The following is a 51,769-nucleotide window of genomic DNA, read 5'->3' on the forward strand; positions in this document are numbered from 1 at the left end:
CCCTGTAAAATTTGATCCTGTGTAAACTTTAACAGTACTATTACCAATATTGTCGTGAGTCAATAAACCTTCAAATTTTCCATCCACCAAAATTACAGACTCTTCAATAGTGTAGTTGCTTCCATCAGGACGTTTGTTTAATTTTGCTTTGAAACTTATACCACCCATTAGCTACACCTCCAAGAGTAAGCTATTAAGCTTTGGCACTTCCTCTTCATTCAATGCCATATTCATATTATTCCCATTTAGCATCAAGCTCGAGTAATCAATTACTCCTGGAACATTTAACAACAGCAATCCAATCTGGGCAATACTTACATAATTTGTTGTAAAAGATATACTCCGAAAGAAGTCATTTAATTTTTGAGTTGCTGCATCTGTAACTGCTTGAAGTGTATACCCTGTGGCTAGTTTAATTTCTGAGCTTACCGTAATAGGTTTTGCACTAGCTGAAACTACTGTTACGTTAGCACCGATAGGACGAACAATTTCAATGTAAGTTGCTGTTTCTGTTACTAGTAAAGTACTTGCAGGTTCTTTATTACTATCCACAATAACTACTTTGACAGTTCCATTCCCATTCCAGAGTGGATATACTTTCACTCCGCCAACTCCTGCTACTTTTAATGCCCACTCTTGGTAATCAGCAGCATTCCCTCCACTCGAAGGATTACGCACTCGATGCAAATAACGCTCTCGAAGTACTTCATCACTCTCTACGTTTTCACCTAATACAAGAATGTCTACTAGTTCCGCCTTTACTAAGCCAACGATATAATCGATAGGGATGATAGAACCAAAATATTGATTACCGACTACACCATCTACTTCACATTCTAAAATATATTCACCAGTAGTCAGTTTCTCTCGAACGACATAAGTTAATTCTCCATCACTATATCTACTGCCAATAGGGACATCCATCAATACATTATTAGAAGAATGAAATATCCCCTTACGCTGAGCTGTAGTTGCAGGTTGTCTTGAGATACCAAAATCACGTGTCCGCAATTCTAGATACTCTCCACTCGAAGTACTAGCAAATACAAGCCTTAGATATACATCTAAATCAATATACATCTGGGCAAGTTCAGCTGCTGCTGGAGCACAAGCATCATAGATAACGCTACCTTCACGCTTATCTATTGTTTGGGCTACTCTAGCAAGCATACGATCCAAAATATAATCAAAGGTCATATGTTCATACATTGCTTGTAACCTCTCCTTCAAAACTTCCATATATCGAAGTAACCGTGAATTGAATGTTCATCAGATCACTTGAAATACTTGTCTCTACATTTTTTACTGCTGTAATGCGATCGTCAATCAATAAAGCTTCTTCTATCATTCGCTTTACTTCTGACGTAACAAATTGTGGCGGATTACCTATAATGAGCTTTAATTCATGACCATAATCAAAGCTGTAAATATCGTACCAAAATCGATCAGTTTGTAACGACTTCAATACTGCTTGTTTTACCGCATCAAGTCCATCCGTTTTACCCGTAATCTTTCCTCTATCTAGATCAAGCTTCCAGGTTAAAGACGGCTGCTGTAGCTGTACTAATCCGCTATCTAATCGACTTGCTCCAACTTCAGGTATCATGTGCTCACCACTCGATCTAAAATAATATACTGTTGACCACCTTGAACGCGTAATAAAAGTAACTTATTGCCTAGCTTTAATCCTTCACGAACGATATAGCTCGTACCACCGAGAACTAATCTATTCTCAGTTAATGATTCAGGAACTACTAAAAAATCCGCAGGAAGTGTAAAACGTTGATCTACGTTTACTTCAAGCGGATTTATATCGGTTACTACTCCGAACATAATCGTAACGGGATTGCTAGCAGCTATTGCTGCCATAGCTGCTTGTTTCACTGTACTTAATAAATCGGTCAATTATACCACCCTCAAATCTAGCGACATCGTATGATCTGCCCCATCAAAATTATGAGAACATTCATCAACGAGCAAGGCTTGATCTACCCCGTATTCAGATATTATTATTCTAACTCTCATGCCTGCTCGAATTCTAATATCTCCGATTGCATTTACTTTTAATGATTTGGTCTCTCGATTATGAATGGTAGACAGTGAATCCAGCAATTCAGTAATTTGTGCTTCATTGGAATCTTCATCAATACTTTGATACAACTGTAACAATCCCCAACGTTTAATATTTACACTGTCTTTAGACAAGTAAATATCGCGTTTACCTGTATCTTTATTATCCTTATATAACTTGATTTGGTTGTATGTCTGGCTATCAATCGAAGTTTGGACATTGTAATCATACATCAAGCTACGATCACCAATAATTAGATCAAGTTGGTCATCATCTACATTTCGTAAACATAAGGAACCAAAGTCATCATATAGACAGTAATCTCGACCTGTATTGGAAAACGTAAGGGTGATTGCTTTACATATAATATCTAATAGTTTTTGGCCGTCTTCACTCATGACAGGAATTTTGTATAATGTATCTGCTACAGTACCGAGCTTAAGATTGAAGTCTGTAGCAATTCGTTTCAATACATCTGTTGCGGTTATACCTTTAAACACATAAGTGTCAGTATTCATGAGATATCGGATTTGATCATATGCTGTTATCTTCACACTTTCGTCTCTACCCTCATCGATACTAAAAATATAACCATAAAAAATTTTATTATTGTCTACGGCTACGGCAACCCCATCGCCGTTTCTATACATAAAATCTTTAGATTGATATATAGCTCCTTTTACTAAAGTGAAACTGACTGTCCCAGCTGTTCCTATTCGGGTAGTTTTCCATGAAAGACCTTCAACAATATTACTCACGTCCCACTTATTACCCTCTCGATTATGGATCTCTATTGTTAAACTCATGGTAACTTCAGCACCTTTCCTATAGGTAGCCTTTTTAACTCTGAATCTTTAATGTTATTTAATGTCTGGATTTCCTTCCACCGAGTACCGTTCCCTAATTTCTTTTTAGCTACAGACCAAAGAGAATCTCCTGCGATCATTGTATATGTTTTATCTTGTTGTTTATCATTAGGTCTACTATCCGTTGATGTAGCTCCAACTTTTCCACCATCGCTAGTCGTTTCTGTACTGACTTTCTTTGCACCATAAAAAATATACTTCATAAGCTTAATCGAATACTCAATATCCCCACCACCGCCAGCTGCTTCTTCCCATTGAAAAGATTCGATGCTTACGGCGGTATTAATATCATACGTACTACTACTGAAAATGAAGCGTACAGGTCGTTTTGAAGCCATCCATTTTTCAATGAGTTTAATATACTCTACTGGTTGAAGAGGGTCATAACGCTTAGCATCTTGGTTAAGAATCAATTTTTTCAAATTAATCTTTAGAAGATTGTTTGATTCCATACCTAAGTGTAGTTGTTTATTTTTCTCTACATCTAACCGATGACGTTTAAATGTCGCTTCCTCTGTTTTAAGAAACTCATCTTCACTGACGAAAGGGTACCATTGAGCAGGAAAAAGACCGCTAAAGCTATACTCTGTTAGCTTGCGGTTTTTAATGACATTAATTTCACCAAGTCCAGATACATCGTAAGTTTTCCCTTGACCAGACTCAGAGATTTCAATTGATGCTGGATTAATGGGAAATAGCATGACTTCTTCCATATTATTAAAACTTAATTGTACGCCATATACTCTCAATTCTAATCACCTCTTATCCATATACAGCATTTGCAGAAGATGCAATGTCTTGCTCTAGCTTTTGAGTTATTTTTGATACAATCGTATTTATATCACTTTCATTACGCACATGCGTATCACCGAAGCTCACTGATGGAGTTAAAGTAACATAGTTTTGAATGTTTTTCATTTCAGCTAGTTCTCGCATCATTTTCAAATCTTCACTACTAATATCAACCGTGTCATTGATTTTTCCAACTTCACCGACTTCGCCGACACTATTAATGTCACCCATACTTCCATTTCCACCTACACTTTCAGGAATAGAATTAGAGCCTGGTACCTCATATGTCATTTCGGTCTTTTCTTTGGCCTTTTGCTCTTCCGCACGCTTGTTAGCTCTACCATCTAACATATCTACGACTTTTTGTTCTCGCTCGGCTGCTTTATCTGCAGCATCACTTTCCATCTGTGAAATTACCGTTTGACCAGCCTGACGAATGGCTGCTGCCTCTGCTGCAGCATTGGCTGTAAGATTCACATGACTAAGTACATCTAACGAAACTCCAGGGATCAATTTCAATTTACCAATTAGTAAGTTAACACCGTCTATTACCCCATTAACTAATTGCTCCAAGATACCCAAAGCGCCAACTTTCATATCTAATAGCGCATTTAATATTCCAAAACCCATTTTAACAAAGAAGATAGGTACTTGATCAAAGAAATTAAGAACACTATTCCAGGCTCTCATCATCCCAGCAGCAAAATTATCATTAGTATTCCAAAGGTCTACTAACCATACTATTAAGGCAACGATAAGAGAAATAATTAGAATAATTACATTTGCCTTCATTGCTGCGCTTAATGTCCTCCACGCAGCAGCTAAACCATAAGTTACAATAGTTGCAGCAGTATTAAAAATTGTTTGAATCATTGTTGCTATTGTCGCAGCGACTATTCCTGCCTTTGTCAAAGTGGTGATAAGTAACAGTCCAGCCATAGCAGCTCCTACTCCCCAAATTATGGGCTCAATCACTATCCAATTAGTTGCAACAAATTCATAAAGACTTGCAAGCATAGATAACAATCCAAGTGCTGCCCTTGCCGCTCCCGAAAATGCTAAACTCATATTTTGCATGAAAGTATCAACTTCACCACTATTTAGTTTTTCACTTATTTGCTCTATGACTCCACCAAATGATTGTAACGCTGAATTTTTTAATTGCGTAAAAATATCCGCGAATGTATTTGGCAAAGTATCAAATTTTTGATTTATTTCATCAGCCGCGGAAAACATAGCCCCCTTAATTATGTCAGAGGTTAATAATCCTTCTGCTGACATAGCCATTAATTGTTCGGTAGATTTACCAGTAAAATTAGAAATCGCAGCTGCAATCATAGGTGCTTCTCTTGCAATAGAACTAAAATCGCCACCTTGAATCTTACCAGAAGACATCGCTTGAATAATTTGGGACATACCAGCTTGTTGATCCTTCGCTCCAGAACCCCCAAGTCTAAATGATTTCTGGACTAACTCTGTAAACGCAATAAGTTCATCATTATTACTAAAAGCATCAGGTGCTATAGATCCCATTCTTCCAATTACTGATGCAGTATCCATATAGCTAGTCCTAGAACGTTCAGCAGAGGCAAATATTTTATCTTGTAACTCCTTAGTCGTTTGAGACTTATCATTAATCTGGTTTATTCTAGCTAAAGTATTTACATAGTCATCACTAACTTTAATTGCTACTTGAATGTCTTTCATAGATAGTTTTCCAGAGATAAAGTTCTTTAATTTACTTACCCAACCTGAAGCTGCAGATCCACCTGCTTTAACACTCTGATTAACTTTCGTTTGTAAATCTAATATTTTCTTTTCTAATATTGCTATACGTGTTAAAGAAGCAGCCAAAGCAGCTGAATTACTAATATTTGCAATTTGTTTTTGTGCTTTTGATGTATTTAATGTCATAGTTAAAGGTGTTTCTACTATACGTTTCATTCGTTCCATGGTGTTAATAATACTATTCATTTGAACAGTAATTTTTTGAAGTGGCTTGGATAGCTGATCTACTATTTTTAAAGTTGCTGATACTGTAGCTATATTAATCACAACCCTTATTTAACAAAAACCATTCTCTATTATGAGAATGGTTTTTATATAATCAATTCCGAAAACTACTTATTTCCGTTTCATTCTAGCTGATTCTTTCTTTTCTTTTTCAATTCGTTCATCAATTGCCGCCATAACAAAAGCCCTCTCTTCTCGTGAAAGGGCTAAAAATTCACTTGGCCATTTTCTGAATTTATGGAGGGCATAGTAAGCATAGTTTGCTTCCGAATCGCCCTCCCTTATTAGTTTTTTGATTCTTCTACTAATTCTTCCATGTCCACATCAAAACCACTCAACTCTTGAATTTTAGCTGCTAGAGTTGTCACTTCACCTGAAAGTAGCACTCTCTGAACATAATCATCAGCTGTCGCACAACCAAGTTTTTTAATACTGTCAGCATGTTTGAAATCAGGAGTAATCGTATGATTAATAACCATTTTAATATTAAATTTCTGCGCATCAAACTCAACTTTTCGTCCTTTTTTAACCATAGTACAAGCCTTACGAATTTCATCAAATTCTTTGTTAGTCATTGCTTTAATCTTAAATGGCATTAAATTGCCCTTCTTATCTTTAAAACGAGGAGAGATGGTCACCTCTTCAACTAAATTATCAACTGGATTGGCATTCAAAAAATCTTGTAAACTCATATTTTATTACCTCCAAAGGATATTTGATTAAAAGAAAAGGGCGCCAAATTAGGCACCCGAAATTACTGAAAATTGATCATCAATATCATAGTCGCTAAATGTGAACGGAAGTTCCTCTTCTAGCATATCATCGCTAGATGCATCAAAACGTGCAGCAATAACACTATCAAGATTGCATTTTTTCAAGAAGGTTACTTGCTTGCCAGTTTCACTTCCAGGTTGTTCATTGACAATCATTAATTCAAACCAGAAATCACGGCCTGTTTGAATATAAGTACGCATTAGCTGACGGAACACTGAAGTTACATAGTACACAGTTAATGTACCTGATCCACTCCAACCTGCTGCACGTTGAGGGGTATTTGTCCTACCTAATACTGGCACATCCACTTTATTCTTTTCAATCGTTGCTTCAAGTGCCTTTGCATAGAACAATTCTTCAACTCTACCATCGATAATCGCATAAGCTTTGGCCTGCTTACCACTTAATGCATCTGTTTCCTTAAAAAATGTCATACTAGACCACCTCCACTGTCATATAGATTTTTTCGATACTATCTACCGGTTGAACACTCAGTTCAACAACAACAGCATCAACATCTGAACCTGCAGATACAGATACATCTGTCTGACTATCAAAGTTTTGAATAGCACCCAAACCTTGAAGTGTAACAAGGTACGATACAATCTCACCTTTTAATAAAGCTCTACCGTCTGCATTATTACTAACTTTTCCAATGTAAAACTGTTCGAAAATTCGTTTCACATCATTACCAATAGCATCCAAAATTCGCATTACGCGGTTTTTACTAAATGCTTTACTACGATCTGCTGTAAAATTACTAAGTGTATTAATATCCTGCTCAATAACTGCAGTACCATTAAGGGCCGTTACAACTAATTGACCATTTTTCAGCGCATTAATGGTTTCGCTATTCGTTAAACGCGGGAATGCATCAACAGCATTTGGAATTGCGCTATACGTAAGAGATTCATTAATATTAGCCGAAGCCTGCATTGCAGCAATCTCCCATACTAGATCTGAAGGTGACACTTGTAGTCCATCTGCTGTAATAATGCCGTTATGCAAACTAATAATTCCTTCATAGTTAGCAGTAGGTTGATTAATCAATACGGCTTGGATTTTTTTACCTTCTTCTTCGCGCTGACGTTTTACGTATGCAATTGCGATTTGCTTACTTGAAGTATCATCTAGCGATACTCCTAATACATTAAATTGGTATGCCTCAAATGCTGTAAGCGCAGCGGAGAAGTCAGCTCCACTAGAAGTACCGTCTGTACCCCCTGTTAGAGAAATCCCTGCTGTAGCAGTGATTTCACCATTACCTGACCATACAATGTAATTATTGTCTGCTAACTCTTCAACTGTAGCAACAGTTTGTCTATCCAGTTCATCACTTTCAAGAAGCGTAATAATATCGTAATGAGTTGGTTCATCAATGTTAGCTTGAACTACAACTTTTAGATCATTACCTCGTACTCCACCCCACTTAGCAGTTGCAGTCAAATTACCTTCAGTAGCAGTTGCTTTTCCAGCACCTGTACCACCCAAACGATAAAGCAATACTGTACTTGCCTGACTTACAGCAGAAGCAATATGACGAATACGTGCATCTGTTGCTTTGAATCCGATAAGCTCAACTGCCTTCTCTACAAATTCGGTTGACTCTAATACGATGACTTTTGTCGGATCTCCCCAAGGCAATGATACTGGATATGCTGCAATTCCTCGATCTCCTAGATTACCAAGAGGTTGCGGTTTTGCTTTGAATTTAATATAAACGCCCGGTCTTACTTTATTTTGAACTTCCCATTTTCCACCAGCCACTTACTTCACTCTCCTTTTTAGATACGATTGAATAGCCTTTTCCGCTTCTGCAATCGTGTAATGCTTACCATCTTCAAAAACACTTGCAAGTATGTCCTTCTCTTGCCCAGGACGTTGTCTAGAACTCAAAAATTGCGTTTTAGTAAATAACGCATCCTTGTCTTTATCACTCATAAAACATATTCCTCCTGCTCAAGTCTTTGCATTTTAGTGTCATGTGGTTGTTGATCATAACCGAGCATGCTGAACGTTACAAAAAAGTGCAGGACCTCATCTACAATTTGAAAACTCATTCCTTGTCCCAAATACTGAGCTTCAGCTACTTTAATCCATTTCAATGCTGTTGTTAATTTCTCGCCCATTTCATACAATTCATCGCTAGAAGGATCAGACCCAGCATAACGAATAACAAATGGAAGAATTCTTCTGTATCTTCGTCCAAGCTCTTGAGTTAATGTAGGTTCCAACAATCGCACATAAAAATAAGGTGAGTCGATAACTTCTCTGATTTCCTCGCTAGTTACTGGTATATCAGGAAATGCTAATTCAAGTGCATCATTGGCTGCGTAACGTACATCATTAATAGTGACTTGCATAATCTCACCCCAAAAACCCTTTTACACATCGTTTCATTTTCTTCTCTAAAATAGTTGGTATTTGTTGCTCCAACTCTTTTAATGAGATAGTCATCATAAACTTGCCTTCTTTCCAACCTCGACCGTTAGCTAATCGTTGTCCATATTCTACAAAGGACGAACTTTCATTAACGTTAAACACTTGAATGGCAGCACCATTAGATGTAAAAATCACATTGCCAATCGTCCAGCCTCTACGTACATCTTCCTGATCTGTGGGTGTACGACCTATTGACTTATCTAATAGTCTTTTAGCAAGTTCCTGTACACATTCTTCTAAAAAACCTGGTACCGCTTTTTCCATTGCTTTAAGATTGTCACGATACTTTTCGAATTCACGAAAATCGAAGTTTCCCAATTTCGTCATTACGCCCAATCCTTTGTAGTCAAAATAATCATTTGATGAATATTGCCAATTCGTCTTTTTTCATGTCCATCCCTCCGTTCATCTACTCATTTATCCCGATAACTTCTAGGGCATCCTGTTCTTTAACGTCTTCAGTACTGAAAAGACGACATAATAAAAAGTCGTCCCGATTGATGGACGACTTCTACTACTCTTATTCTGTTTCTTACGATACTCGATCATCAAGCGAAGTGAAATTAAGATTCTCCATATCATCAAACTATAAAATAAAAGTTACTAAAAAAGTCGTCTTGGACGACTTTTCCTTAGTTCTAATTCGTTTGACAATATCATCTTAACACGGAATTTCACATCATTGTTCGTATATCATTCTCTATTCATTCGCTAGTTTTTCGTACTCCAATATATATACTCCATTACATCAAACTATGAAATTAAGATAATAAAAAGCTTTGCCTGCAGACGACTTTTCCTCATTTCTAATTCGTTTGACAATATCATCTTAACACGGAATTTCACATCATTGGTTGTATATCATTCTCTATTTATTCGCTAGTTTTTCGTACCCAAGATGTATACTCCATATCATCAAACTATGAAATAAAAGAAAATAAAAAGCCGTCCTTGTGGACGACTTTTCCTCATTTCTAATTCGTTTGACAATATCATCTTAACACGAAATTTCACATCATTGGTTGCATATCATTCTCTATTAATTCGCTAGTTTTTCATACTCCAAAATTGCTTTTTTTCTACGTCTATAGAATACATCTTTAGAGATATTCAGCTCAAATGCTACGTTACTCCAAGATTTTTGCTCTAAATAGTGGTTACGAAGTAATTGAGCATACTCTGGCTTGTAATTTTCAAGTGCTTCAAATATATTGTCTATTTTCTGGATATCTTCTTGTAAGCTCTGTAGCTCAGCTACTCTGTCAAGTACAGCATCAATATCATCTCTTATCTCATAACCTCTAGCGGCTACAACTTTTTCTATTTTTTGTTTAAGTTCTCTTAGTAACTTTGTATCGGTAGCATCATTGCCTATCGATGGAATTGCTTTTTCTTGGCTTTTCACTCCAGCAGGATAGTGCTCAAGATAACTGTGCGCTACTGACTCTAACTTTTGTTCTCTCTTAGACAAATACATGTGACTTGGCATTCCTCTAAGCTTATGATGTAGTTCCTGCAATTGATCATCTTGGTTTAGTCTACTAATTGTAATACCTGCACCTACAGAATATGTTTCCAGCACTCGCTTGCGTGCTACCAACCTCTTATAATTACTTAATTGTTCGACGACTTGTTGTTCAGTCATACCGATCACTCTCCTTAAACTATTATTTTTATGAAATAGAATATTTCGTGCAACGGCTTCATCATTTTTATACTTAAATACTCAATATTAATAGACTACAAACAATATAAAATGGTAAAATATAGTTATCAATTAAACTCATGCGGAGGTTCAAATGGCTAAAGAATTGATTAAAATAAACCTTGGTTTAGTGATGCCTATTGCAGAAATTGATAATTGTAAACCAGAACACTGGGCAGAAGTTAAAAGTATAATCATCTCAGCTCTTAATGATGTAGATGGCTATGAGTTTGAAACTAAAATAGTTAGTGAATCAAATAGCGTCGGATTAATCCACAAACGAATTGTCCAAGGGCTTTACAATTCCGATATTGTTATCTGTGATGTAAGTTGTAAAAATCCTAACGTAATGTTCGAACTCGGAATGAGACTGGCCTTTGATAAGCCAACCATAATTGTTAAAGATGACAAAACCAATTACTCGTTTGATACCGGTGTGATTGAGCATATTGATTACCCAAGAGATCTGAGATTCAGCAAAATAGTTGATTTTAAGAACACATTATTAACTAAAGTAATAGGAACTTACTTAGACTCTGTAAAAGACGCTGATCACTCACCTTTTCTGAAAAGCTTTGGTGACTTTAAATCTGTTACGATTGAATCTACAGAAGTGTCGGCTTCAAGTTTAATTCTAGAAATGCTCGATGATATTCAAACAGACATTATAGATTTAAAGTCTCAAATCAATTCGAAAAACTCTTCTACTGTTACTAAAATTAGATATAACGATCAGATAGAGATTAGAAACTTGTTTAATCAATATGTCCATGAAAATTCATCTGAAGTAATTAATTTTGAAGATGCATTGCAATATATTATAGACAAATCTAATAACAATTTATCTGAGGCAGACATTAAAGAACTTACGCTTAAGCTTATATAAGTTTTCAAATTTAATTCTGTTAGGGAATAAAATAAGCTTCCTTAATAATTTGCACTCTTAACGTGCCTTCTGTAATTTCTTTAGTTATCACCCTATTTGTTTCAGCATCGTAAGCAGCTACAAGAACTCCTTCCCCCATTGCTGTAACAATACTGGGGTTCTGCTTTTCAAATCGTTCCATATTAGCTAAAGCTTTCTGAACTAAATCCAATTGAACACCCTCATTTCACACTAATAATAGTTCAAGATTCCACAACGGATTTACCGCTTATATGAATTGAATTATGAATAGGTGTTGCTACCTGACTAAAGTACGACAGATTTTTATTCGACACTCCAAACAAATTTTCTTACCTTCAAGTAAGTACAGCTTTACCTTACTGCCACAGTGCAAGCAGCCAGGTGCATATTTACGAAGCATAATTCCTTTATCAGTAACAAAGACTTCGAGTGGATCTCCTTCCCTAATATCATAGGTCTGGCGAAGCTCTTTCGGTAAAACGATACGACCAAGATCGTCGATATGACGAACAATACCTGTTGCCTTCATATTGAATTCTCCTTTTGCTAGTGATACACTATTTCTAAGTTATTTTTATTGCTGGGCTATTGAGGCTCCTAACCCTCGATAGCCTTTTTCAATTCAGCGATTGCACTGTAATGTGCGTATTGTCAATGTCTTTTTCAAAAAGATATTCAATTGTACAATCCGGAAAAAAGTGGCGTTGAATCTTGCTTGCTTCATCAAGGTAAAATCTATTTCTTCCTTTTGTCTTATCTATAACTGTCGCATACCTAACACCTAGGAATTTGGCGAAGTCCCCCTTGTTAACGCCATTTCTCGCCATCTCGGCTTCCAAATTCCGAAACATTCAATCACCTCCATGAATACTCAATTTCGTATTTCATCTTCACTATATACTCAATTTCGTACCAAGTCAACTGTTTTACAAGGAAAAAGTGCGATATTGAATATTTACAATTTCTTTTAAACGTTATATACTGTAGTTGAATGTACGGTATTCCGTATGATTTTCAAGGAGGGTTTAAAGTGAAGTTAGCTGCTGCAGCAAAGCAACTCATTGAACAAAGCGGATTAAACACTAAGGTATTTGCTGAGAAAGCAGGATTACCTTATACAACACTGCGGTCTATGTTAGATCGCGGCTTCGGCAGATCTGCTGTAGAAAATGTCATCAAAGTCTGTAAAGCACTTGGTATAACAGTAGAAGAATTAGAAGCAATTGCTAACGGTAAATCATACGAACCTGAAACGATCGCAGCTCATCATGATGGCGAAGAATGGTCAGAAGAGGAACTTGATGAAATAGAGGCTTTTAAGAAGTTTGTAAGATCCAAAAGAAGTGAGAACTAATCGCATCCGAGGTGAAGTCAATTTGACTTATGATAATCTGCTACTTGAGGCAGAGCAGCAAGGAATTTACACCTATGAGAAACTCATGCCTCAAAAACTAAAAGGACTTTATAAAGATAGTGTAATTTGTATTAATAAGCGAATACATACTTCAATAGAAAAAGCGTGTATTTTGTCTGAAGAACTGGGACATTATCATACATCTACAGGAAATATCCTTAATCAGAAAGATATTCGAAATTGCAAGCAAGAGTATCGAGCTCGCTCCTGGGGTTATGAATATCTCATTCCTTTATCTAGAATTGTAGAAGCTGGACAAGCTGGTATCGAGGGGCGCCACTGTATTGCTGAGTGGCTTGGAGTAACAGAAGAGTTTCTACAACAAACAATCGATCACTATCAACGTAAATATGGTTTATATATCACCTATCAAAATTTTCTTCTGTATTTAGAACCACTAAGTATTTGTAAGCTGTAATCTTGCGTTTTACTAAAGCAAGGTGTTTTTTTTACACCAAAAATAGAACATATGTTCTATTTTTGGTGTAAAATCCGTTTTTGATTCTCTTCATAACAATTTTTCCGAATTTTAGACTTTATATAAGCTAAGTAAAAAAAAGAATCCGTAGAAAATTCTACGGATTCGATAAAGCGTTACATATGTTTGAAAAATATTATTAACCGATAGAACCTTCCATTTCGAATTTGATCAAACGGTTCATCTCAACCGCATATTCCATTGGAAGTTCTTTCGTGAATGGCTCAATAAAGCCCATTACGATCATTTGAGTCGCTTCGTCTTCACTTAGACCACGGCTCATCAGATAGAACAATTGCTCTTCAGATACTTTTGATACTGTTGCTTCATGCTCAAGAATGATATTATCATTCAAGATTTCATTGTAAGGAATAGTATCAGAAGTCGATTGATTATCTAAAATCAATGTATCACATTTAATATTAGATTTCGCGCCATCTGAGTTGCGTCCAAAATGAGCAAGACCACGATAAGAAACTTTACCACCATGTTTAGAGATGGATTTAGAAATAATCGTAGAACTTGTATCAGGTGCTAAGTGAGTCATTTTCGCACCAGCATCTTGAAGTTGACCTTTACCTGCAACAGCGATAGAAAGTACTGTACCTCTAGCGCCACGTCCACGAAGAACAACTGCAGGATATTTCATCGTTAGCTTAGAACCAATGTTACCATCGACCCATTCCATAGAAGCATTCTCATCAGCAACAGCACGCTTCGTTACTAGGTTATAGATGTTCGGAGCCCAGTTTTGAATCGTAGTATAACGAACACGAGAATCTTTCAAACAGATAATTTCTACTACAGCGGAGTGTAGAGAATTCGTGCTATATACTGGAGCTGTACATCCTTCAACATAGTGAACAGATGAACCTTCATCAGCAATAATTAACGTACGCTCGAATTGTCCCATATTCTCAGAGTTAATACGGAAGTACGCTTGCAATGGAACATCACACTGTACACCTTTTGGTATATAGATGAAGCTACCACCAGACCATACCGCACTGTTCAATGCAGCAAATTTATTATCGTTTGGAGGAATAATTGTACCGAAGTACTCCTTCATAATTTCTGGATATTCACGAAGTGCAGTATCGGTATCTGTGAAGATTACGCCCTGCTTCTCCAAATCCTCTTGCATGCTGTGATATACAACCTCAGATTCATACTGAGCTGATACACCAGCTAGAAACTTTTGTTCAGCTTCAGGAATACCTAGCTTATCGAAAGTTTCTTTAATTTCTTGTGGAACTTCTTCCCATGTTTTACCTTGCTTTTCAGAAGGTTTAACATAGTACTGAATATCATCAAAATCAAGATCAGACATATCGCCACCCCAAGTAGGCATTGGCATTTTGTTGAATGTCTCTAACGATTTCAAGCGGAATTCAAGCATCCATTCAGGTTCGTTTTTCATAGAAGAAATGGTACGAACGATTTCTTCTGTTAGACCTTTACCTGATTGAAAGATTGATTTATGCTCATCGCGGAAACCATATTTATAATCTTCCATTTCTGGCATTGACTTAGCCATGTTCCGTCACACTCCTTAAACTTTTCTTAGCTTCACGATTCCCTTTCTGAAAATGAAAAGTACATCGGAAGGTTGTACTGAATCTACTTCTTATCAATCTATATCGAATTATTTCTGTGATTCAATACCTTTGCGAAGGGCATTCCAAGCTAACGTAGCACATTTGATACGAGCAGGGAATTTATTCACACCAGATAGAGCTTCAATATCTTCAAGTTCCTCGAACTCTTCGTCCGCACCCTTCATTAATGAAGAGAAACGTTCAGCAAGTGCAAGTGCTTCTTCATATTTCAAACCTTTTACGGCTTCAGTCATCATTGATGCTGAACTCATACTAATCGAACAACCTTCGCCAGTATACTTGGCATCAGTAACAATACCATTTTCAAGCTGTAATTGCAGAGAAATACGATCGCCGCAAGTAGGATTGTTAAGTTGAATCGCTACTGACTCGTCTTGCATTTCTCCACGATTACGTGGGTTCTTATAGTGATCCATAATGACACGACGATATAAATCATTCAATTCCATAGCCGAAGAACTCCTTTGTCTGAATTAATGCTTCGACTAATTGATCAATTTCATCTGTTGTATTGTATACATAGAAGCTTGCTCTTGCCGTTGCAGAAACATTAAGCCAGCGCATAAGCGGTTGACAGCAATGATGTCCTGCACGTACAGCAATACCCTTCGTATCTAACACTGTTGCTACATCATGTGGATGCACTTCATCTAGATTAAAGGTTACTAATCCAACACGATCCTGTTTTGGACCGTATATCGTTAGGCCATCTACGTTAGACAATACATCATATGCATATTTGGTCAATTGCTTTGCATGCTCGTCAACGGCTTCCATCCCGATTTCCTCTAAGAAGTCAATTGCAGCACCTAAGCCGACAGCACCAGCAATAATAGGTGTACCCCCTTCAAAGCGATAAGGGATATCCTTCCAAGTAGAGTCATACAACTCTACGAAATCAATCATTTCACCGCCAAATTCAATTGGCTCCATATTCTCAAGCAGACTACGGCGACCATACAATGCACCGATTCCCGTAGGTCCACACATCTTATGACCTGACAATGCATAGAAGTCAACATCAAGATCTTGCACATCTACACGCATATGCGGTGTACTTTGTGCTCCGTCGACTACCATAACCGCACCATTACGATGAGCGATTGCTGCAAGCTCTTTAATAGGATTTACACAGCCAAGCACATTAGATACATAAGTTACAGAAACAATTTTCGTGTTACTTGTAATCGTAGCTTCTGCATCAGCTATAGAAATCGTTCCATCAGCTTGAAGAGGAATATATTTTAATGTTGCGCCTGTTGCTTTTGCTACTTGTTGCCAAGGGATAAGGTTACTGTGATGCTCCATTTGAGTTATCACGATCTCATCACCTTCACGACATACAGAGCGAGCATAGCTTGAGGCAACTAGATTAAGAGCAGTTGTCGTACCTCTTGTAAATACGATCTGCTCCGGCGAAGGAGCATTAATAAACTTAGCCACCTTCTCACGAGCACCTTCATAAGCATCAGTTGCACGAGATCCCAATGAATGTACACCACGATGTACATTCGCATGATCAAGTTCATAATATTTACTCACCGCATCAATGACGGAACGCGGCTTCTGTGAAGATGCCGCGCTGTCTAGATAAACGAGTGGATGCCCGTTAATCTCTTGATGCAATATCGGAAATTGTTCCCGAATCGCATTTATATTCATCCTTGAAGCTTCCTTTCAAGTAGACGCTGCAATTGATCACGAACTGCTTCAACTGGAACTTCTGACACGACTGGAGCTAAGAATCCATGTATGATCAAACGCTCAGCATCTTCCTTAGTAATACCGCGTGACATTAGGTAGTAGACTTGTTCAGGGTTAACCTGACCAACACTTGCCGCATGTCCTGCAGTTACATCATCCTCATCAATGAGTAGAATCGGATTGGCATCACCACGAGCTTTCGGACTAAGCATAAGAACCTTCTCAGCTTGAACACCGTTAGCTTTTGTTGCGCCGTGCTCGATTTTCGTAATACCGTTAATGATTGCTGAAGAAGAATCACGCATAACGGCACGAGTAACCATGTTACTATCAGAGCTTTTACCGAAGTGAACAGCCCCCGTTGTTAAGCTTAATTGTTGTTTGTTTTGACCTACACTAATAATTTTCGCATCGGAAGATGATCCTCTGCCCATAAGGACAGATTTCGTATCAGAAACAGTATTACCATCATTCAAGTCTCCGATAATCCATTCAACACGACCATCATTCTCGATAATTGCACGACGTAGAGAAAGATCTACACCGTTATCAGATAAAGCATGTACAGTTCCAAAACGAACTTGTGCGCCAGCTTTAACGAAAACTTCTACAATAGCTGGATGAGTGAAGTTAGCTGTTACAGATTCTTTAATAGAAACTGCAGAGTCAACGTAAGTTACTCGGCTATTCTCATCAGCAACGATTACGATATGTGGAGCAAAAGTAGCTTCTGCATTGTCATTGAATAGTACTGCTTGAAGTGGAAGTTCAACTTCAACATTTTTCGGTACGTATACGAATACGCCACCATTCCATATTGCTGCATTCAAAGCTGTCAGCTTATCTTCATCTACCTTAACCGCTTGGAAAAGATATTGTTGAACTAGCTCACCATGTTCTTTGCACGCTGTTTCAAGATCAGTGAAGATAACACCTTTACTTGCTAATTCAGCAGATAATTGTGACCAAACAACGCCACTATTTTTCTGAACAAGTAAGTTTTCAGTTCCTTCAGCAATCAATTCTTGTACAGATGCAGGTAGCTCACTAATGGAGTTTACTGCTGTTGATGTTTCATATTGTCCAACCGCCGAAAGATTCCAGCGTTCGATTTTCACCTTTTCAGGTTTTGGCCATGGTAAAGTTGTTGAAAGTTCAGCACCTTTACCACGAAGTTCAACTAGCCAGCTAGGTTCACCCTTGCTATGTGCTAATGTCTCCGCAGATTGACGATCGGTTGGAGAAGTTAATTGTGTACTCATTGCAAATGCCTCCTTCTCCGATTAGGCCTGGCCAACCGTTTCATCAGTAATGCCAAGTTCTTCTTTAACCCAGTCATATCCTTCTTTCTCAAGACGTTGTGCAAGTTCAGGTCCACCAGATTTTACGATGCGACCTTGCATCATTACGTGTACGAAGTCAGGAGTGATATAGTCAAGAAGACGTTGGTAATGCGTAATAATTAAGAATCCACGTTCTTCTGAACGCATTGCATTCACGCCATTAGCTACGATACGAAGTGCATCGATATCAAGACCAGAGTCAATCTCGTCAAGAATAACTAATTTGGGATCAAGCAACATCATTTGAAGAATTTCGTTACGTTTTTTCTCACCACCAGAGAAACCTTCATTCAAGTAACGGTGAGCAAATTCAGGGTTCATCTCAAGTTCTTTCATTTTTGCTTCCATTTGGCGAATGAATTTGATCAATGAAATTTCGCTTCCTTCTTCACGACGAGCGTTAATTGCGCTACGTAAGAAGTCAGAATTTGTTACTCCAGAAATTTCAGATGGGTATTGCATTGCAAGAAACAGACCAGCACGAGCACGCTCATCAACTGCCATTTCAAGTACGTCTTCGCCGTCAAGTGAAACCTCTCCGCTAGTTACTTCGTATTTCGGATGACCCATCAACGCAGAAGCCAATGTTGATTTACCAGTACCGTTAGGTCCCATAATCGCATGGATTTCTCCGCCTTTAATTTCAAGGTTGATTCCTTTAAGTATTTCTTTTCCTTCGATCTCTGCTTTAAGACCTTCGATGACAAAATGCGTCGACATAATATTTAATCCCTCCAAAGGTTATTAACAATATAAATGATTATTGATTCTCATTGATTCTCAATAATCATTATAATTTAGTTTTAGTTATAAATCAATGAGTCAGCGACTTTATGCAAATTTATACCACATCAATACAAGTTCACATCAGAGAGCCTTCGTAAATCGATGTCTATTACGTTACGAAGCCATTCATCGTTATCAAAGCCCACTTATTGAACTACCTCTTCCAATGAAAGTTCAAGAAGTGGGCTTTCAGAATCGAGAAGATGACCCACAGCGGAAACGAGTAGCACAGCGTACGTATTGTGTACGTGAGCACACGCAGGCTTTCGATGGGGGACATATTCGATGTCGAGTAACCTACAAAGCCATTCATCGTTATCAAAGTTCGCTTATTGAACTACCTCTTCCATTGAAAGTTCAAGAAGTGGGCTTTCAGAACCAAGAAGATGACCCACAGCAGAAACGAGTAGCGCAGCGTACGTATTGTGTACGTGAGCACACGCAGGCTTTCGATGGGGGACATATTCGATGTCGAGTAACCTACAAAGCCATTCATCGTTATTAAAGTTCGCTTATTGAACTACCTCTTCAAGTGCAAGTTTAATTTCATTGTACTTCTGCTCAAACACCTCATCCGTCAGAACAGGAACTAAGTTACTTTCAGTAAGCTCGTCCTCTATTCTTACCCATGATTTGCAGCCCGTATAAGGAACACGCATCGGTGGCATTACTGGACTTTCCAAACGATAAACACGCATAATTAACAGATGAAGTGGATTTTTCTTCTTCCACTTCAACCTTTCTGTTGCAAATTCATCTGTCCATATATGTAAATCGCGTAATGCTTGTAGCTGATTTTCACTAGTTATTTCAATGTCCTCAACAACTTTAGCATACCCTTCAAGCTTCATATGCGACTGAGTAGGGGTCCAATCAGTCATCGTAGCAGCTATTCGTCCTTGAAATGGTTCTTTGAGCAAATGCTCCTTTTGATGTTCATATGCAGGCATTAAATAAAATTGTGGAGATAGTAGTTCGAAATCTCTAGTTTCTTCGACAATTCCACCTTTACGCATAACAAATATTAACTCTCCTTGCAATAAGGCTCCTACTGTAACTGCCCATTCTTTTAAAGCAATAGCTTTATTTTCTGTTGGCATCGTTTGAATTGCTCCTTTCTATTTCACATGCTTAAAAGTCATTGAAAATTCATATAAATTCACTAGGAATTACAAATTACTTATACCACGTCGTAGCAATATCTATTATACTATAACTTATGGTGTATGAACGATATTGATAATGGAGGTGGACGGTATGTCATCATATCATCCTTTAACAGAGCAAGAAGCTATAGAAATTGCTCTTGGTATGGAACAATTTTTCCCGGCAAATGCTTCTTTGAATTGTAAAGAAATCGGCGATGGGAACTTGAACCTCGTTTTTCATATTACAGATGAAGTAAGTGGCAAGAGCTTAATTATGAAACAAGCACTTCCTTATGCTAAAGTCGTCGGCGAATCTTGGCCGCTTTCACTTGACCGTGCACGAATCGAAAGTGAAAAGCTAATATTGGAAGGTAAGTTAGCTCCTGGTTTGGTACCTCAAGTATATAAATACGATTCAGAGCTATCTTTAACTATTATGGAGGATTTGAGCGATCATATCATTATGCGTCAAGGATTAATTGAAGGTAATCAATATCCACTGTTCGCAGATCATATCTCTACCTTTATGGCCAATACACTTTTCCTAACATCAGATCTAGGAATGAATCAGCAAGATAAAAAACTTCTTGTAAAAAGCTTTATCAACCCTGATCTATGCAAAATCACTGAAGACTTAATTTTTGATGATCCATACACACTATCTACTAATAACAATTACGAAGAAGCGATTGAAGATGCAGCTTCAGCGTTACGCAGTAATGATCAACTTCATCTTGAAATAGCTATTCTAAGAGAGAAATTCCTTACAAAAGCTGAAGCCTTACTACACGGTGATCTTCATACAGGAAGTATCTTCATTAAACAAGGTTCTACTAAAGTTATCGATCCAGAATTCGCATATTATGGTCCTATGGGCTTCGATATCGGGGCAGTATTCGCTAACTTAATATTAAATTACGCGGGTCAAGAACATTGGATCGCTGATGAGAATCAACGTGAAGCTTACCGCAACAACTTACTTGATACAATTGTTTCCATTTGGAATCAATTTCAAGATAAATTTATAACACTTTGGAATGAGCGTGGTGTTGACCGCATCGCTAATGAAGCTAGTGGATATAAGGCATACTATATGCAACATTTACTTCAAGATGCTGTAGGTTTCACTGGGGCAAAAATGGTACGACGTATTGTTGGGCTTGCACATGTCGCTGACATCGATCGTATTCCGAATGACGCCGTGCGTAATATTGCACAGCGTAAAACTTTAGCGATTGGTACTGAATTGATCATTCGTAATCGTTCGATTCAATCCATTGATGAGCTCGTTCAAATTGTTAAGCGCAACTAGAGAAATAGAACATGAGTAGAGAGGAATTATTATAATGACTGAAAAATATGTTGGACTACAATCTGTAATTTGGAAAGATGGAGTGATTGATCTTCTTGATCAACGTCTACTGCCTGAAGAAATTATTTATCTAAAATTAACGACTCAAGAGAGTGTTTGGGAATCTATTCAATCTATGCAAGTTCGTGGTGCTCCTGCGATCGGTATAGCTGCAGCATATGGCGTTGTTATTGCAAGTCAACATGCAGCAACTACTGAACAATGGATTGCATCTGTACATGAATCCGCTAAATATTTGGCAACTTCTCGTCCTACAGCTGTTAACCTGTTCTGGGCTTTAGATCGTATGACAGCAGCTGCCGATCAATATATGGCTCAAGGCTTCTCACTTGCTGATTGCAAAGTAGCACTTGAACAAGAAGCGATTGCAATTCAAACACAAGATGAAGAAACTAACCGTCAAATCGGTGAATATGCACTATCTCTTTTCAAAGAAGATATGGGTGTCCTAACTCACTGTAATGCTGGTGGTCTTGCTACAGCAAAATACGGTACAGCACTAGCTCCTTTCTACCTTGCAAAAGAGCGTGGCATGAACTTGCGTGTATTCGCTGACGAAACTCGTCCGGTACTTCAAGGTGCTCGCCTAACAGCATTTGAATTACATGAAGCTGGTATTGATGTAACGCTAATTTGCGATAATATGGCTGGTATGGTTATGTCAAAAGGCTGGGTAGATGCAGTAATCGTTGGTACTGACCGCGTAGCCGCTAATGGTGATGTTGCCAACAAAATTGGTACGTACAGTGTAGCAGTTCTAGCTAAAGCACACGGTATTCCTTTCTATGTAGCTTGCCCACTTTCAACAATCGACTTGAATACTCCAACAGGTAGCGAGATTCCGATTGAAGAACGTCCAGCGGAAGAAGTAACTGAAGGATTTGGCAAACGTACTGCTCCACAAGGAGTAAAAGTATTCAATCCTGCATTCGATGTTACTCCTAATGAATATGTAACAGGTATTATCACTGAAAAAGGTATTGTTACAGCTCCGTTCGAGGAAAATCTTCGCAAATTGTTCAGCAACTAAATAGTTCTTCTATAATTAAAGTCTTGTTCTCCTTTGGGGTTCAAGGCTTTTTTATTATTATTTATTTAATCATCATTTATTTATTTAATTTTATTAATAATTTTTTATCATTATTTAATGTTAATTAATAAAAAAGTATTGAAAACGTAATCAAATGATGATAATCTATTATTGTAATAAAAAATTATCATTAAGTAAGAAAATATTATCATTTCCTTCTAACCCTTAACTCATACTCAATTCACAGAAAGGAGGTACGCAATGAGTATCAAAAACAGAGCTATTTTAGAAAAACATTTTCCTATTGCTTCTTTTATAGCAGCTATAATAGGTCCCAAATGTGAAGTCGTCATACATGATATTGATAATTTAGAACATTCTATTATCCATATTGAGAACGGATACATTAGCGGAAGAAAAATTGGTGATGGTTCAACTGATCTAGTATTAAAGTTGCTACAAGATAAAACCTACCAGAACGAAGCTTATATCGCTAACTACAAGAGTAAGGGTTCTAACGGCCAATCTTATCGTTCCTCTACTTTTTTTATCAAAGATGAAAATGGTACACTCGTCGGAATGATGTGCCTTAATATTGACATTACGCATTTGGATGTTGCTGCAAGCTGGATTCAAGATATTCTAACAGGTGGCGGCTTAATTCCATCGTCAACAGAAACTCCTTTGAAAGTTGCTGATGACAAACCAGCAATTGAGTATTTACAAGGCAATGTTGACGATATACTTACTCATGTTATTGAAACTATAGTAGCCCAATCAGAAATACCACTTGACCGACTCTCTTCTTCCGAAAAAATGGAACTCGTCAAACAATTGAATGATCAGGGCGTATTTTTGTTAAAGGGTGGCGTTATGCAAGTTGCTAAAGCGTTAAATACTTCTGAACCAACAATATACCGTTATCTTCAGAAATTAAAAGACTAGTTTGGTTATGCTTCAGGAGCAACTTTTCATTTACGATAAGTATATCTAGGAAGCTAATGAAAAGTTTTAGGGTGGTGGGAATATGAAAACAAGCTTTGATAAATTGATTAGCCGTTTTGGTACCAATAGTGCAAAATGGGACGGTTGTGCTTTATCTAACGGTAGTGATGTTATTTCATTATCGGTTGCAGATATGGATCTACAAGCTCCTCAACAAATTATTGATAAAGCAATGGAATTTGCATCTCATGGAGTTTACGGCTACACAGAGTTGTATGAAAAATACTATCTAGTCGTCCAAATGTGGCTTCAACGTAGATATCAATGGGAGGTCCTTACAGATTGGATTGTGTTCTGTCCAAGAATTGTACAAGCCGTTTCATTGATCATTCAAGATTTCTCTGAACCAGGTGATGCTGTTTTGATGCATACACCAGCATATCAACCTATAGCTAATGCTGTAGCATTGAATGACAGAAAATTTGTAGCGAGTCCTCTCCTACTCAACAACGGTCGATATGAAATTGACTTTGATGATATGGAGCGTCATATGAAATCAGGAGTTAAATTACTAATTCTATGCTCACCACACAATCCGACGGGTAGAGTTTGGACAATAACGGAATTAGAGAAAATGGCTTCACTTTGCGTTCAGTATGATGTACTTATTGTATCCGATGATATTCATGCAGATTTTATACGACCTAATCATGAACATACCATTATCGCTCGATTAAGCGAACAAATTGCAGAGCGTAGCATTATCTGCACCTCACCTGGTAAAACATTTAATTTAGCAAGTATTGAAATCGCTAATATTATTATTCCTAATCTGCAACTTCGCAAAAAATTTCAAAATAGTTTACTAAAAGCTGGCATTCACAATCCTACATTTTTTGCAGTTCCACTATTAGAAGTAGCCTATGAGGAATGTGATGTTTGGCTACAGCAATTACAAATATATCTCGAATCTAATCTTCAATTTGTAAGCGCATTTATTAAAGACCATTTTTCAAAACTCAAGGTGATCGAGCCAGATGGCACGTATCTACTATGGATTGATTGCAGAAATTTATTTCATGATGAACAACAAATTAAAGAATGGATTGTTACGAATTCAAGGGTAAGTGTAAGTTTCGGTAGCTCGTTTGGTTCACAAGGAAATGGCTTTATTAGAATTAATCTAGCTGCTCCAAAAGTAATACTTGAAGAAGCACTTCATCGCATGCTCGCAACGTATTCATCTATTAACTAACTAGAGTTTTATACTTTATAACGAGGTGAACCCATATGAGTAATTCTAAAGTACAAGTTCAGAAAGAACACAAACTCCCTACATTATTTCAAGCGTTGTTACCAATAATCTCTATGATTGTTTTTTTAAGTTTTGGATATGTATTATTTGAACTACCACCTGAGCCATTAATTATATTATCTGCTATTGTTGCTGGTTGCGTTGCACTTAGTCTTGGTTACTCTTACAATGACATGATGGAAGCGATTTCTGGTAAAATTGCTAAAACAATGCCCGCAATCTTAATTCTTATTACTGTTGGTTTTATGATAGGAGCATGGATGGTCGGCGGAACGATTCCAATGATGATTTACTATGGTTTGAAAATTATCGATCCTCAGTTCCTCATTATTACTGCATTATTAGTTACTGCTGTAGTTTCTTTATGTACTGGTACTTCATGGGGTTCTGCTGGTACAATTGGTGTCGCATTTATGGGCGTAGCAGCTGGCATGGATATAAATTTGTATGCTGTTGCTGGTGCTGTCGTAGCTGGTGCTTACTTTGGTGATAAATTATCCCCATTATCAGACACAACAAATATCGCAGCTCTTGCTACTGGCGTAAACTTATATGAACATATTGGTCATTTACTATATACGACTGTTCCTTCATTCATAGTAGCTGCTATCGTATATGTCGTAACTGGATTAAATTCTGGCGCTGCTGACGCAGTAATCCCTGAAAAAGTAGACACAATTTTAACTACCCTCGATACGATATTTGACTGGAATATTTTATTAATACTACCTATTATTATTGTTCTTGCTGGATCCATTTTGAAAAAGCCTACAATTCCAGTCATGTTAATTGCATCAATCGTTGCTATGATGAATGGTATGCTTATTCAAGGATTTACTATTCAAGATGTTATTGTTTCCGTTGTAAACGGATTCAATGTAACCATGGTTAATATTGCTGGATTTGATTCTACTAATGTAATCTATGATATTACACGACTACTAAATCGTGGCGGTATGAGTTCAATGATGTCAACATTACTAATCTGTTTCTGTGCTATTACATTCGCAAGTATTGTTTCTATGACAAAATCACTTGAACTTATTATTAATAAACTACTTCAAAAAGTAAAATCTACTGGTTCACTAATCCTTATGACTATTGCCGTTGGTCTTACTATGATTGGGGTTACAAGTAACGGTCAAATCTCTATTTTAATGCCAGGAGAAATGCTTCGAGAAGCTTATGTTCGTAGAGGAATTCATCCAAAAAATCTTGGTCGTACGATTGAAGATTCAGCGACGATAATTGAGCCGATTCTACCTTGGACAGCTGCTGGTGCTTATATGGCGGGGACGCTCGGCGTTGCTACTCTTGATTACCTGCCATGGGCTGTTCTATGTTGGAGTGGTATTATATTCGCTGCAATTTGGGGTTACACTGGCTTTGGTATTGCAAAACTTTCTCCTGAACAGCAACAAGAGATGCTTAAAGAATATGATGAGCTAATTGAAATCACTACAACAAAATAATAAGTGGTTAGGAACAGAATAAACATGCTTAGATTAATATGCAAATACGAAAGGAAGTCATACACATGAGTAATACAAAAATAATTCACACTAATGAAGCTCCACAAGCGATCGGTCCTTATTCACAAGCAGTCCAAGTTGGTAATCTACTATTTACATCTGGTCAACTTGGTATTAATCCATTAACTAATGAATTCCCTACAACAGTCCTAGAACAAGCTCAGCACTCCCTTAGCAATGTTAAAGCAATTGTAGAAGCTGCTGGTGCAACGATGTCTCAAATCGTTAAGACAACTGTCTTCCTTAAAGATATGAACGACTTTGCTGCAGTAAATGAAGTTTATGCTAGCTTTTTCACTGAGCCATTCCCAGCCCGAAGTGCTGTTGAAGTAGCTCGTCTACCAAAAGATGCACTAGTTGAAGTTGAAGTAATCGTTTCACTTTAATTAATCTCTAGACTTGAGTTCAACTAAAAGCACGACATGACTATGGAACTGACCCCCGTTTTTGAGACAGGGATCAAAACACCTTCTATGCAACCAGTTTTCGATATTCAATCGGAGACTGGTTGTTTAGTTTCGTTTGAATGCGAAAGTTGTTATAATAATAAATGTAATCACTGACTGTCTGTTCGACGATTGCAGTCGTTGTACAGGTCAAATGGTCGAGATAGAATGTTTCGCACTTTAGTGTGGCGTGAAACGATTCAATGGGGGCATTATCAGCGGGCGTACCTTTACGGGACATGCTCATGGTAATGCCTTTTCGTTTTACAGCTTCCTGGTAAGCATTTGATGTATACACTGAACCTTGATCGCTATGTAATAAACAGTCCTGAGGTAACTCTGGGAGTTGATTTAGCGTGTCGAGTACACAATCTATATTTTGTTTTGAATGAATGGTATAGGCAATGATTTCACCGTTATACAAGTCTTTAATACTCGAAAGATACAACATCTGCTGTCCAAATGGCAAGTACGTAATATCTGTAACAAGTTTTTGAAGAGGGTGTTCTGCCTTGAATTCACGTTTAAGTACGTGCTCCGCCACGATGGAAGGTTGTCCTATAGCTTTGTGTTTCTTTGGTTTTACACGGCATTGTAAGCCATATTGTCGCATCAAACGTTGTACCACTTTATGATTTACATGAACGGTCCGATGGATTAATGCTGTAATTTTACGATAACCCAATCTAAACTTATGCGAAATACAATACTGACGAATAAGCGTAACGAGGTTTTCGCTTTTCTCGTTTTTCTGATGTTTCTTCCAGCGATAATACGTCGCTCTCGATATGTTTAATGCCTCACAAACTAGTTTAACTGGCAGCTCTACATGATGTTTGATAAAGGCAATGGCTACCTCTCTATCCACGTCCTTACCCACGCCTTGTACTTTTTTAGCACGTCTATTTGTTGCTTTAAGAAACGAACCTCTGCTTGTAACTTTTCTATTTCAGAAGAGAATTCAGGTCCTTTAGCAAAGCTATATTGCTTCCCTACAGGTTGCTCTAAGCGATGGAGCTGGCCTTCGCGATACCAACGCATCCATGTTTCAAGTTGTGTTTTATTTCGAATATTCAATTCATACATGACTTGCTTAACAGGAATACCTTGCAGCCTCATTTCAATTGCATTCATTTTTATTTCCACTGGATAACTCACTCTTGTTCCCATAAAAAAATACACCTCCAAGTTGTATTCATATCTTACGACATGATTTACATTTCTTGAAGGTGTTTTGATGTGTCTCACGTTATGGGGTCAGTTCCCTATGTTGTATAATCATGTCGTGCTTTTTAATTTATTACATTCACATCAGCGCATACAATAAGTTTACTACTTCATAGCATGTAATAACTTTTGCATTAACTTAGCTGCTTCAGCACGAGTTCCTAATCCTTGTGGATCGAATGTCGTAGCTGATTTACCATCGATGAACCCTGAGCCGTAGACTGCATTAATTGATTCTACTGCCCATGGTGCAGCTTTATCTATATCCCCGAACGGAGTTTCCACTCCCGTTAATGGGTGACCTTGAGCAAATAGATAAGCTCTTGCAATCATGACCGCCATTTCTTGACGCTCAACGTGATCATTTGGTGCAAAACTTGTGCTTGATCTTCCATTTACAATTCCCGCTTCAACAGCAGCCGAGATTGCATCAGCATACCAGCTATTGCCCACTACATCATCAAAACTAGTTTCTCCATTAGCTTCAAGACCAAGCATACGAACTAACATCGTTGTAAATTCTGCTCTCGTTACTTCTTGTTTAGGTGCATACTTATCAAGTGAAATTCCTTGAATAATTCCTTTTGCTAATAATTCTTTAATATATTTATTCGCCCAATAATCTGTAGCTACATCATCGAACTGTTTATCGTAATTAACGACAATGTATTTGGTATTCGCTTGTACTTCTGCTTGTAATTTATCATCTACAATTCTACTTGATACGTACATGAATGTACCATCTGCTTTGACCTCATATAATCCAACTGTAGCATTTTGCTGCTCTTTTGTTAGCGGAATAGCAATTGTTACTTTATTAGCTTGATTACTAACCGATTTGTTCGAGTTATCCGTTGCCTTAACTTCAAATACATTACTTATTGCCGTCACTTGTGCTTTAGCTAGATTGCCGGCTGTAGCTGCAAGTTCATGGGCATTGTCCCTCTCACTCACGACTTGAACTTGAATCGTAGAATTAGATTTGCTCCAAGTTGAATAGACGTCACTTGGAATATTCATTGTCCATTGACTCGTGTTAACTTGTAGGTTTCTGCCATTAAGCAAAGTGGCTGCATTCGCAGGTAAAACGATTACTGTAACGTTATCGTTCGTAGTAATAACGACCATATCATTATTAGTCGAAATTAACTGCTCCTCTGTAATATTTAATATGCTCTCTACCGTTTCTTCCAGAACTTCTACACCACCATTGCCTGTGCCAGGGTTCGGACTCGGAGTGGGAGCTAGTGTTGGTTCTGGCGTTGGACTAGGCGTTGGCTCTGACGTCGGTTCTGGTGTTGGACTAGGCGTTGGCACTGGCGTCGGTTCTGGTGTTGGAGTAGGTGTTGGTTTTTTATCAGTAGGTAACATGACCTCATCTAATACTTCTCCAGCAACGTTTTTTACTACGACATAAATACCTTCGCCATCAGTTAATACTTCCGTATAAATTTGTGTATTTGCTTCATATACAACATCTTGCCAATAATAAGGCGTTAAGCCATAGAACTTAGGACCTGAAGAACCACCAATTAAATACATCGTTCCTTCTTCATTGTTATCTACGATCTCGCCACCATTCATATTAAATGTGCGAAGATAAATATGATCGTGACCATTCATTACAAGATCTACACCATATTGATCAAAAATCGGCACCCAATATTTTTGTACATCCTTATTCTGATACGTACTTCCATATGGTCCTTGATGGAAGAAGACAATGATCGACGATGCATTACTTTCCGCCAAATCTTTCTCTAGCCATGATGATTGTTCAATTATCCCTTCTGTGCCCATCTCTGTGTTTAATACGACAAAATGAGTATCTGCTATATCATAAGAGAATGAAGTGCCATTTGTTAATGTAAGCTCGTTATCTGGATTATTGAATTGAGATAAATAATCACCTGTTCCATTGTCTCCATATACTTCGTGATTACCAATTATCGGTACTAATGTTGTATTCATTAACTCACTTTGTACCGCATTGAACCACCAATTCCATTGCTCAAGCTCATATCCACTATCGACCATATCACCAGCATGGACGATCATATCTACATCTGTTAGTGGTGTATCAGACAGCGCTTTATCTACTACTGCTCCCCATAGATCGAAACCAGCGGCATTCGCAGCTTGTGAATCCCCAAAGAATAAGAATTTTGCAGAATCTTGATTAATATCAGTTGTTTTGAATTGGCCTGAATTACTAACATTAGTAGCTCCATCGCCTACTCGGTATATATATTCTGTACCAGGTTTTAAGTCGGTCAACTCAACTTGATGAATTCGTACAGTGCCATCATTTGCAGTTGTATATAAATAATTTGTGCCTTCGACTTTCAACACATTGTCTGCTGCAAAAGTAGTAAACTCAGATTTTTCCACTAGCTCTACTACCGTCGACTTCACATCTGCACTTGTTTTCCATGAAACATTACGAGCAGTTGTTGCTTCATTACCGAAGGTCACATTAATATGCATCGGAGCTACTGTTCCAGCAGATGCCGCAACAACAAATGACATTATTGGACTATAATTATCTTCTTTCACCACTTGTATATTGTACGTACCTGATGTCGTGGTTACTTCATCTGTTATCAGTTGACCATTAACATCAGAAGTCGATGCAATAATCGTTCCATTAAACATCATTTGCGCTTCCTCAATTGGCTTTTGACTAGCTTTATCTACTATTGTAAATACTGCAGGCTCGCCTTTGGAAGTAGCATGATGATCCCAAGTTAACTCATATTTACTTTGAACATCCATATTAAACGAGTCGCCTTTATAATTAATATCCGATTTTGAAGCAGTCTCAACAATTCCTTTTAATACTTTTAGCCCAATTGACTTTTTCGGATTAGCTTTTAATTCTGTTAACGTATATGGTCCCAAATAGTCTGATTTCATTCGATATCTTATACTACCAATTGAATCTGTAGCTGATAGTTTGGCAGCGGCTAGATCACTTAGTGTTAACTTCATTAATTCATTTGTTTCATCAACAGTAAAATCTACTATACTGTTAGATAATTTACTATTTGGAAGAAACTCAATATTCTCCATCGCACTTGGCATATAACTGAACTCTAACTGACCAGCTATTAATTCATTTGCACCTTTTGCTGTAATATCAAATGAATACGTTTGACCTACGTATACAATATCTTCAGTCTTATATTCGTAATATGGAGATCCTAAATTAATTTTGAAATTCCATGCTTTAATTGTTTGGTTTCCTGCTAAGTCACGAACTGCAATTTTCACAGTATGATTACCTTCGCTTAACGGTTCTGTCGGTACATAACTGATTTCACCTTTAGGTGGGTAGAAACCATGTGTTACTAAAACACCATCCACATATAGACGAGTTTTATTAGGGTCAATCAATGTAGTACCTGGATGAGTTGTAGCATCATATCCAGCATCCTGTGCAGTAATTTTTATAGTTGGTGTAGCTGTATTAACCATTGCACCTTCTGCTGGAGAGAATGATACAATCTCAGGTTCATCATAATCAATACCTTCTACTGGGCCATATGTTACTGTAATATCATCGATATAAATAGCACCAGCATCTTTTTTAGCAGAACTAGTCTCCATATATCTTACTTGTTTCTCGATTGTTAATGGCAATGTACGTCCTGCTGGAACAGCTGCTTCTACATACTTCCAACCTACCCAATCGACACCTTTAGTCTGATCAGTAAAGTCAATTGCAATGGCAGCATTGTTTCCATCACGAAGTTGCGCACGTAGCCAATGACCTTTACCATCACCATAAACCCACATACCGATTTTTTCGGGATATCCAGGAATGGCAATTCTAGTGTCCACACCTGTTGATTGTAGGTAAGCACCAGATGTAGACTCTCTACCTGTGAAATCATAAGATAATTTAACTGCTGCATTTCCATTTCGCACGAAATCTTGATCAGTAATCCAATCAATTTCGAATAAGTTAGCACGATCTGCTGCAGCTACATAATTTCCAATGCCATTCTCAAAATCTTCTAACACGACAGGCGGAATTCCAACATTTACTGTAAATGAATCCGTTACTTCACCAAAACTTACACTAATAGTTCCGGATTGACCTGATTCAGAAGTTGCTGTGAAAATACCGTTGTCATCTACAGTACCAATATTTCCTGTAACGCTCCAATCTAGATCATTATTACTTGTTGCTACTACTTGACCATTGCGAGTCGCTTTAACATTTAATTGAACAATTTCACCAGATGTATATGTTTTTTCTTCATTAGGGAAATCTAATGCTGTTAATGTATCAATGATTTCAATTGTCGCTTCTCCAGTAACGTTACCAGCATTGACATGAATAGTTGCCTCACCAGCTTGTTGACTTGCAGTAAATTGACCTTCATCATTAATCGTTCCGAAAGCTTCATCTACAGACCATTTCAGATCTGTAGCGACATTAGTTGGATGATAGTTCGCATCAAGTGCTGCACCTTCGAATGAAATAGTTGAGCCTATAAGAACACGTTCCACACTTGGAGTAACTGCGATTGAAGATGCAGAATTTAACTCCGGAGCAGTATTTACTAACAATAGTCCATTACCAGTACTGCGCTCATATCCATCTGATCCTGAGTTAACCATTGTCGCTTCTTGTTGACCAGGAAGTTTTGCGATGAGTGTTGACGAACCGCCTCCGTCTAAATTCATCGCTTGAACAACACCCATTTCAACAAGTAACTTACCAACTTGCATCATTTCAAGCCCATCACTAAATCCAGGCTGACGACCATCTACTTCGAAAAATACTACAGTTCCATCTGCTTTTGTTCCTATCGCTGTACGTGGATGAGTGCCTTCAGGTCCTACATTTTGTGGAACTCCATTTTCTACAAGTGGCCCATTACCACCAATTGCAGTTGTTACATTTGCAAAGTTATTTGATAATTCAAAATTAGCCGTAACCGTTTGTCCCACTTGCAGCGCTTCAATAATCGATGTTTTATTACCGGACGCTGACAATACAACTTTACCTTCCGTTAGCGTTGTATTTCCTTGCCCTACCTTAACTTCTGATACTGTCATTACTAGGTTAGATCCGTTCGCTACTTCGCCTGAAACAACATCAAGAACAACTTCAACACCTTGTGTTGATGAACCAGTTGAGATTCCATATTTATTCGTAAACATTACAAGTTGGTTATTATCACGATAGCGATTTACACTAGTTAATTCTGTAGTTGTTCCATCTATCGAAATTGTTTTTGTTAATGAAACATTACCATACACTGATTCGCCAGCAGCAGTCATACCGAATGCATAACTACTTCCAGGGCTGATCAATATTTCACCATCCGCCACAAAAATTCCATTAGGTACGCCAGTTGCATGACCTGAAATTTCATAGAAGTCACCATTAATCCCTGCAATGACGCGGCTGCCCTCTGCATCAACATAATCAGCCATTTGTGAAAGTGGCTTCATACCTGAAACATAACCATTCTTTGTGGCACTAACTAATTCAAGATTTGAATTAGTGGGATCAAACTCCACTGTATGTACTTTCTGTACTCTATCCTCCACATTCATGTCCATCCAAGTATATGTAGCTCCAAATCCGAGTTCACTTTGTCTCATATCAACAACTTCACCATAGCTCCAACTTGGAGTAACAGGTAATGCCGCATTGACCTTAATGATAGGTTGTAACATTGACAATACAATTGCTACCACCATGATACTAGCAATAGATTTGTACATCTTCTTCAACATGCTCAGCTCCTTATATGTATGTATTATGCTAGCTAAGTATATTCATTAATAATTAAGGCATTGTTTTCATAGTATTAATAAATTATGTGTGTTATTGAAAATATTAGTGAAAGCAATAAAATTACATGGTAATAAAAGGATAATAGATTTTATCAAATTAATTATTATTACACGTTCAATAAAAAAACCATTAACCTACATGCCGGCTAATGGTTACTTGCATATGATATAGTGAGTCTTCAACTATTATTACATATTTCAGTACGTTTTACGCAACTACTATAACATCTTTTCTAATGCATCTTTCCCTCTCATACCCACGGTTACGCCAAGTTCTTCTGCTGTATCTGTAATTGATTCTAATGGGGCATCCATCAGTTCTTCCAAAGTGCGCACACCTACCGCCCGTCCTGCAATAATTGCTCGATCTTTAAGCTTATTATTCAGCAAACTCACATCAAGTGCTCCACACATAATATAGCCCTTATCTGTAGAAATGGATAACAGCGTTGTCTTGGGCAACTTTACTTCCGTACCAATTACTGTAGCACCGCTACTTAATTGAAACGGTATCATTTTAATCATACTGTATGCACCTCTCGTAGCTCATTGGTATTGTTAACGTATGTTACTATATGCATCAAATGCTTGTAAGTTAACAACGAATATAGCTAAATATATAGAAACAATATTTTTCATATTTCCCAATTTAAAATATATTTCTTTCGTAAAACCCGCATAAACCGAGATTAATGACCCATTTAGTAGCTTGACAGTTAAAAAAGCATGACTTTATACCTTGACAATTTTCTAAATTAAATCATTTAAGTAGGACTACAGAAATACAAACATTCATGATATAGTAGAATAATAAAGTGACGCGGAGGTATTTATTATGGCAAGCACAGAGAAAAGTTCTTTTCTATTTAATGTTGAAATTTTAATTGAAAATGAACATCACGCAATCGCGTTACAACAGTTGATTGAACAATTGAACAAAACTAATTTTACAGATTACAAAATAACATCAGGTATTGAACTTGGGAAAGTTATTGCCGATCGAAAAGCAAAAGCTAAATCATCGAAATCTATTCCTGTCGTTGTTGAAACTCCAGTTCAAGAAACAACTTCAATTACTAATACAACTACTACTTCCAATAGTGCATATGAATTAGGCTTAGAAGTTTTCAGACAATGTAAAGATCAAAACAAACTAATTCGCCTTATCGTAAATCGTGGTTTAGGCATTAAGTTAAGTATCCCATGTCGAGTCATTAACATTGATGAGAATGATCAAATTATTACGGTTTATCATGTCGATGAAAAACAAGTATATACTTTCCGATTAATTGAAATTGAAGACTTTATTGAAGCATAATACAAAAAAGCCAATCTAGTAGTGAAAATACTAGATTGGCTTTTTGTATTATGTAGTTAATCACTTTTCACCCAGCAAAAAGTAATTTTTCAAAGGAATATCCAGGAACTGGTGGACTTTTTAAATACCCTTGCATCTCATCACATTGTAATGTGCGAAGGAAATCTAATTGCTCCGTTGTCTCTACTCCTTCGGCGATCACTTGCAAATTCAATTTATGTGCCATAGCAATAATTGCAGATACGATTTCCGCATGACTTTGTTCTTTCAAAATATCTGTAACAAATGAACGATCAATCTTTAAGCGAGTAATCGGGAATGACTTCAAATAATGGAATGAACTATAGCCAGTACCAAAATCATCTACGCTAATCCCCACTCCTAATTCGCTAATCGCAATTAATTTACGATTCATCTCATTCATATCAATACTCATTGACTCTGTAATTTCAATATCCAAATATTGAGAAGGCAATTGTGTTTCTTCAAGGATTTGCTTAATTTGCTGATCCATTTCATTTCTTACAAATTGGCGAATCGATAAATTCACAGCAACCGGTACGATTGGCAATCCAGCGTCAAGCCACTCTTTATTTTGACGACATGCTTCTCTAATGACCCATTCACCAATCGGTACAATCAAACCACTTTCTTCAGCTAGTGGAATAAAGTGAATTGGCGATAGTAATCCTTTTGTTGGATGATTCCAACGAATAAGAGCTTCGCCCCCAACAATACGACCATGTATAAGATCATATTGAGGTTGATAATATAGTTCGAACTCATTACGCTGTATGGCGCGATGAATTTCATGTTGTAATTTTAGTCGCTCATAAGAGGAATTATTCCACTCTTCTGAATAAATAAGAATATGACCACCAGAAGATTCTTTAACTTTCACTAATGCCATATCAGCTTTTTTGAAAAGCGAGAACCCGTCATCCATAGGATCAAGATTCAGTGCAATACCCATGCTTGCTCCCATATGTACAGGAACACCTTTCAAATCATACGGTTCACTAATGATATCTAATATATGTTGTGAACGTGATAATAATTGATCAATATTATCAATTTCATTCAGAAGTAATGCAAAAGCATCACCTTCTAATCTAGCAACAAAATCATGTGTAGATAATAATCGGTTCAAACGATCAGCCATTTGAAGTAACATTAGATCAGCATATTCTCTTCCGAATGAAGCATTTATAAGTTTAAAATTATCAAGATCTATGTAACATACACTTAGCATCTTCTGATCTTCTTTTGCCCTAAGCAGTGATTCATCTAATCTAATTTGAAATAAAGTTCGATTGGGTAATCCCGTCATATCATCGTAATAAGCCATGTAACGGATACGTTCCAAATTACGCTTATGATCACTCAGATCATGACTTACGATCAAAGATCCAATAACTTTACCATCTTGAATAACGGGCTCACAGCTAATTTGAAGTTCTAATGGGAATGAAGATCGATGTAAGACATGAATATTTAGTTTTTCTATTTGTCCTTCTTGTACCTTTTGTAATGCTTCGATTAGTGACTCTTGACTTGATTGCTCAATTACAGTCATAATTGGTTTCCCAATTAACTCTTCGATTTCATTATAACCAAGCATATGTGCGGAAGTATCATTTAACTCAATAATATTTCCATCATGATTGATTAATGTTAATGCGACTGCATTAGATTGAAACAAAGTACTTACAATTGATTCATGATAGTTCGTAGTTGATGATATTCTTCTTGTACGAAGCATGAGTATGATCGCTGTGGCAATAAGAACTGCTCCAACTGTGCCAAGAATAACTTGATATTTCAGAGAGCTTATTCCAAACATTGCGATTAATATCCAAGCAAAGGAAAGGACAATGAGATAGCCTGAAACTAGCGAAGGTTCCAACCAATTAAACTGTTTTCGCTTCAACAACTGTAATCCCTCAATTCTTCTTGCTATGGATTTATAATAAAGAGCACACTACATACATCATTATAATCGAAATTTGTCAAATATCATAGAAAAAAATGTTAATCTGTTTTATTCCCTGCAATTCCCCACACAACAAAAATCCAACCTGCTATAAGGGAAACACCACCTATAGGTGTAATTGCACCAAGTATTGTTTTACCAGTTAATGCCATGATGTATAAACTACCGCTGAAAATAATGATCCCAACAATAATTAAAATAGCTCCAGTAGCCAACTTTTTATAATTTTTAACCATGGTTGAAGCGAGCGCAATTAACATTAATCCTAAAGCGTTATACATCTGATAACGTACACCTGTTTCAAAATTTTGTAGCATCCGCTCCGATACAATTTCTTTTAATCCATGTGCACCAAATGCACCTAACGCAATCGCAAGTGCTGCACAAATTGCGCCAATTGAAAAGTACTTTCTAAACATTTTCATCATCCTCTTCATTTTTATTGTATAATAGTAAAAACTAGTTTAAAGGAGTACGTAATGGAAAATAATAATCAATCTAATTCTAATCCATCTCCGTCTAACGACATTGCAAACACGCCAGCAACTGAGAAATCGTCGGAGCAAGTAACACCTTCTCAGCAGAAGTCATTTAAAGCATTTGGAACTTACAATCCTAGCTTGGCTCAAGAGACTCAGCATGCTGGGGACCAGAATTTCGCTCCAACAGGATATTCAACAGGTGATCAAACTCAATACTCACAAACATACGGTTCATCCAATGGTAATCCACAACAACAGTTTAATTATCCACCGCCATCAGGTCCTGTTAATCCATTGAAACATTCAGGTCTTGGCATTACGAGTTTCATCTTGTCGTTAGTATCAATTCTAGTCATCGTTATCGGATTCGTTACTATGTTTTCTAGCATATCTTCATTAACTTTGACTGAGCTAGAATTAATGCAAGATCCAGCTTATATTCAAGAGCAATTGTCTATTGGTGATGGCGATCTTCCATCAAGTTTAGTAGGAGTAATTGTTAGCGTCGTCCTTATATTCGGTTCAGGATTTTTCAGTTTCCTTGGGATTATCTTCGGTATCATTGGTGTTTGCATGAAAAACCGTCGTAAAATCTTCGGTATTCTTGGTACAGTTTTCAACGGTTTATTACTAGTTGGTGGATTTATCTTCTTCATGATCTCACTAATGGCAGCAGGTCTTTAAATAATATGTGTCGAGCTTGACTCATCAACTCTCTGAATGAGAAATTGATGAGTCTTTTTTATTTCACCATAAACCTAGTCTGAGAATGTCCATCTCGATTTTTCGACACCTCTAAGCATGCAGGTAAAGCGTCCTTCAACTCTTGCACATGTGAGATAACTCCGATCATTCGTCCTGCTCGCTGTAAATCAATCAACGTACCAATTGCTTTCTGCAAAGATTCCTCATCCAACGAGCCAAATCCTTCATCGATAAACATCATTTCAATGGAAACTCCGCCTTGATGAGATTGAATAACATCCGTCATTCCTAATGCTAGACACAATGCCGCATTGAACTTTTCGCCGCCTGATAATGTCTTAACATCACGATTCTGTCCAGTGTAAGCATCGTACACATCTAGTCCGAGTCCACTTTGCTTACCATGCGTCTCTAGGCGGTCACTACGTCTAAGTTCGAACTGGCCATTTGATAAATTAGCTAATCTAATATTTGCCATTACGATAATCTGTTCCAAATAATCAATAAGAATATATCGCTCGAATGATAACTTCAGTGGGTTATCACCCTTCATTGTCGTATATAGATCAGCGACAATCGCTAAATTCTGTTCAAGTTCTTGTAATTGCCCTCTATTACTTTGTAGCTTAATCGTATATTGCTTAATTTCATTAAGATAATGAAGAGTTTGGCTCTCAAATGCAATAATATGTTCAAATTCCACTTGTAACTGTTCTAACTTTGCTTGTAACGGAATACAATCGACGAGTTGTTTGCCTGCTATAGCTTGTTGGAGCCATTCTAATTGAGTAGCTAGTCTAGCTAGTTGATCACGATATGCGGAATATGATGCGATCATTTGTTCAAGTTCTAGTTTTGATAGCTTTGCAGCCGCATATTGCTCCATTGTCTGGAAGCCCGCTTCAACTAATTGCTGTTTATATTCTGCTTCGCTATGAACTAACTCTTGCTCATCGCTAAGTAGACTTTGTGCTGTATGTTCAACTTGAGTGATGGAAGCAGTTAATAATCTTTCTGCTGCGGCCTTTTCATCTACAATCTGTTTCCACTGCTCGATAAATCTAGCAAGTTGTTGCTGCTTTTGTAACAATTGCTGCTGTAAACTACTTACATTGCGAAGTTCTAGTGGAACACGTTGTTCTAATTGCTCCAATCGCGACCCAAGTGTTGCTTTTTGGATTGCCGCTTGCTGTTGATCTGTCTGATATTGATTTCTTTGCAACTCTCGCTGTTCGAGCTGTTGCTCTAATTGTAATAATTGCTGTTTGTGACCTTCGGCAATATCTAACTTAATTTGCAATTGATCAAATTGTTCTTTCGATTGCTTCCAATTGCCACGCAACTGTTGCTGTTGTTGTTCTAATACTTGTTGGAGATTTGCTCCATCATAGTTATCAGCCTTAAGAACGCCAATTAACACCTGCTGTAATGACTCTTCAAGTCCAACAATCTGCCCTTCAAGAAGTTCGAACTTTGCCGAGCGCTGTGCCTGCCATGATAATAATTGTTGCTCATGCTTCATGTGATTAGCTTTACATTCATCGATTTGAACTCTAGTTGGTATCTCTACTAATCGTTCTGCTTTCTGTGGATGTACCTCACTGCCACAGACTGGGCAAGGCATATCATCGTGTAAATGTCTAGCTAATTCACTAGCTTGTCCTTCAATCCATAACTGCTCCAAATGAAGTAACTGTTGCTTCGCTGACACTACAGATTGATGTAGTATTATTTTATGTTCTTCCATCTGCTGTAGTTCTTTAGCGTATTCTAACATTCTGCTTACTAATTTACCTTGTCGCTCTACTTCGCTCATTACGGATTGCAGTTGCATAGCTTGTTGTCCGTACTGATCAACATTTTGTAAAAACTGTTGTAGTTGAAGACGCTTGTCCTTACCTTGAAGCATTTGTTCTTCTAACTCTTGAAGTTTTCTTTGACTACTTTGTTCTCGTTGCTCTGCTAGTACAAAGTCTTGCTGAAATTGACCGTATTGCTGAACAATTGGAAGTAGCTGTTGTAATTCATGCAATTCTAATTCCACTTGCTTGCTCACAAGCTGTTGTTGTTCCTGTTCAACATATCGTAGTTGTGTCTCACTTGCATGTTGCTTAGCTTCCACTAGTTTTAATTTTAGTAACTCATGTTGCTGTTGGCGTTGTTCCTGTTGTTTCATTGCTCGTTCATATCGCGCTTCATACGCCGAAACAAATAACGCTTGTTCTCCACGTTGAATTTGGACTTGCAGTGTATCAAAATGTGTCTGTTGCTCTAGTAAATCATGCTGCTCTTGTTGCTTCTGCGAATATTCTACTAACTTAGTATTTGTCTGTTCTGCTTCTTGCAACGCTCTTCTAGATTGAGATAGATGTTCAGCGTGAACAATTTTCTGTTGTTCTAAACGCTGTAGTTCAGACTCATAATAGTCTTGCTCTTCGACAAGTGCTTCTAGCACTTGGAATACATTACGCTGCTCTTGAGCAAATGTAGCCGTTAGTGTAGTCCCTTCACGTAATGGCAAGTGCTCAGCGATGTGACCAATCGTACTTAATTGTGATCCTTGTTGTTCTCTAAATTGCTCTTGTAATGCTTTATATTGATTCCCTACAATCCGCTCAAGCTCATCGAATTTTTCGGTTCGGAATATTTTACGTAAGATGTCTTCTTTATTATCTGTACTGGACGTTAATAGCTTGCGAAATTCACCTTGTGGTAACATGACAATTTGACTAAATTGATCCTTAGTCAGCCCTATAACATCAGCAAGCTTCATATTAACATCACTAACAACAAAGCGATCGACCGCAGGTACTTCACCCTGAGTTGTTACTTCGTATAACTCAATCTTTTCACCTGTCTCACTTTTGTTATTACCTTTACGATGTTTCATCTGACGTAATATGCGATATTGCTTATCCTTTACCATGAAGCTTAATTCTACGGAGGTGTGAACACTTTCATCGGCAAATTGGCTTCGAAGCATTCTCGCCTCCGCACGATCTTCACCACTAGCCGAACCGTATAACGCAAAACATATCGCATCAAATATTGTTGTTTTGCCCGCTCCTGTATTACCTGATATAACGAAGAGACGATGATCTTGTAATTCACGAAAATCGATGACTTCACGCTCGCGATAGGGGCCGAATGCCGTTAATATTAACTCTATTGGTCTCATTCGTTATTGTTCACTCCCCTGTATCATCTTTTCATACGCTTCTGCAAAACGTTCCCGCTTCTCATTCGTCAATTCCGTTCCTCTAACTTCCTCATAGAAGGCTGCAAATAGTTCAAGTGGTTTCAACTCGTGCTTCTTCATTGTGGTAGACTCATCTTGATCATCTTCCTTATGATTTCGTTGAGATGCAATACGATCTACATGCATTGCATTAGGGTATACTGCTCGAATTTTCTCCATCGGGAAAAGTACTGGATTTTCATCTATTAAAGTAACGTATACATAATCTTCGTTAAGCGAATGACGTTCAATGTCATCAATAGCTCCAATGACACGGCGCATATCTCGTCTTGGCTCTAGTGCTATTTTCTCGATTGTAACCTCTTGATCATCTAGAGTAACGACAAGATATCCTTTATGATGATTCGCCTCAGAGATCGAATATTTCAATGGTGATCCAGAATAACGAATATGTTCAATACCAACATGATGTGCTTGATGTAAATGTCCAAGAGCTACATAGTGAAAATCTTGTAATAATTGAGCACTTACATACTCTGCTCCACCAATGGACAAGGGACGCTCCGAATCACTAGTATTTTGTTCTTGTTCTCCATAAGGAGTTACGAAAGCATGTCCAATAAGCACATGTCTAGCAGATGCGTCCCAATTGCTCTTAATATGATTAACAATTGCCGTCATCGCATCATTATGCGAACGAATAGATTCATCACCAATTAGATGACGAATGATAGCTGGATCAGCATACGGTATGAGATAGAAATGAACTTCTCCAAATTGATCATGCATAATAATAGGTTCTATCGGATAACGAAGCTGTCCACTTATATATAGACCGTTACGCTCCATTAATTTAACAGCAAAATCAATTCGATCTGGACTATCATGATTACCTGCAATCGCAAGTACTGGTATTTTCAGCTTTAGGACAAGTTGCTCAAGTATATTGTTCAGTAAATCTACCGCCTCCGTTGGCGGTACAGCTCGATCATATAGATCACCTGCGATAATTACGACATCTGGTTTCTCTTGCTCAACTTCTCTAACAAATTGTTCAAGCACATATGCTTGATCTTCCGTCATATAGATGCCTTGTACTATTTTTCCTAAATGCCAGTCTGCTGTATGAAAAATTTTCAATACGTTCATCCTTCCATACATGAATTCACTATTCAACTAACAATATCTAGTGTACCATTTTGCACTTACGTCCTACCAGTGAATAGTTACGTTCACATTCTACAATTAGATGCCAAAAAGGCTGAATACATCATTTTCTCAATGATATACTCAGCCCTATCTTTATCTTAATATACTATACTTACACTCTACTAGCGCGTCCTTGAGCATTTCATTACTACAAATGGTACTCTCATCGCTCGATAGACTGTACGATGCTCCAATGGCTATCATCTAGTATTGTTATTGAGCTTTCTTCGCTTTACCAATACAGCTATTAAGAAGATACCATATGCCATATAGAAAATATTAAGGATCGAAACCACTTCTAACGAACGATCAGCAATTTCCGGATTCGTAAGTTGTGCAAGAGCATCAAACAAAAAGTGAAAAGCTATTAAAGGCCAAATATTATTACTAGTTTCAATTAATAAAGCAAGAATAAGTCCAATTAGAAATGCATTAACAACTTGTAGCAGAACTTCAACCACATCAGTTCCACTTAACGCATTTGCCATGTGAAGTATTCCAAAAAGAATTGATGAAAATACAATATAAAACAGTGGACCTTTCGAGAGTAATCGCTCTCGAATGATACCTCTAAATACAACTTCCTCCGTATATCCTACAAATACAGAAAACACAATAAGCAACACAATTTTAGAGACGGTTAACTCTACATTGAACCCACCCATAATCGGTTGAACTAAAGCAATGATTAATAATGGGATATAGAATAGTGTTGCTTTCTGTGACTTGAAATTAAGCTTTTTGAAGCCAAATGCAGCAAATGAAGAGGCTCTCTTTTTCATATAGAGTGTCATTGCTATACCCATCACAAGAAAAGCTATCCCTTGTGCGATAATAACTCCAACTTCTTCAAATTCCATAATTACTGAAATGGCAGAAGCAACTGAAACTAATAAGGTAAGTAGTATACCTATTAAAATAGAAAATAATACTGGGCGTTCCTTTTTCACTTTCACTTGAACAACTTTTTCGGTCATCTGATTCACTCCTCATATTAGTACAATAATAAAAAATCAGCTTATGAAGAAAGAACTATGACTGAAATGCTGACAGAAGATATCGTACCATAATATGGAATGAAATTTAAAATTTTATAATTTTCTGTAAATTAAAGCTTATAAACTACACATCATAATTTACGATGTATTGCTGTATTTCCGTATTATAATAACCTTCGCTGAATTCAATGATGTTTCCCGCTTCATCATAGGAATACCGTGATCGCTTAAGAAGTGGTGTCTTATTGTTCACATCTAACGTCGTTGTTACATCTGTAGGTGCAATCCCGACGGCAAATTGATCACGAAACTTAGACAATAATATAGCCTTTTCTTCGAGCATACCGTACAACGACTGTGCACTCATATCAACGAGTTCAAGATTTCCCTGCTTCATCGTCAAATAATGCGTGTAATGAATATACGGTGAATCATTGAGGAAATAAACACGTTCAATACGGATACATTGCTCCCCAAATAATTGGTAGAGCTCGTCACCGTCTCTGTTGGTCATTACTTCTGTACGTAGTAATTGCTTCTCAATGCGATTTCCTTCCTCAACTAATATTTCGGTAAATCGCTTTGAAGTTGACAATTTAGTTGCGGACGTATTGCGAATGACCTTTGTCCCTTTGCCACTACTTGTTTCCAAATATCCTTCTTGAACCAGTTCCTTGATGGCATTTCGAACCGTAATTTTGCTTACTTCGAATTCGGTTTCTAATTGAGGCTCCGAAGGAATATTCGTATCGATAGGATAAGCGCCATGCAAAATCCGATCTTTAATTATATTTTTAATTTGTAAATATAGAGGCCTTGTTTTACGAGATAAGCTCATGTAGCCTTCACTACCTTTCCACATCTCCTATAGATTCAGTCATAACACGGAGAATGTCGTGCTCAGATGACATTGGCGTGTCGCCTACTATTGTATGTGCTAGCATGGCAGCGTTTGATGCAAACTCAACGATTTTTTCTGATGTAAATCCGCTAAGCTCACCATGCAAGATACCACTTGTGTAAGCATCACCAGCACCTATTCTATCATAAATAGAGAAGGTAAGCTTCTTTGCAAAAGTGAAAGATTGATCTTTATACATATAGCCTAGCAGCGAGTGAGTATTATCCGCATTAATCGTTCGGTGTGTCCCCGCTATTAACGGAATGCCATACGAGCTAGCGACAAGCGGAATCAACTCATTAAGTTGCTCCATACGACTTTCATGCTCGGTATTCATACCTAACACGAACATCGCATCCTTTTCATTCATCATAACGATATCAGCGTAATGTAGCATCTCTTCATAATGCGGCTTCGCTTTATCATAGCCATCTGGCCCCCAAAGAGTAGGACGATAATTGCAATCAAAGACAACAATCCCTCCACTCTCTTTAACTGCTCGTGCTAAAGTCTTCATATGGTGCCTGACCGAATCATTCATTGCTAGCGTAATGCCACAAAAATGCACCATATCTGTTTGCTTAGCGATAGCTTCATAATTATATATACCTTCAGGCGCAATATTGAAGCTGCTCCCTAAACGATTAGAGTAGGTCACCCGGCTAGGTCTTGCGCCGAATCCGTTTTCCAAGAAATACATGCCGATATATTGACCGTTTCTTATGATAGATGTAGTTGCTATCCCTAATCTACGGAGATATGCTTCTGCCGCATCCCCAACTGCATTAGCAGGCAATGTTGTTATAATATAGCCATGATGCCCAAATCGCGACAACGCTGAAGCGACATTAACACCCGTACCAGAAAATGAATAATTCAAGCTATTAGCTTGAGTGAGTAGCTCATAACCCGGTACTTGTAAACGCATCATCACTTCACCAAATACAGCAATCTGTTTAACCATTTTGGTCAACCAGTCTTTTCACGACTTCAAGTAGTTCTCGAACGTCTGCAACATTCGTTTTACCTGTTCCTTTGTCTATAATCGAAGAATAGACGTGTGGAATGACTTGCGGCACATTAGCTTCAAGTGCAATCCGTAAAATAGTCTCGAAATTGATCTTGTCAATTCCGCCTGTAGGCTCTAATGCAAATCCTTCCTCACCACATGCCTGTGCTACGGCACGCAGTTCTTCTTCACAAGCTAATCCGTTCATCGGGTAAAACTTCAATGCTTGCCCTCCCATATCACGGACAAGTGCGATTGCTGCTTTAACTGGAACAATCGCCTGCTCGCTCTGTATCGCACTTACTGGCCCTGTAGAAATATTGACATAACCTACACGACCAGTTGGAGAAACTAGACTGTTAACCCAGCTCTGCTGTCCATTAAGATTAGCGCGAGTTGCCCCTACATATGGAAACACCTGATTAATATGGCTGCCTGAATAGTACTTAGCGATTTCAGCTACAATTGCCGCTTGGCGATTATCCCCCGCTCCTAGTCCGATAGATATTGCATCGTCTATTTCTTTGCCGTATGCTTTCATCGCTGTAACTGCTTCTTCCACTGTAGCGTAATCCTTTGATAAAACTCCTGCAAGTACATAACCTTCAGCCGCGTCAAATACCTCTTTAGCATTCTCAATACTATTAACTAGAACATTAAGAGAAACACGATTTTTATAAAAACGATTTGATAGATTTGACATTTTATTTTCCCCCTGTTAATTCGCGAATCGCTGTAGCAATAACTTGTATATCATCACCTTGTAAAGGACGTGGATCGATATCAAAATATCCTTGTTTTACGCCGTAATCGCGTGTATAAATTGCTATTTCGCCTTCTTGTAGCTCGGTTACCACTTGCTTAGCTGTCGTAAGTGCCAACGCTTGGTCGATTTGAATTCGTGCCCTATAAATAGCTCGGCCTGCTTCATCTTGAACAACGCTCACTTGTAGTCCTTCTATTTCATTTAGTGGCATTAGCGTCTGCAGTGTAGCTCTTTCTGCTTCACTATTGTCCGTTTTGTTAATATATTCATCAAGTGCCTGCAGCAATCCAAAGGTAGTTTCCTTACCAACTTTCATACTTCTTCCAATACCATGCAATTGTACTTTAACCCATTCGATATACGTGCGCTTGCCGCCGACAATACCAGATGTCGGACCTTCTATAGCTTTCGAACCGCTGTAAATCGCAAGGTCAGAACACTTCACATATTTCTGAATATCTTCTTCAGCAGCTGCGTCTACAATGAGCGGTACGCCGTTACGCTGGGCAACTTCCCATGCTTCCTCGACTGAAATCATATTCTTCTGAACACAATGATGTGATTTGACGTATAAAATTGCTGCTGTATGTTCCGAGATTGCTTCCTCTATATGCTCGGTCTTACCCTCATTGGCATAGCCAACTTCGAGTAACTTTCCTCCACCTAAATATACCATCGTTTCGATAGGCGCTCCATATTGTACGTTATGACCTTTAAGAATAATAATCTCATTTTTAGTGATGACCTCTTGATGAAGACGCAAGCTCTTACGTCGATTCCCTTGTGTTACAATAGCTGCAACCGATAACGCAATGCCACTGGAAGCTGAGTTGACGACCACCGCTGCCTCTGAGCCAAGAATACGCGCGATATAATCACCCGATTTATCCACTAAATCCGCAATCTCTACATACTGTTGTCCGCCATGCTTCATAGCATTCATCACGGAATCAGTAGGTGCAGATACACCTAAAATACTCATTCGTCCACTAGCATTAATTACTCGCTTAAGACCATATTTCGCATTCAATGAATTTGTCATTTATAACTACTCCTTTAGCTTCTATTCTTATGTCCGATGTTCGCTGAACACCTTCGGAATCGATAAGTTCAGTCTTTTTATTGTTTACTGTAAATAAGGTTAAATTAGCGGAATCGCCGACTTGAATACGCCCTAGCTCTGGCTTCTCCAGCCAATCGGCTGCTCGAGTTGTCACTGCAGCAATGACCTCTTGAAGTGAATAACCTAAGTGAAGAAACTTAGTGAGCGTTTGCGACATACTATAGACGGGTCCATTCAATCTATTCCCACGGTATATATCGGTACTAATTGTGTGTGGATCGATGCGATGACGCTTGGCGTCTTCCGCAACCTTGAAGGAGAAGCTAGCTGAACCATGCCCCACATCGAGATGAACGCCACGAGCTAGCGCATCCAGTAACTCCTCAATTGGATTTCCTACTTCATCAATAAGATTGTTACTTTTCCCATTTAAATAATGTGTAACAATATCCTTTTGCTCAAGTAGCGGCATAATCTCCTTAATGTTCGGTGGTCCTGAGCCAATGTGAACCATTAGCGGTAGTGAAGTTAAGTTAGCTATTTCTCTAGCAATTTTTAACGGAGCTAGACCACAATCCCCTACTACGCTACTACTAATTCGAGCTTTCAATCCAACAATGAACTGATCGAAATATTGAGCGACCTGCACAGCCTTATCCTTATCAATCCACTCAAGATTTGATAATTCGTCTGTTCTTGCTAGCCCAATTGTTGAAATATTGAGAAAGGCAAATACGCGGGTATCGGCATATTCACTGCTCTTAACCAATTCCGCAATTCTGTCCGCACCGCAACTTCCTGCATCAACAATCGTTGTTACGCCTTGCTTAACTCCGATCATATCGATCTCATCACCATATGGATCAAAATCCGGGAAGGCATGCACATGCATGTCAATCCATCCACTTGATACATAAGTATCGGTGCAATCCACAATACGACTTCCTAATCCGCTTCCGGCTTCTACTATTTCGACTATAGCTCCGTTCGCGATAACAATATCGATTAATTCTCCAGTGATGCGCTTAACTTTACTTAATACTAACTGCCCCTGAATGGTAATCACCTACTTCCGCTGCTACAATATTCTTTTATTATCTCATTTCTAAATTCGTACTGCTGTCACCTATAAGTATAGAATAGCACAAAAATCAAGAAATACAATATAACGTTATAATGTTTAAACATTTCTCATTTTTCATCATACATGCTTCAGCCTTGCATACAATGTATACATAGTAAATGTGGATTCTGAAATGAGGTGGACCAGAGTGGAACAACAGCCCCTATTTATCGTATCTCGTGAGGATTGGTCCTTACATCGTAAAGGATACAATGATCAAGCTAGGCACCAGCAGCGAGTAAGAGAAGCTATTAAAAATAATTTGCCTGATCTAGTTTCTGATGAAAGCATCATCTTATCTGATGGTCGCCGAACGGTTAAAGTACCGATTAAGAGTCTAGATGAAGCTCATTTCATTTATAATTACAACAAAAAGCAACATGTTGGTCAGGGGGATGGGGATTCTCAAGTTGGAGATGTACTTGGGGTAGATCCTCAACTTAGCAAAAAACCAGGTAAAGGTCAGGATGCTGGCGATCAACCCGGCGAAGATGTATTTGATACTGAGATTAGTATCGATGAATTAGAGGATATGCTTTTCGATGAAATGGAACTTCCGAATTTGGAACAGAAACAGAAAGATCAGATGCAAACAACAGAAATTGTATTCCATGATATTCGCAAAAAAGGGATCATGTCGAACATTGATAAAAAACGCACGTTACTAGAAAATCTACGACGAAATGCTAATGAAGGCAAAGCAGGTATAGGCGGCATCTCGCCTGATGATCTACGCTATAAAACATGGACAGAAATTGTAAAACCACAATCTAATGCCGTTATTTTTGCAATACTCGATGTATCCGGCAGTATGGGCGCTTTCGAAAAATTTTGTTCGCGTTCTTACTTCTTCTGGATGAGTAGATTTCTTAGACGAAAGTATGAGCATGTTGAGATTGTCTATATTGCTCATCATACTGAAGCGAAAGAAGTAACAGAAGAGGAGTTTTTCACTCGTGGTGAAAGTGGTGGTACCATATGCTCTTCAGCATATCAACGTGTCCTTGATATTATTGAGCAACGTTATCCGCCAGCATTATGGAATATCTACCCTTTCCACTTCTCGGACGGTGATAACCTTACCTCTGATAACGAACGCTGTGTACGCTTAATTGAGAAGCTAATGGAAGTAAGTAATATGTTTGGTTACGGAGAGATTAATCAGTACAATCGAAACAGTACACTTATGAGTGCGTATAAACATATTTCGAATAAAAAGTTCAAGTTTTCCATCATTAAAGATAAGGGAGAAGTCTATAAGGCGCTCACCCATTTCTTTGCCAAGCAGCCAACGACATGAGCTATCTTTCATGATGATGCTTATCTTAGTTCAATAGCCTTAATTAGAAACATAGAAAGACCCTCCCACCCAAGTTTTCAATGGATAAGAGGGTCTTTACTTACTATATGTTATAACACTCAGTAGCTAGTCTATATTCGAATATTACTACAACTATAACATTACTATGGCAATAAATTACCTAACAATTTTTCCGCCATAAGCTGATCCAAACTTTCAAATGTATATCCCTTCGCTCTCGCATCATCAATAATACGTGCTAGTGCCCCAGCATTATCGCTTGATACGGAATGAATAAGCATTATGCTACCTGGATGAAGCTGCTTCATCACCTGTTGATAAGCATAATCAGCACCTCTTTGTTTATTCACTTCCCAGTCTTTATAGGCAAGTGACCAAAAGGCACTGATATAGCCTTCTTCATGGCTAATTGCTAGTACTCGATCGTTAAATATGCCCCTTGGTGGTCTTAAGTAATTCATATTCGTTTGGCCTGTTAATTGAGCGACGCCTTCTTTAACCTTTGCAAGTTCTTGACGAATCTGATCATTACTCATTGTCGTCATATCCGGATGACTCCAAGAGTGATTTCCTATTATATGACCTTCCTTAGCCATACGTTTAATTAGTTCGGGCTGATCTTGAATATAATGACCAGTAACAAAAAATGCCGCTGGTACTTGTTTTTCCTTCAATACATCGAGTATCGGTGCAGTAAAACCATTCTCATATCCATTATCAAATGTAAGATAGAGAGCTTTTTTTGATGTGTTACCTAGAAATAATGCTTCATTCTTCTCAATAATATCCGCGAAGCCTTCCTCTTGTATGGATGGTAACTTCTCATTCAAACTTCTTTTAAATCCAAAATGCTGTGTTTTATCTTGCTCTGCAGCAGACACTTTCACATACGAAAACTGCGCTGTTGTACATAATAAGAGTACCATAAAAATAACGAGTAACTTCATCTTCGATTTCACAAACAATTCCTCCTAATCTTTTTATGTATTTTCGATGTACTTCACTTCATCTTTATATAAAGACACGACTACAAACGCTAACACTTTTTGAATGAAACTGATTTTCTTCAATATCATAAAAAATGAATTCGGAAATGTTTTTCCATGTTACGTTAAGATACCCATTTTAGGTTTTATTAATACAATTGAATGTTAACCTAAAGAAAGACGCAAAAAAACTCTCTAGCAAAAAGCTAAAGAGTTAAATGTAATAATCTGGTCGGGATGACACGATTTGAACATGCGACCCCCTGGTCCCAAACCAGGTGCTCTACCAAGCTGAGCTACATCCCGTAAAAATGGAGCGGAAGACGGGAATCGAACCCGCGACCCTCGCCTTGGCAAGGCGATGCTCTACCGCTGAGCCACTTCCGCAAAAAAATGGTGCCGTCGAGAGGACTTGAACCCCCAACCTACTGATTACAAGTCAGTTGCTCTACCAGTTGAGCTACAACGGCTGATGGTGACCCGTAGGGGACTCGAACCCCTGTTACCTCCGTGAAAGGGAGGTGTCTTAACCACTTGACCAACGGGCCTTACTATGTGACACTAATCTAGCAATCTTGCTATCTTTTTGGAAACAAAAATCATATTATCACAATATTATAGTAACTACAATATTTATATTTAATATTTTTCTGTTATGTTCCAAAGTGAAAATGGCGGAGAAGGTGGGATTCGAACCCACGCACCACTTACGCAGTCTAACCCCTTAGCAGAGGGTCCCCTTGAGCCACTTGGGTACTTCTCCATAATGGCTCCCCGAACAGGACTCGAACCTGTGACAACTCGATTAACAGTCGAGTGCTCTACCAACTGAGCTATCAGGGAACATTAAGCGTTCTAATACTTATGTATTGAACATGTGATTGATATTGGCTAATTCTTCTCTCCATTGCTGTCGATTCGAACTGTGTATCAATCATAGGGCTTGCACC

The 51,769-nt window shown here is 37.9% G+C and carries 50 protein-coding genes and 6 tRNA genes (1 of these 56 running past the window's edge); 13 read left to right on the top strand and 43 right to left on the bottom strand.

Features of this window, described 5'->3' with window-relative positions; genetic code table 11:
* The 14 genes from NAG76_22920 to NAG76_22985 form a co-directional block, all read right to left on the bottom strand.
* Positions 1-168, bottom strand: the beginning of a protein-coding gene (locus NAG76_22920; protein ID URN94633.1) for a hypothetical protein. The gene continues 1,572 nt to the left of window position 1, outside the view; 168 of the gene's 1,740 nt are visible here — the first part of the coding sequence; the start codon lies at positions 166-168; its stop codon lies off the left edge, out of view.
* A gap of 3 nt (positions 169-171) precedes the next feature.
* On the bottom strand, positions 172-1,209 hold the full coding sequence (locus NAG76_22925; GenBank protein ID URN94634.1) for a baseplate J/gp47 family protein: 1,038 nt from the start codon (positions 1,207-1,209) through the stop codon (positions 172-174).
* A complete protein-coding gene (locus NAG76_22930) occupies positions 1,202-1,606 on the bottom strand; it encodes a DUF2634 domain-containing protein (GenBank protein URN94635.1) in 405 nt (134 codons plus the stop codon). The genes NAG76_22925 and NAG76_22930 overlap by 8 nt, the downstream gene beginning before the upstream one ends.
* Entirely contained in the window at positions 1,603-1,905 is a 303-nt protein-coding gene (locus NAG76_22935; protein URN94636.1) for a DUF2577 domain-containing protein, read from the bottom strand. Before NAG76_22935 ends, NAG76_22930 begins: the two co-directional genes overlap by 4 nt.
* Positions 1,906-2,877, bottom strand: a complete 972-nt coding sequence (locus NAG76_22940) for a hypothetical protein (GenBank protein URN94637.1) — start codon at positions 2,875-2,877, stop codon at positions 1,906-1,908.
* On the bottom strand, positions 2,874-3,686 hold the full coding sequence (locus tag NAG76_22945; GenBank protein ID URN94638.1) for a LysM peptidoglycan-binding domain-containing protein: 813 nt from the start codon (positions 3,684-3,686) through the stop codon (positions 2,874-2,876). Before NAG76_22945 ends, NAG76_22940 begins: the two co-directional genes overlap by 4 nt.
* A 13-nt stretch (positions 3,687-3,699) precedes the next feature.
* Positions 3,700-5,784, bottom strand: a complete 2,085-nt coding sequence (locus tag NAG76_22950; GenBank protein URN94639.1) for a tape measure protein — start codon at positions 5,782-5,784, stop codon at positions 3,700-3,702.
* 242 nt (positions 5,785-6,026) lie between these two features.
* Complete coding sequence (locus NAG76_22955) at positions 6,027-6,434, bottom strand: XkdN-like protein (GenBank protein ID URN94640.1); 408 nt, start codon at positions 6,432-6,434, stop codon at positions 6,027-6,029.
* A 48-nt stretch (positions 6,435-6,482) separates the two neighbouring features.
* Positions 6,483-6,950: a phage tail tube protein gene (locus NAG76_22960; protein URN94641.1), complete on the bottom strand. Its 468-nt coding sequence runs from the start codon at positions 6,948-6,950 to the stop codon at positions 6,483-6,485.
* Between the two features lies 1 nt (position 6,951).
* Positions 6,952-8,283, bottom strand: a complete 1,332-nt coding sequence (locus NAG76_22965) for a phage tail sheath family protein (GenBank protein URN94642.1) — start codon at positions 8,281-8,283, stop codon at positions 6,952-6,954.
* The gene (locus NAG76_22970) at positions 8,284-8,457 is read right to left on the bottom strand and encodes a hypothetical protein (GenBank protein ID URN94643.1); all 174 of its coding nucleotides are present in this window, start codon (positions 8,455-8,457) and stop codon (positions 8,284-8,286) included.
* Positions 8,454-8,879 (bottom strand): hypothetical protein, encoded by a 426-nt coding sequence (locus NAG76_22975; protein URN94644.1) that lies wholly within the window; start codon positions 8,877-8,879, stop codon positions 8,454-8,456. Before NAG76_22975 ends, NAG76_22970 begins: the two co-directional genes overlap by 4 nt.
* A gap of 4 nt (positions 8,880-8,883) precedes the next feature.
* The gene (locus tag NAG76_22980) at positions 8,884-9,285 is read right to left on the bottom strand and encodes an HK97 gp10 family phage protein (protein URN94645.1); all 402 of its coding nucleotides are present in this window, start codon (positions 9,283-9,285) and stop codon (positions 8,884-8,886) included.
* A gap of 712 nt (positions 9,286-9,997) precedes the next feature.
* Positions 9,998-10,603, bottom strand: coding sequence for an RNA polymerase subunit sigma-24 (locus tag NAG76_22985; protein URN94646.1), 606 nt, complete (start codon positions 10,601-10,603; stop codon positions 9,998-10,000).
* A gap of 154 nt (positions 10,604-10,757) precedes the next feature.
* Between NAG76_22985 and NAG76_22990 the strand changes: the two genes are divergently transcribed.
* A complete protein-coding gene (locus NAG76_22990) occupies positions 10,758-11,549 on the top strand; it encodes a hypothetical protein (GenBank protein URN94647.1) in 792 nt (263 codons plus the stop codon).
* A gap of 19 nt (positions 11,550-11,568) precedes the next feature.
* Here NAG76_22990 and NAG76_22995 read toward each other — a convergent pair whose 3' ends face one another.
* The 3 genes from NAG76_22995 to NAG76_23005 all read right to left on the bottom strand — a co-directional run bounded on the left by NAG76_22995 (position 11,569) and on the right by NAG76_23005 (position 12,421).
* Positions 11,569-11,760: a hypothetical protein gene (locus NAG76_22995; GenBank protein ID URN94648.1), complete on the bottom strand. Its 192-nt coding sequence runs from the start codon at positions 11,758-11,760 to the stop codon at positions 11,569-11,571.
* An 87-nt stretch (positions 11,761-11,847) separates the two neighbouring features.
* Complete coding sequence (locus NAG76_23000; protein ID URN94649.1) at positions 11,848-12,099, bottom strand: AbrB/MazE/SpoVT family DNA-binding domain-containing protein; 252 nt, start codon at positions 12,097-12,099, stop codon at positions 11,848-11,850.
* A gap of 88 nt (positions 12,100-12,187) precedes the next feature.
* On the bottom strand, positions 12,188-12,421 hold the full coding sequence (locus tag NAG76_23005) for an XRE family transcriptional regulator (GenBank protein URN94650.1): 234 nt from the start codon (positions 12,419-12,421) through the stop codon (positions 12,188-12,190).
* Positions 12,422-12,600: 179 nt separating this feature from the next.
* Between NAG76_23005 and NAG76_23010 the strand changes: the two genes are divergently transcribed.
* Both NAG76_23010 and NAG76_23015 read left to right on the top strand, forming a co-directional pair.
* Complete coding sequence (locus NAG76_23010; protein URN94651.1) at positions 12,601-12,924, top strand: helix-turn-helix transcriptional regulator; 324 nt, start codon at positions 12,601-12,603, stop codon at positions 12,922-12,924.
* A 22-nt stretch (positions 12,925-12,946) separates the two neighbouring features.
* On the top strand, positions 12,947-13,402 hold the full coding sequence (locus NAG76_23015) for an ImmA/IrrE family metallo-endopeptidase (GenBank protein URN94652.1): 456 nt from the start codon (positions 12,947-12,949) through the stop codon (positions 13,400-13,402).
* A gap of 199 nt (positions 13,403-13,601) precedes the next feature.
* Here the strand turns inward: NAG76_23015 and sufB are convergent, their stop codons facing one another.
* The 5 genes from sufB to sufC all read right to left on the bottom strand — a co-directional run bounded on the left by sufB (position 13,602) and on the right by sufC (position 18,848).
* Complete coding sequence (sufB, locus tag NAG76_23020; protein ID URN94653.1) at positions 13,602-14,999, bottom strand: Fe-S cluster assembly protein SufB; 1,398 nt, start codon at positions 14,997-14,999, stop codon at positions 13,602-13,604.
* A gap of 108 nt (positions 15,000-15,107) precedes the next feature.
* Positions 15,108-15,530 (bottom strand): SUF system NifU family Fe-S cluster assembly protein, encoded by a 423-nt coding sequence (locus tag NAG76_23025; GenBank protein URN94654.1) that lies wholly within the window; start codon positions 15,528-15,530, stop codon positions 15,108-15,110.
* Positions 15,517-16,743, bottom strand: coding sequence for a cysteine desulfurase (locus NAG76_23030; GenBank protein URN94655.1), 1,227 nt, complete (start codon positions 16,741-16,743; stop codon positions 15,517-15,519). Before NAG76_23030 ends, NAG76_23025 begins: the two co-directional genes overlap by 14 nt.
* On the bottom strand, positions 16,740-18,047 hold the full coding sequence (sufD, locus tag NAG76_23035) for a Fe-S cluster assembly protein SufD (protein URN94656.1): 1,308 nt from the start codon (positions 18,045-18,047) through the stop codon (positions 16,740-16,742). The genes NAG76_23030 and sufD overlap by 4 nt, the downstream gene beginning before the upstream one ends.
* 21 nt (positions 18,048-18,068) lie before the next feature.
* On the bottom strand, positions 18,069-18,848 hold the full coding sequence (sufC, locus tag NAG76_23040; GenBank protein URN94657.1) for a Fe-S cluster assembly ATPase SufC: 780 nt from the start codon (positions 18,846-18,848) through the stop codon (positions 18,069-18,071).
* A gap of 97 nt (positions 18,849-18,945) precedes the next feature.
* On the opposite strand from sufC, the gene NAG76_23045 reads away from it, so the two are divergent.
* Positions 18,946-19,419: a hypothetical protein gene (locus NAG76_23045; protein URN94658.1), complete on the top strand. Its 474-nt coding sequence runs from the start codon at positions 18,946-18,948 to the stop codon at positions 19,417-19,419.
* Positions 19,420-19,426: 7 nt separating this feature from the next.
* On the opposite strand, the gene NAG76_23050 is transcribed toward NAG76_23045, so the two are convergent.
* The gene (locus tag NAG76_23050; protein ID URN94659.1) at positions 19,427-20,014 is read right to left on the bottom strand and encodes a DUF1802 family protein; all 588 of its coding nucleotides are present in this window, start codon (positions 20,012-20,014) and stop codon (positions 19,427-19,429) included.
* A gap of 157 nt (positions 20,015-20,171) precedes the next feature.
* Here NAG76_23050 and mtnK point away from each other — a divergent pair, with 157 nt between their 5' ends.
* The 6 genes from mtnK to NAG76_23080 all read left to right on the top strand — a co-directional run bounded on the left by mtnK (position 20,172) and on the right by NAG76_23080 (position 26,642).
* Entirely contained in the window at positions 20,172-21,374 is a 1,203-nt protein-coding gene (gene mtnK / locus NAG76_23055; GenBank protein URN94660.1) for an S-methyl-5-thioribose kinase, read from the top strand.
* Between the two features lie 34 nt (positions 21,375-21,408).
* Positions 21,409-22,464 carry an S-methyl-5-thioribose-1-phosphate isomerase gene (gene mtnA / locus NAG76_23060; GenBank protein ID URN94661.1) on the top strand — a complete coding sequence of 352 codons (1,056 nt, stop codon included), beginning with the start codon at positions 21,409-21,411 and terminating at the stop codon, positions 22,462-22,464.
* Between the two features lie 261 nt (positions 22,465-22,725).
* Complete coding sequence (locus NAG76_23065; GenBank protein URN94662.1) at positions 22,726-23,409, top strand: PAS domain-containing protein; 684 nt, start codon at positions 22,726-22,728, stop codon at positions 23,407-23,409.
* 82 nt (positions 23,410-23,491) lie between these two features.
* Positions 23,492-24,664, top strand: coding sequence for a pyridoxal phosphate-dependent aminotransferase (locus tag NAG76_23070; protein ID URN94663.1), 1,173 nt, complete (start codon positions 23,492-23,494; stop codon positions 24,662-24,664).
* A 35-nt stretch (positions 24,665-24,699) separates the two neighbouring features.
* The gene (gene nhaC / locus NAG76_23075; GenBank protein URN94664.1) at positions 24,700-26,196 is read left to right on the top strand and encodes a Na+/H+ antiporter NhaC; all 1,497 of its coding nucleotides are present in this window, start codon (positions 24,700-24,702) and stop codon (positions 26,194-26,196) included.
* Positions 26,197-26,261: 65 nt separating this feature from the next.
* The gene (locus NAG76_23080) at positions 26,262-26,642 is read left to right on the top strand and encodes a RidA family protein (GenBank protein ID URN94665.1); all 381 of its coding nucleotides are present in this window, start codon (positions 26,262-26,264) and stop codon (positions 26,640-26,642) included.
* An 85-nt stretch (positions 26,643-26,727) separates the two neighbouring features.
* Here the strand turns inward: NAG76_23080 and NAG76_23085 are convergent.
* From NAG76_23085 to NAG76_23095, 3 genes are all read right to left on the bottom strand, one after another.
* Positions 26,728-27,872 (bottom strand): IS3 family transposase gene (locus NAG76_23085; protein URN94666.1). Its coding sequence is split into 2 segments (ribosomal slippage): positions 26,728-27,587 and positions 27,587-27,872, totalling 1,146 coding nucleotides; the frame shifts between segments, so codons are not numbered across the junction.
* A gap of 162 nt (positions 27,873-28,034) precedes the next feature.
* The gene (locus tag NAG76_23090; protein URN94667.1) at positions 28,035-33,686 is read right to left on the bottom strand and encodes an S-layer homology domain-containing protein; all 5,652 of its coding nucleotides are present in this window, start codon (positions 33,684-33,686) and stop codon (positions 28,035-28,037) included.
* 279 nt (positions 33,687-33,965) lie between these two features.
* Entirely contained in the window at positions 33,966-34,271 is a 306-nt protein-coding gene (locus NAG76_23095) for a DUF1805 domain-containing protein (GenBank protein URN94668.1), read from the bottom strand.
* 310 nt (positions 34,272-34,581) lie between these two features.
* On the opposite strand from NAG76_23095, the gene NAG76_23100 reads away from it, so the two are divergent.
* Positions 34,582-35,064, top strand: a complete 483-nt coding sequence (locus tag NAG76_23100) for a hypothetical protein (GenBank protein URN94669.1) — start codon at positions 34,582-34,584, stop codon at positions 35,062-35,064.
* A 67-nt stretch (positions 35,065-35,131) separates the two neighbouring features.
* On the opposite strand, the gene NAG76_23105 is transcribed toward NAG76_23100, so the two are convergent.
* Both NAG76_23105 and NAG76_23110 read right to left on the bottom strand, forming a co-directional pair.
* Positions 35,132-36,997 (bottom strand): EAL domain-containing protein, encoded by a 1,866-nt coding sequence (locus tag NAG76_23105; protein ID URN94670.1) that lies wholly within the window; start codon positions 36,995-36,997, stop codon positions 35,132-35,134.
* A gap of 98 nt (positions 36,998-37,095) precedes the next feature.
* Positions 37,096-37,476, bottom strand: coding sequence for a DUF423 domain-containing protein (locus tag NAG76_23110; protein ID URN94671.1), 381 nt, complete (start codon positions 37,474-37,476; stop codon positions 37,096-37,098).
* 60 nt (positions 37,477-37,536) lie between these two features.
* Between NAG76_23110 and NAG76_23115 the strand changes: the two genes are divergently transcribed.
* Positions 37,537-38,223 carry a hypothetical protein gene (locus NAG76_23115; protein ID URN94672.1) on the top strand — a complete coding sequence of 229 codons (687 nt, stop codon included), beginning with the start codon at positions 37,537-37,539 and terminating at the stop codon, positions 38,221-38,223.
* 58 nt (positions 38,224-38,281) lie between these two features.
* Here NAG76_23115 and NAG76_23120 read toward each other — a convergent pair whose 3' ends face one another.
* The 8 genes from NAG76_23120 to NAG76_23155 all read right to left on the bottom strand — a co-directional run bounded on the left by NAG76_23120 (position 38,282) and on the right by NAG76_23155 (position 48,446).
* Positions 38,282-41,422, bottom strand: coding sequence for an SMC family ATPase (locus tag NAG76_23120; GenBank protein URN94673.1), 3,141 nt, complete (start codon positions 41,420-41,422; stop codon positions 38,282-38,284).
* Between the two features lie 3 nt (positions 41,423-41,425).
* Positions 41,426-42,583 carry an exonuclease SbcCD subunit D gene (locus NAG76_23125; GenBank protein URN94674.1) on the bottom strand — a complete coding sequence of 386 codons (1,158 nt, stop codon included), beginning with the start codon at positions 42,581-42,583 and terminating at the stop codon, positions 41,426-41,428.
* A gap of 269 nt (positions 42,584-42,852) precedes the next feature.
* A complete protein-coding gene (locus NAG76_23130; GenBank protein ID URN94675.1) occupies positions 42,853-43,629 on the bottom strand; it encodes a CPBP family intramembrane metalloprotease in 777 nt (258 codons plus the stop codon).
* A 145-nt stretch (positions 43,630-43,774) separates the two neighbouring features.
* Positions 43,775-44,488, bottom strand: coding sequence for a GntR family transcriptional regulator (locus NAG76_23135; protein URN94676.1), 714 nt, complete (start codon positions 44,486-44,488; stop codon positions 43,775-43,777).
* Positions 44,489-44,498: 10 nt separating this feature from the next.
* Positions 44,499-45,515: a sugar kinase gene (locus NAG76_23140; protein ID URN94677.1), complete on the bottom strand. Its 1,017-nt coding sequence runs from the start codon at positions 45,513-45,515 to the stop codon at positions 44,499-44,501.
* The gene (locus NAG76_23145) at positions 45,508-46,263 is read right to left on the bottom strand and encodes a KDGP aldolase family protein (GenBank protein URN94678.1); all 756 of its coding nucleotides are present in this window, start codon (positions 46,261-46,263) and stop codon (positions 45,508-45,510) included. The genes NAG76_23140 and NAG76_23145 overlap by 8 nt, the downstream gene beginning before the upstream one ends.
* Before the next feature lies 1 nt (position 46,264).
* A complete protein-coding gene (locus NAG76_23150) occupies positions 46,265-47,368 on the bottom strand; it encodes a DgaE family pyridoxal phosphate-dependent ammonia lyase (protein URN94679.1) in 1,104 nt (367 codons plus the stop codon).
* On the bottom strand, positions 47,334-48,446 hold the full coding sequence (locus tag NAG76_23155; GenBank protein URN96916.1) for an amidohydrolase/deacetylase family metallohydrolase: 1,113 nt from the start codon (positions 48,444-48,446) through the stop codon (positions 47,334-47,336). Before NAG76_23155 ends, NAG76_23150 begins: the two co-directional genes overlap by 35 nt.
* Positions 48,447-48,660: 214 nt before the next feature.
* Between NAG76_23155 and yhbH the strand changes: the two genes are divergently transcribed.
* On the top strand, positions 48,661-49,812 hold the full coding sequence (yhbH, locus tag NAG76_23160) for a sporulation protein YhbH (protein ID URN94680.1): 1,152 nt from the start codon (positions 48,661-48,663) through the stop codon (positions 49,810-49,812).
* A gap of 164 nt (positions 49,813-49,976) precedes the next feature.
* Here yhbH and pdaA read toward each other — a convergent pair whose 3' ends face one another.
* The 7 genes from pdaA to NAG76_23195 all read right to left on the bottom strand — a co-directional run bounded on the left by pdaA (position 49,977) and on the right by NAG76_23195 (position 51,662).
* Positions 49,977-50,780 (bottom strand): delta-lactam-biosynthetic de-N-acetylase, encoded by an 804-nt coding sequence (gene pdaA / locus NAG76_23165; GenBank protein ID URN96917.1) that lies wholly within the window; start codon positions 50,778-50,780, stop codon positions 49,977-49,979.
* A gap of 268 nt (positions 50,781-51,048) precedes the next feature.
* Positions 51,049-51,125 (bottom strand) — tRNA-Pro (locus NAG76_23170).
* Positions 51,126-51,131: 6 nt separating this feature from the next.
* Positions 51,132-51,206, bottom strand: a tRNA-Gly gene (locus NAG76_23175).
* A 7-nt stretch (positions 51,207-51,213) separates the two neighbouring features.
* A tRNA-Thr gene (locus tag NAG76_23180) sits at positions 51,214-51,289 on the bottom strand.
* Between the two features lie 3 nt (positions 51,290-51,292).
* A tRNA-Glu gene (locus tag NAG76_23185) sits at positions 51,293-51,367 on the bottom strand.
* Between the two features lie 124 nt (positions 51,368-51,491).
* Positions 51,492-51,582 (bottom strand) — tRNA-Ser (locus NAG76_23190).
* Between the two features lie 4 nt (positions 51,583-51,586).
* Positions 51,587-51,662: transfer RNA gene (locus tag NAG76_23195), tRNA-Asn, on the bottom strand.
* Positions 51,663-51,769: the final 107 nt, after the last annotated feature.

The organism is Candidatus Pristimantibacillus lignocellulolyticus (assembly GCA_023639215.1).
Lineage (GTDB): Bacteria > Bacillota > Bacilli > Paenibacillales > Paenibacillaceae > Pristimantibacillus > Pristimantibacillus lignocellulolyticus.

What these genes read in the sequence shown, in the direction of transcription:
- NAG76_23025 (URN94654.1), bottom strand. Translation starts at nt 15,530, where the DNA reads ATGGAATTGAATGATTTATATCGTCGTGTCATTATGGATCACTATAAG.
- NAG76_23150 (URN94679.1), bottom strand. Translation starts at nt 47,368, where the DNA reads ATGACAAATTCATTGAATGCGAAATATGGTCTTAAGCGAGTAATTAAT.
- NAG76_23120 (URN94673.1), bottom strand. Translation starts at nt 41,422, where the DNA reads ATGAGACCAATAGAGTTAATATTAACGGCATTCGGCCCCTATCGCGAG.
- NAG76_23000 (URN94649.1), bottom strand. Translation starts at nt 12,099, where the DNA reads ATGAAGGCAACAGGTATTGTTCGTCATATCGACGATCTTGGTCGTATC.
- sufD (URN94656.1), bottom strand. Translation starts at nt 18,047, where the DNA reads ATGAGTACACAATTAACTTCTCCAACCGATCGTCAATCTGCGGAGACA.
- NAG76_23005 (URN94650.1), bottom strand. Translation starts at nt 12,421, where the DNA reads ATGTTTCGGAATTTGGAAGCCGAGATGGCGAGAAATGGCGTTAACAAG.
- mtnA (URN94661.1), top strand. Translation starts at nt 21,409, where the DNA reads ATGACTGAAAAATATGTTGGACTACAATCTGTAATTTGGAAAGATGGA.
- NAG76_22940 (URN94637.1), bottom strand. Translation starts at nt 2,877, where the DNA reads ATGAGTTTAACAATAGAGATCCATAATCGAGAGGGTAATAAGTGGGAC.
- sufB (URN94653.1), bottom strand. Translation starts at nt 14,999, where the DNA reads ATGGCTAAGTCAATGCCAGAAATGGAAGATTATAAATATGGTTTCCGC.
- NAG76_22990 (URN94647.1), top strand. Translation starts at nt 10,758, where the DNA reads ATGGCTAAAGAATTGATTAAAATAAACCTTGGTTTAGTGATGCCTATT.
- mtnK (URN94660.1), top strand. Translation starts at nt 20,172, where the DNA reads ATGTCATCATATCATCCTTTAACAGAGCAAGAAGCTATAGAAATTGCT.
- pdaA (URN96917.1), bottom strand. Translation starts at nt 50,780, where the DNA reads ATGAAGTTACTCGTTATTTTTATGGTACTCTTATTATGTACAACAGCG.
- NAG76_22930 (URN94635.1), bottom strand. Translation starts at nt 1,606, where the DNA reads ATGATACCTGAAGTTGGAGCAAGTCGATTAGATAGCGGATTAGTACAG.
- NAG76_23130 (URN94675.1), bottom strand. Translation starts at nt 43,629, where the DNA reads ATGACCGAAAAAGTTGTTCAAGTGAAAGTGAAAAAGGAACGCCCAGTA.
- NAG76_23115 (URN94672.1), top strand. Translation starts at nt 37,537, where the DNA reads ATGGAAAATAATAATCAATCTAATTCTAATCCATCTCCGTCTAACGAC.
- NAG76_23080 (URN94665.1), top strand. Translation starts at nt 26,262, where the DNA reads ATGAGTAATACAAAAATAATTCACACTAATGAAGCTCCACAAGCGATC.
- NAG76_22975 (URN94644.1), bottom strand. Translation starts at nt 8,879, where the DNA reads ATGCAAGTCACTATTAATGATGTACGTTACGCAGCCAATGATGCACTT.
- sufC (URN94657.1), bottom strand. Translation starts at nt 18,848, where the DNA reads ATGTCGACGCATTTTGTCATCGAAGGTCTTAAAGCAGAGATCGAAGGA.
- nhaC (URN94664.1), top strand. Translation starts at nt 24,700, where the DNA reads ATGAGTAATTCTAAAGTACAAGTTCAGAAAGAACACAAACTCCCTACA.
- NAG76_23030 (URN94655.1), bottom strand. Translation starts at nt 16,743, where the DNA reads ATGAATATAAATGCGATTCGGGAACAATTTCCGATATTGCATCAAGAG.
- NAG76_23070 (URN94663.1), top strand. Translation starts at nt 23,492, where the DNA reads ATGAAAACAAGCTTTGATAAATTGATTAGCCGTTTTGGTACCAATAGT.
- NAG76_23145 (URN94678.1), bottom strand. Translation starts at nt 46,263, where the DNA reads ATGTCAAATCTATCAAATCGTTTTTATAAAAATCGTGTTTCTCTTAAT.
- NAG76_23050 (URN94659.1), bottom strand. Translation starts at nt 20,014, where the DNA reads ATGCCAACAGAAAATAAAGCTATTGCTTTAAAAGAATGGGCAGTTACA.
- NAG76_23110 (URN94671.1), bottom strand. Translation starts at nt 37,476, where the DNA reads ATGTTTAGAAAGTACTTTTCAATTGGCGCAATTTGTGCAGCACTTGCG.
- NAG76_23045 (URN94658.1), top strand. Translation starts at nt 18,946, where the DNA reads ATGAGTCAGCGACTTTATGCAAATTTATACCACATCAATACAAGTTCA.
- NAG76_22960 (URN94641.1), bottom strand. Translation starts at nt 6,950, where the DNA reads ATGACATTTTTTAAGGAAACAGATGCATTAAGTGGTAAGCAGGCCAAA.
- NAG76_22970 (URN94643.1), bottom strand. Translation starts at nt 8,457, where the DNA reads ATGAGTGATAAAGACAAGGATGCGTTATTTACTAAAACGCAATTTTTG.
- NAG76_22980 (URN94645.1), bottom strand. Translation starts at nt 9,285, where the DNA reads ATGACGAAATTGGGAAACTTCGATTTTCGTGAATTCGAAAAGTATCGT.
- NAG76_23095 (URN94668.1), bottom strand. Translation starts at nt 34,271, where the DNA reads ATGATTAAAATGATACCGTTTCAATTAAGTAGCGGTGCTACAGTAATT.
- NAG76_22925 (URN94634.1), bottom strand. Translation starts at nt 1,209, where the DNA reads ATGTATGAACATATGACCTTTGATTATATTTTGGATCGTATGCTTGCT.
- NAG76_22985 (URN94646.1), bottom strand. Translation starts at nt 10,603, where the DNA reads ATGACTGAACAACAAGTCGTCGAACAATTAAGTAATTATAAGAGGTTG.
- NAG76_23140 (URN94677.1), bottom strand. Translation starts at nt 45,515, where the DNA reads ATGGTTAAACAGATTGCTGTATTTGGTGAAGTGATGATGCGTTTACAA.
- NAG76_22955 (URN94640.1), bottom strand. Translation starts at nt 6,434, where the DNA reads ATGAGTTTACAAGATTTTTTGAATGCCAATCCAGTTGATAATTTAGTT.
- NAG76_23135 (URN94676.1), bottom strand. Translation starts at nt 44,488, where the DNA reads ATGAGCTTATCTCGTAAAACAAGGCCTCTATATTTACAAATTAAAAAT.
- NAG76_23090 (URN94667.1), bottom strand. Translation starts at nt 33,686, where the DNA reads ATGTTGAAGAAGATGTACAAATCTATTGCTAGTATCATGGTGGTAGCA.
- NAG76_23065 (URN94662.1), top strand. Translation starts at nt 22,726, where the DNA reads ATGAGTATCAAAAACAGAGCTATTTTAGAAAAACATTTTCCTATTGCT.
- NAG76_23100 (URN94669.1), top strand. Translation starts at nt 34,582, where the DNA reads ATGGCAAGCACAGAGAAAAGTTCTTTTCTATTTAATGTTGAAATTTTA.